60 protein-coding genes (2 of these 60 cut by a window edge) are annotated in these 55,887 nt (G+C 53.0%); 28 read left to right on the forward strand and 32 right to left on the reverse strand.

What is annotated here, in order from left to right; genetic code table 11:
• The 6 genes from DK507_RS17090 to DK507_RS17115 form a co-directional block, all read left to right on the forward strand.
• Positions 1-30, forward strand: the end of a protein-coding gene (locus DK507_RS17090; RefSeq protein ID WP_109357487.1) for a flagellar basal body P-ring protein FlgI. Its footprint begins 1,095 nt before the window's first position; the window shows 30 of its 1,125 coding nt (coding positions 1,096-1,125); its start codon lies off the left edge, out of view; its stop codon occupies positions 28-30.
• On the forward strand, positions 27-344 hold the full coding sequence (locus DK507_RS17095; RefSeq protein WP_109357488.1) for a rod-binding protein: 318 nt from the start codon (positions 27-29) through the stop codon (positions 342-344). Before DK507_RS17090 ends, DK507_RS17095 begins: the two co-directional genes overlap by 4 nt.
• The gene (gene flgK / locus DK507_RS17100; protein ID WP_109357489.1) at positions 337-1,668 is read left to right on the forward strand and encodes a flagellar hook-associated protein FlgK; all 1,332 of its coding nucleotides are present in this window, start codon (positions 337-339) and stop codon (positions 1,666-1,668) included. Before DK507_RS17095 ends, flgK begins: the two co-directional genes overlap by 8 nt.
• A gap of 36 nt (positions 1,669-1,704) precedes the next feature.
• Complete coding sequence (locus DK507_RS17105) at positions 1,705-2,553, forward strand: flagellin (RefSeq protein WP_109357490.1); 849 nt, start codon at positions 1,705-1,707, stop codon at positions 2,551-2,553.
• 129 nt (positions 2,554-2,682) lie between these two features.
• Positions 2,683-3,546 carry a flagellar motor stator protein MotA gene (gene motA, locus DK507_RS17110; RefSeq protein WP_109357491.1) on the forward strand — a complete coding sequence of 288 codons (864 nt, stop codon included), beginning with the start codon at positions 2,683-2,685 and terminating at the stop codon, positions 3,544-3,546.
• Between the two features lie 3 nt (positions 3,547-3,549).
• Positions 3,550-4,419, forward strand: a complete 870-nt coding sequence (locus DK507_RS17115; RefSeq protein ID WP_109357492.1) for a flagellar motor protein MotB — start codon at positions 3,550-3,552, stop codon at positions 4,417-4,419.
• 533 nt (positions 4,420-4,952) lie between these two features.
• Here the strand turns inward: DK507_RS17115 and DK507_RS17120 are convergent.
• The gene (locus tag DK507_RS17120; RefSeq protein WP_109357493.1) at positions 4,953-6,038 is read right to left on the reverse strand and encodes a GGDEF domain-containing protein; all 1,086 of its coding nucleotides are present in this window, start codon (positions 6,036-6,038) and stop codon (positions 4,953-4,955) included.
• Between the two features lies 1 nt (position 6,039).
• Positions 6,040-7,461, reverse strand: coding sequence for a Si-specific NAD(P)(+) transhydrogenase (gene sthA / locus DK507_RS17125; protein ID WP_109357494.1), 1,422 nt, complete (start codon positions 7,459-7,461; stop codon positions 6,040-6,042).
• A 326-nt stretch (positions 7,462-7,787) separates the two neighbouring features.
• Here sthA and DK507_RS17905 point away from each other — a divergent pair, with 326 nt between their 5' ends.
• Positions 7,788-7,955, forward strand: coding sequence for a hypothetical protein (locus tag DK507_RS17905; RefSeq protein WP_162559109.1), 168 nt, complete (start codon positions 7,788-7,790; stop codon positions 7,953-7,955).
• A gap of 9 nt (positions 7,956-7,964) precedes the next feature.
• Here DK507_RS17905 and DK507_RS17130 read toward each other — a convergent pair whose 3' ends face one another.
• The 6 genes from DK507_RS17130 to DK507_RS17150 form a co-directional block, all read right to left on the reverse strand.
• On the reverse strand, positions 7,965-8,276 hold the full coding sequence (locus DK507_RS17130) for a hypothetical protein (RefSeq protein ID WP_109357495.1): 312 nt from the start codon (positions 8,274-8,276) through the stop codon (positions 7,965-7,967).
• A 124-nt stretch (positions 8,277-8,400) separates the two neighbouring features.
• Positions 8,401-8,745, reverse strand: a complete 345-nt coding sequence (locus DK507_RS17135; RefSeq protein ID WP_109357496.1) for a hypothetical protein — start codon at positions 8,743-8,745, stop codon at positions 8,401-8,403.
• Entirely contained in the window at positions 8,742-9,305 is a 564-nt protein-coding gene (locus DK507_RS17140; RefSeq protein WP_254054458.1) for a RadC family protein, read from the reverse strand. Before DK507_RS17140 ends, DK507_RS17135 begins: the two co-directional genes overlap by 4 nt.
• Before the next feature lie 5 nt (positions 9,306-9,310).
• A complete protein-coding gene (locus DK507_RS18125) occupies positions 9,311-9,751 on the reverse strand; it encodes a hypothetical protein (RefSeq protein WP_254054462.1) in 441 nt (146 codons plus the stop codon).
• Between the two features lie 47 nt (positions 9,752-9,798).
• On the reverse strand, positions 9,799-10,137 hold the full coding sequence (locus tag DK507_RS17145) for a hypothetical protein (protein WP_109357498.1): 339 nt from the start codon (positions 10,135-10,137) through the stop codon (positions 9,799-9,801).
• Positions 10,138-10,201: 64 nt separating this feature from the next.
• The gene (locus tag DK507_RS17150) at positions 10,202-10,717 is read right to left on the reverse strand and encodes a helix-turn-helix domain-containing protein (protein WP_109357499.1); all 516 of its coding nucleotides are present in this window, start codon (positions 10,715-10,717) and stop codon (positions 10,202-10,204) included.
• A gap of 342 nt (positions 10,718-11,059) precedes the next feature.
• On the opposite strand from DK507_RS17150, the gene DK507_RS17910 reads away from it, so the two are divergent.
• A complete protein-coding gene (locus tag DK507_RS17910; protein ID WP_162559110.1) occupies positions 11,060-11,218 on the forward strand; it encodes a hypothetical protein in 159 nt (52 codons plus the stop codon).
• A 300-nt stretch (positions 11,219-11,518) separates the two neighbouring features.
• Here the strand turns inward: DK507_RS17910 and dnaJ are convergent, their stop codons facing one another.
• A complete protein-coding gene (dnaJ, locus tag DK507_RS17155) occupies positions 11,519-12,670 on the reverse strand; it encodes a molecular chaperone DnaJ (RefSeq protein ID WP_109357500.1) in 1,152 nt (383 codons plus the stop codon).
• 127 nt (positions 12,671-12,797) lie between these two features.
• The gene (gene dnaK / locus DK507_RS17160) at positions 12,798-14,744 is read right to left on the reverse strand and encodes a molecular chaperone DnaK (RefSeq protein WP_109357501.1); all 1,947 of its coding nucleotides are present in this window, start codon (positions 14,742-14,744) and stop codon (positions 12,798-12,800) included.
• Positions 14,745-14,944: 200 nt separating this feature from the next.
• On the opposite strand from dnaK, the gene DK507_RS17165 reads away from it, so the two are divergent.
• From DK507_RS17165 to DK507_RS17175, 3 genes are all read left to right on the forward strand, one after another.
• A complete protein-coding gene (locus DK507_RS17165) occupies positions 14,945-15,415 on the forward strand; it encodes a copper chaperone PCu(A)C (protein ID WP_162559111.1) in 471 nt (156 codons plus the stop codon).
• A 39-nt stretch (positions 15,416-15,454) separates the two neighbouring features.
• Positions 15,455-15,892 (forward strand): vgr related protein, encoded by a 438-nt coding sequence (locus tag DK507_RS17170; protein WP_109357503.1) that lies wholly within the window; start codon positions 15,455-15,457, stop codon positions 15,890-15,892.
• A 73-nt stretch (positions 15,893-15,965) separates the two neighbouring features.
• Positions 15,966-16,256 (forward strand): GIY-YIG nuclease family protein, encoded by a 291-nt coding sequence (locus DK507_RS17175; protein ID WP_109357504.1) that lies wholly within the window; start codon positions 15,966-15,968, stop codon positions 16,254-16,256.
• A gap of 53 nt (positions 16,257-16,309) precedes the next feature.
• Here the strand turns inward: DK507_RS17175 and DK507_RS17180 are convergent, their stop codons facing one another.
• The 6 genes from DK507_RS17180 to DK507_RS17205 all read right to left on the reverse strand — a co-directional run bounded on the left by DK507_RS17180 (position 16,310) and on the right by DK507_RS17205 (position 21,261).
• Positions 16,310-16,618 (reverse strand): zf-TFIIB domain-containing protein, encoded by a 309-nt coding sequence (locus DK507_RS17180; protein ID WP_254054433.1) that lies wholly within the window; start codon positions 16,616-16,618, stop codon positions 16,310-16,312.
• A gap of 136 nt (positions 16,619-16,754) precedes the next feature.
• On the reverse strand, positions 16,755-16,928 hold the full coding sequence (locus DK507_RS17185; RefSeq protein ID WP_162559112.1) for a YdcH family protein: 174 nt from the start codon (positions 16,926-16,928) through the stop codon (positions 16,755-16,757).
• A gap of 157 nt (positions 16,929-17,085) precedes the next feature.
• Positions 17,086-18,474, reverse strand: a complete 1,389-nt coding sequence (locus DK507_RS17190; RefSeq protein WP_109357506.1) for an MATE family efflux transporter — start codon at positions 18,472-18,474, stop codon at positions 17,086-17,088.
• Between the two features lie 96 nt (positions 18,475-18,570).
• Positions 18,571-20,202, reverse strand: a complete 1,632-nt coding sequence (locus DK507_RS17195; protein WP_162559113.1) for a M28 family metallopeptidase — start codon at positions 20,200-20,202, stop codon at positions 18,571-18,573.
• Between the two features lie 205 nt (positions 20,203-20,407).
• Positions 20,408-20,800 carry a nuclear transport factor 2 family protein gene (locus DK507_RS17200; protein ID WP_109357508.1) on the reverse strand — a complete coding sequence of 131 codons (393 nt, stop codon included), beginning with the start codon at positions 20,798-20,800 and terminating at the stop codon, positions 20,408-20,410.
• A complete protein-coding gene (locus DK507_RS17205; protein WP_109357509.1) occupies positions 20,797-21,261 on the reverse strand; it encodes a VOC family protein in 465 nt (154 codons plus the stop codon). Before DK507_RS17205 ends, DK507_RS17200 begins: the two co-directional genes overlap by 4 nt.
• Positions 21,262-21,327: 66 nt before the next feature.
• Between DK507_RS17205 and DK507_RS17210 the strand changes: the two genes are divergently transcribed.
• A complete protein-coding gene (locus DK507_RS17210) occupies positions 21,328-21,930 on the forward strand; it encodes a TetR-like C-terminal domain-containing protein (RefSeq protein WP_109357510.1) in 603 nt (200 codons plus the stop codon).
• 158 nt (positions 21,931-22,088) lie between these two features.
• Here the strand turns inward: DK507_RS17210 and DK507_RS17215 are convergent, their stop codons facing one another.
• Together DK507_RS17215 and DK507_RS17220 are read right to left on the reverse strand one after the other, a co-directional pair.
• Positions 22,089-24,068: a M1 family metallopeptidase gene (locus tag DK507_RS17215; protein ID WP_109357761.1), complete on the reverse strand. Its 1,980-nt coding sequence runs from the start codon at positions 24,066-24,068 to the stop codon at positions 22,089-22,091.
• A 193-nt stretch (positions 24,069-24,261) separates the two neighbouring features.
• Entirely contained in the window at positions 24,262-24,558 is a 297-nt protein-coding gene (locus DK507_RS17220) for a glycine zipper domain-containing protein (protein ID WP_109357511.1), read from the reverse strand.
• Between the two features lie 551 nt (positions 24,559-25,109).
• On the opposite strand from DK507_RS17220, the gene DK507_RS17225 reads away from it, so the two are divergent.
• Positions 25,110-26,465: a GntP family permease gene (locus DK507_RS17225; protein ID WP_109357512.1), complete on the forward strand. Its 1,356-nt coding sequence runs from the start codon at positions 25,110-25,112 to the stop codon at positions 26,463-26,465.
• 13 nt (positions 26,466-26,478) lie between these two features.
• Positions 26,479-26,964 (forward strand): GNAT family N-acetyltransferase, encoded by a 486-nt coding sequence (locus tag DK507_RS17230; protein ID WP_109357513.1) that lies wholly within the window; start codon positions 26,479-26,481, stop codon positions 26,962-26,964.
• A gap of 2 nt (positions 26,965-26,966) precedes the next feature.
• Here DK507_RS17230 and DK507_RS17235 read toward each other — a convergent pair whose 3' ends face one another.
• The 4 genes from DK507_RS17235 to DK507_RS17250 form a co-directional block, all read right to left on the reverse strand.
• Entirely contained in the window at positions 26,967-27,560 is a 594-nt protein-coding gene (locus DK507_RS17235; protein WP_109357514.1) for a PadR family transcriptional regulator, read from the reverse strand.
• A 132-nt stretch (positions 27,561-27,692) separates the two neighbouring features.
• Positions 27,693-28,289: a nucleotide exchange factor GrpE gene (gene grpE / locus DK507_RS17240; RefSeq protein ID WP_109357762.1), complete on the reverse strand. Its 597-nt coding sequence runs from the start codon at positions 28,287-28,289 to the stop codon at positions 27,693-27,695.
• Between the two features lie 11 nt (positions 28,290-28,300).
• On the reverse strand, positions 28,301-29,344 hold the full coding sequence (hrcA, locus tag DK507_RS17245; protein ID WP_109357515.1) for a heat-inducible transcriptional repressor HrcA: 1,044 nt from the start codon (positions 29,342-29,344) through the stop codon (positions 28,301-28,303).
• A 20-nt stretch (positions 29,345-29,364) separates the two neighbouring features.
• Positions 29,365-29,991, reverse strand: a complete 627-nt coding sequence (locus tag DK507_RS17250; RefSeq protein WP_162559114.1) for a hypothetical protein — start codon at positions 29,989-29,991, stop codon at positions 29,365-29,367.
• Between the two features lie 70 nt (positions 29,992-30,061).
• On the opposite strand from DK507_RS17250, the gene rph reads away from it, so the two are divergent.
• Positions 30,062-30,775 carry a ribonuclease PH gene (gene rph, locus DK507_RS17255; RefSeq protein ID WP_109357517.1) on the forward strand — a complete coding sequence of 238 codons (714 nt, stop codon included), beginning with the start codon at positions 30,062-30,064 and terminating at the stop codon, positions 30,773-30,775.
• An 8-nt stretch (positions 30,776-30,783) separates the two neighbouring features.
• Entirely contained in the window at positions 30,784-31,425 is a 642-nt protein-coding gene (gene rdgB, locus DK507_RS17260; protein ID WP_109357518.1) for an RdgB/HAM1 family non-canonical purine NTP pyrophosphatase, read from the forward strand.
• Here rdgB and DK507_RS18130 read toward each other — a convergent pair whose 3' ends face one another.
• Positions 31,426-32,127, reverse strand: a complete 702-nt coding sequence (locus tag DK507_RS18130; protein WP_174209056.1) for a CAP domain-containing protein — start codon at positions 32,125-32,127, stop codon at positions 31,426-31,428.
• On the opposite strand from DK507_RS18130, the gene hemW reads away from it, so the two are divergent.
• Positions 32,119-33,315 (forward strand): radical SAM family heme chaperone HemW, encoded by a 1,197-nt coding sequence (gene hemW / locus DK507_RS17270; RefSeq protein ID WP_109357520.1) that lies wholly within the window; start codon positions 32,119-32,121, stop codon positions 33,313-33,315. The genes DK507_RS18130 and hemW overlap by 9 nt on opposite strands.
• 58 nt (positions 33,316-33,373) lie before the next feature.
• The gene (locus DK507_RS17275) at positions 33,374-34,273 is read left to right on the forward strand and encodes a tyrosine recombinase XerC (RefSeq protein WP_109357521.1); all 900 of its coding nucleotides are present in this window, start codon (positions 33,374-33,376) and stop codon (positions 34,271-34,273) included.
• A 171-nt stretch (positions 34,274-34,444) separates the two neighbouring features.
• Here the strand turns inward: DK507_RS17275 and DK507_RS17280 are convergent, their stop codons facing one another.
• Both DK507_RS17280 and DK507_RS17285 read right to left on the reverse strand, forming a co-directional pair.
• The gene (locus DK507_RS17280) at positions 34,445-36,118 is read right to left on the reverse strand and encodes a hypothetical protein (RefSeq protein ID WP_109357522.1); all 1,674 of its coding nucleotides are present in this window, start codon (positions 36,116-36,118) and stop codon (positions 34,445-34,447) included.
• A gap of 170 nt (positions 36,119-36,288) precedes the next feature.
• A complete protein-coding gene (locus DK507_RS17285; protein ID WP_216822401.1) occupies positions 36,289-37,068 on the reverse strand; it encodes a response regulator transcription factor in 780 nt (259 codons plus the stop codon).
• On the opposite strand from DK507_RS17285, the gene DK507_RS17290 reads away from it, so the two are divergent.
• On the forward strand, positions 37,067-39,037 hold the full coding sequence (locus tag DK507_RS17290; RefSeq protein ID WP_162559115.1) for an ATP-binding protein: 1,971 nt from the start codon (positions 37,067-37,069) through the stop codon (positions 39,035-39,037). The two genes, DK507_RS17285 and DK507_RS17290, sit on opposite strands and share 2 nt — an antisense overlap.
• A 42-nt stretch (positions 39,038-39,079) precedes the next feature.
• Here the strand turns inward: DK507_RS17290 and gshB are convergent, their stop codons facing one another.
• From gshB to rsmI, 3 genes are read right to left on the reverse strand one after another with little or no spacing between them, the layout of a single operon-like run.
• Positions 39,080-40,027 (reverse strand): glutathione synthase, encoded by a 948-nt coding sequence (gene gshB, locus DK507_RS17295; RefSeq protein WP_109357525.1) that lies wholly within the window; start codon positions 40,025-40,027, stop codon positions 39,080-39,082.
• A 37-nt stretch (positions 40,028-40,064) separates the two neighbouring features.
• Complete coding sequence (locus DK507_RS17300) at positions 40,065-40,433, reverse strand: YraN family protein (protein WP_109357526.1); 369 nt, start codon at positions 40,431-40,433, stop codon at positions 40,065-40,067.
• Positions 40,434-40,435: 2 nt separating this feature from the next.
• Positions 40,436-41,275: a 16S rRNA (cytidine(1402)-2'-O)-methyltransferase gene (rsmI, locus tag DK507_RS17305; protein ID WP_174209057.1), complete on the reverse strand. Its 840-nt coding sequence runs from the start codon at positions 41,273-41,275 to the stop codon at positions 40,436-40,438.
• 1 nt (position 41,276) lies between these two features.
• Here rsmI and DK507_RS17310 point away from each other — a divergent pair, with 1 nt between their 5' ends.
• Positions 41,277-42,506 (forward strand): penicillin-binding protein activator, encoded by a 1,230-nt coding sequence (locus DK507_RS17310; RefSeq protein ID WP_254054434.1) that lies wholly within the window; start codon positions 41,277-41,279, stop codon positions 42,504-42,506.
• Between the two features lie 33 nt (positions 42,507-42,539).
• On the opposite strand, the gene fsa is transcribed toward DK507_RS17310, so the two are convergent.
• Complete coding sequence (gene fsa / locus DK507_RS17315) at positions 42,540-43,193, reverse strand: fructose-6-phosphate aldolase (RefSeq protein WP_109357529.1); 654 nt, start codon at positions 43,191-43,193, stop codon at positions 42,540-42,542.
• A gap of 140 nt (positions 43,194-43,333) precedes the next feature.
• Positions 43,334-44,008, reverse strand: coding sequence for a DUF4197 domain-containing protein (locus tag DK507_RS17320; RefSeq protein WP_109357530.1), 675 nt, complete (start codon positions 44,006-44,008; stop codon positions 43,334-43,336).
• A gap of 76 nt (positions 44,009-44,084) precedes the next feature.
• Here DK507_RS17320 and DK507_RS17325 point away from each other — a divergent pair, with 76 nt between their 5' ends.
• The 3 genes from DK507_RS17325 (at position 44,085) to DK507_RS17335 (ending at position 49,183) form a co-directional block, all read left to right on the forward strand.
• Complete coding sequence (locus tag DK507_RS17325; protein ID WP_109357531.1) at positions 44,085-46,274, forward strand: primosomal protein N'; 2,190 nt, start codon at positions 44,085-44,087, stop codon at positions 46,272-46,274.
• Between the two features lie 121 nt (positions 46,275-46,395).
• Complete coding sequence (locus DK507_RS17330) at positions 46,396-47,943, forward strand: S1C family serine protease (protein WP_109357532.1); 1,548 nt, start codon at positions 46,396-46,398, stop codon at positions 47,941-47,943.
• Positions 47,944-47,986: 43 nt separating this feature from the next.
• Complete coding sequence (locus DK507_RS17335) at positions 47,987-49,183, forward strand: MFS transporter (RefSeq protein ID WP_162559116.1); 1,197 nt, start codon at positions 47,987-47,989, stop codon at positions 49,181-49,183.
• A gap of 7 nt (positions 49,184-49,190) precedes the next feature.
• On the opposite strand, the gene DK507_RS17340 is transcribed toward DK507_RS17335, so the two are convergent.
• Positions 49,191-49,940: an isocitrate lyase/phosphoenolpyruvate mutase family protein gene (locus tag DK507_RS17340; RefSeq protein WP_109357534.1), complete on the reverse strand. Its 750-nt coding sequence runs from the start codon at positions 49,938-49,940 to the stop codon at positions 49,191-49,193.
• Positions 49,940-50,977 carry a bifunctional DNA-binding transcriptional regulator/O6-methylguanine-DNA methyltransferase Ada gene (gene ada / locus DK507_RS17345; RefSeq protein WP_109357763.1) on the reverse strand — a complete coding sequence of 346 codons (1,038 nt, stop codon included), beginning with the start codon at positions 50,975-50,977 and terminating at the stop codon, positions 49,940-49,942. Before ada ends, DK507_RS17340 begins: the two co-directional genes overlap by 1 nt.
• Positions 50,978-51,255: 278 nt before the next feature.
• On the opposite strand from ada, the gene DK507_RS17350 reads away from it, so the two are divergent.
• The 5 genes in view from DK507_RS17350 to DK507_RS17370 are tightly spaced (at most 44 nt apart) and all read left to right on the forward strand, a layout consistent with a single transcriptional unit that may run on beyond the window.
• Positions 51,256-51,810: a F0F1 ATP synthase subunit delta gene (locus DK507_RS17350; protein WP_109357764.1), complete on the forward strand. Its 555-nt coding sequence runs from the start codon at positions 51,256-51,258 to the stop codon at positions 51,808-51,810.
• Positions 51,811-51,843: 33 nt separating this feature from the next.
• Positions 51,844-53,373, forward strand: a complete 1,530-nt coding sequence (atpA, locus tag DK507_RS17355; RefSeq protein ID WP_109357535.1) for a F0F1 ATP synthase subunit alpha — start codon at positions 51,844-51,846, stop codon at positions 53,371-53,373.
• Complete coding sequence (locus tag DK507_RS17360; protein ID WP_109357536.1) at positions 53,373-54,248, forward strand: F0F1 ATP synthase subunit gamma; 876 nt, start codon at positions 53,373-53,375, stop codon at positions 54,246-54,248. The genes atpA and DK507_RS17360 overlap by 1 nt, the downstream gene beginning before the upstream one ends.
• A gap of 23 nt (positions 54,249-54,271) precedes the next feature.
• On the forward strand, positions 54,272-55,717 hold the full coding sequence (gene atpD, locus DK507_RS17365) for a F0F1 ATP synthase subunit beta (RefSeq protein WP_109357537.1): 1,446 nt from the start codon (positions 54,272-54,274) through the stop codon (positions 55,715-55,717).
• A gap of 44 nt (positions 55,718-55,761) precedes the next feature.
• Positions 55,762-55,887, forward strand: partial view of an ATP synthase F1 subunit epsilon gene (locus DK507_RS17370; RefSeq protein WP_108810671.1) — the start only. It continues 132 nt past the right edge of the window; 126 of the gene's 258 nt are visible here — the first part of the coding sequence; its start codon is at positions 55,762-55,764; its stop codon lies off the right edge, out of view.

Consider the following 55,887-nt stretch of genomic DNA (forward strand, 5'->3'; position numbering starts at 1 on the left):
GCCCTGAAAGCGGAGCTGATCATTATATGACCATTACTAATCCTACGGGAAATCTTGTGGCTGCGTCGGCAGCAAATACCGCGAAACCGGCGCCGAACAGCACGAAAACCCGGATTGAGGCGATGACTTCAGATTTCGAAGCCATCTTTGTCCGGCAGATGCTGTCAACCATGCGCACAGCATCGTTGGGCGAAGGTTTATTTGATGGTCAGGGCACCGAACAGTTTCGAGATATGCAGGATAGCATGCTCGCTCAGAACATGGCTGACAAAGGCGTTTTCGGCGTCGCCGAATTGCTGACACGTCACGTCCAAAATAACGGATCGGAGAAAAATAATGTCTGATCTGCTATCTATCGGACGTTCCGCACTGCGCGTTAACAGCCGTGCCCTGGAAGTCGTCGGATCCAACATCGCCAATGCCGAAAACCCTGACTATGTACGCCGGTCGTTAAATGTCGGTGACACCACCAACTATGGAAACACCAATCCGATATATACCAACTATACCGGCGTTGGCGGCGTCGCCATAAATGGCGTTGTCCGCGCCAGCGACCAGTTTCTGGAAGCGGCCACCCGGCAAACCGGTGCCGACCGCGTCAGGACCGAAGTCATGGTGCAATGGCTCGACCAAGGAGAGATCGCGCTGGCCAATAACCAGTCGGATATTGGTAGCCAGCTGACCGAGCTCTTTGGCAGTGCCGAAGAGCTGTCTGCCGTACCATTCGAACCCGCACTTCGGGGCCAGTTTCTAGGCGATATCGAAGATACGGTAGCCCGGTTCAACCAGACTGCGTCGAACCTTTCGACCACCACAACATTGATGAACGGTGCCGCAGCACAAGAAACATCCGAGTTGAATGCAGCCTTGGCCCAGCTTGCCGAGGTCAACGAGAAATTGCGCCCCACTCAGCCGGGCACATCACAGCAGGTCGCTCTTTTGGATCAGCGTGATGCCGCCTTAACCGTGATTACCGAGAAGCTGGATGTCGAGATCAGCTTCGGCGAAAATGGGCTCGTTGACATTACGCGCAGCGGCGCGAGTCTTGTCGACTATGATAACGTCAGTCCCGTGACATTCGTCGCCAACGCTGGCGGAGCATTTGACATTGAGGTTGGCGGAGCCACTCAGCCGTCGCCAACCAATGGAACATTGGGGGGCCTCCACCGTGCGCAAACCGACATTGCGGCAGTATCGACCAACCTCGATGCGCTGGCTGTGCAATTTGCCAATGAACTTAACGGCTGGCAGGCCAATGGCCGAACCGATGCCGGAGCGGTCGGTGCAGCCATTGTTTCACATGGCGGCACTGCTGCAAGTCTCTCGACCACAGGATTGACTGCCAATGATCTGGCCCTGGCATCGCCCGCCGGAGTGGCCAATGGCAACATATTGGCCTTTGTAGACTTACGCACACCGACCGGCACAGAACAGCAATATGAGGGACTTGTCCTCGGACAGGCCCAAAATCTGCTGTCCGCGCGCAGCGAAAGTGACGCTGCAACGGCCTTTGACCAAGCGACGCGCGAGTCACGCAACCGGGTTTCCAGCGTGGATCTGGACCGTGAAGCAGCGGATCTTATCCGGCTGCAACAATCTTATGAGGCATCGGCCCGGATTATCCAGGTCGCTCGTGAGACCGTTCAATCCGTATTGGCAATTTTTTAATGAGGCGCTGAATCAGGCGCGCCTAGGGGGTACATAATGGAATCTATCAACCGCACCAGACCAGCGGATGCCATTCAAAGGCAAGCTGACCTATCTGAATTGATCGCCCGGACACAGGATTCAATTGCGACAGGCATTAAGTTCAACCGTCCATCCGAGGCGCCCTCCAGCTGGCTGGAAATATCCAGCATCAGCAGACAATCGACAATCGAGGATAGCTGGTCGAGCAATATTGGCCGCGCACGCATATTGGCACAGCAAGCAGAATCGACCATCGATACCATGTCCAACGGCACAACCCGTATCCGGGAGCTGATGGTGCTGGCCAACAATGATACGCTGGCGCCGCAAGACCGCGAAATAATCGCTCTGGAACTGGAAAGCTTTCAGGAACAGTTTAACCAGCTGACGCAGGTTAAAGACAATTATGGCGGCGACCTGTTCTACTCGGGTAACCCGATTCAGATGCGTATTGATGCTAATGCTCTGGTCACGCCAACGCCGACGCTGGACGATGTGTCCGGCAGTGTTGATATTGGCGGCGGCGCGACCGAAAGCCTGGACACGATATTGACAAACATGATTGACGCGGTTCGTAGCGGAACGCCCACAGAACGCGGTGAACAGCTGGATCGTGCCAAATCGCTGACTGATCATTTCTCTGCGCTGCTCGGTCGTCAGGGTCTGACCATCAATCGGCTGGATGAACAGGGTTTGAGGCTACAGGAATCTGGAATCAATACATCGGAGCGGCGCAAGGCGCTTGAAAATACCGACATTGCCGAGGCCATATCCCAGGCGCAATCACTACTGATCAACTTGGAAGCAGCTCAACGGGTCTATGCCCAGACAGCTAATAATTCCTTGATTCAGCTTATTGGCTAACCGTACCAAATCATCACTATCCCGCCCTTAACCATAAGGGTTTTCGACCGTCCATCAATATGATGATCGTCCCTTTGCCCATGGGCTTGCGGACAAATTTAAACGGACCTGTGGATTGGAAATAACGTTATGTTCGCTGGAATTGGTATTGTTGTCCTGCTTGTCATGGTATTTGGCGTCTTCCTGGTGTCCGGTGGTGATCTGGGTGTGGTTGTCGCCGCTCTGCCAGTCGAAATGGGCATTATTGGCGGCTCAGCGGTCGGCGCGCTCATCATCGGCAATAGCGGCGCGCAACTCAAAGCACTAATGGGAGGCTTTGGAAAAGTCTTTAAGGGCCCGACCTACGTTAAACAGGATTTCATGGACTGCATCTTGCTTGTCTCCAAACTGACAAAGATCCTGAAGAGTGAAGGGCCGGTCGCTCTGGAACCGCATATCGAAGATCCCAAAGCATCCCCGATATTCAGCGAATATCCCAAGCTGCTAAAAGATGATACACTGATCCACCTGATCGCTGACAGCCTCAGGCTTGTTGTCGTGTCTTCCGGTACGCTCGACCCTCATGCTGTTGAAGATGTCATGGACCAAGCGATCAAAACGCATCATCACGAAGCGATTGCGCCGGCCGATAATCTTCAGGGGCTGGCCGATGCCTTACCTGCGCTGGGTATTGTTGCCGCTGTTCTGGGTATCATCAAAGTCATGGGCTCGATCGATAAACCGCCGACCATATTGGGTGGTATGATTGGTTCTGCGCTCGTTGGAACCTTCCTTGGCGTTCTGCTGGCTTATGGCCTGGTTGGCCCGATGGCCAATCGTGCGCGCTCGGTCATCGAAAGCGATGCGAGCATTTATCATGTCGCTAAACAGCTGATCATCGCCAGTTTGCACGGCCATCCACAACCGCTGATCATTGAAGCGGCCCGCACCAGCCTGCAGCATGAAAACCAGCCGAGTTTCTCCGATGTATTTGATGCCATAAGGGCAAAATAAACCATGGCCAAGAAAGCAGCACCGGAGCCGGTTCAACCCATCATCGTCAAAAAGATCATCATGGAAGACCATGGCGGTCATCACGGCGGCGCATGGAAAGTTGCCTATGCCGACTTTGTGACGGCGATGATGGCATTCTTTCTGCTAATGTGGTTGCTTGGTGCGACCGAAGAGAAACAGCGCAAGGGTATTGCTGACTATTTCGCGCCGACGCTTGCCCAGGTAAAGCGCGATAGCGCGGGCGGCAAAGGGATGTTTGGCGGCTCTTCCGTTACTGATCCTGACAAATATCCTCATAAGAAAGCGAAAAACGTCGGAGACCAGTCAGTCGCAATTCCGCGCCCGCCTGCTGACAATCCGTCTGATACCAAAGGTAAATTTGAAGGTGCGAAATCGGAAGCCAAATCCCTTACCGCAAGAGAATTTGAAAAGCGCATCCGTGAGCAGTTGAAGAACGATCCCGGGAATCTGAAGCTTCTGTCAAACGTTCGATTTACCGATACAGCAGAAGGTCTGCGCATCGATATTATCGATGAAGCTGATTTCAGCATGTTTGCGCTGGCAACCGATAATCTGAAATCGAAGGCGGCAGACCTTATAGGGGAAGTCGCAAAGATCATCGATACTGTCGATAACGAACTGATCATCAGGGGGCATACAGACAGTCTACCCTATGCCAGCGGACAAAGCATGAATAACTGGCTGCTGTCGTCAGCCAGGGCAGAAGCCACCCGGCAGGAACTGGTCAAAAGAGGCGTGGCGATGAGTCGTATGGCCCGTATTGAGGGCGTTGCGGATACAGAGCCCTATAATCCCGCAGAGCCTATGGATGACCGGAACAGGCGCATATCCATAACGATGAAAACCAAATAAAACGGTTATCATTTCTAGTGGACGCGCCCAATTAAAACCAATTTGGAAATAAAATGGACCAATCTCCTCAGATTGGTCCGAAAATGAATTGCTATTCAGGTTCTGGCTGAAGATACAAGTGATTGAAAGTGTAAAACCTTTCTCTCAAGGTCATCTCAGCCCCCGCAGGTTGCGACTTTGATAAACGTAGCGCACCTGGTCTGCGTTATAGTTTGGGTAGAGTGGTCTATGCCACTCTACCCAATCGTCGTTTAGAGGCGCTGAAAAGCGTTCTGCACTCATGGCGTTGGCCACTTTGTGTGGCGGCCCTCTAGTAGCGAAGGTTACGCATGTATCTGCCCTATGCAAATCCTTGCCACTAACCAGCATCGCAAACAAAAAGGGGACCGAGCTTCACGCTCAATCCCCTTTCCCTAGTCGCTCCGAAAGCATGTCGTTGGACTTATGAAACCTCTTCCCGACTTCCGAGTCATGACCCGGCACCGCGAAGCCGGAACGCAGTTGAAATCGCTGCGCCCCCAAGCTCCACAAAACTATAGATCATTGGCATATGTCAGAACGTTGTTTCGACCACGGGATTTGGCTTCATAAAGCGCCAGATCCGCTTTTCTGAGAAGTGAACGCTTTGAATCAGAGTCCAGACACTCCGCCACACCGGCCGAGAAGGTTACCTTGCCCAAAGCATTACCGGACTCCAGATCGACCAGCTCACGGCGCGCCAATCCTTCACGGCACTCATCGACCAACCGGCAAACCTCTTCGATACCATGATCTTCGAAGATAACAGCGAATTCTTCACCGCCATAACGAGATGTATGGCATTTGCTGTTTGTAAGAGATGACAGTTCATCCGCTACCAGCTTCAGCACCCGGTCGCCGCATTCATGACCAAAAGCATCGTTTATCTTCTTGAAGTGATCAATGTCGATAAATGCCAAAACCAATGGTTGTCCGTCTTCGATCAGCTTTTCCAATACTTCATCCAACGTCCGTTCAAATTTCCGGCGGTTTGGAAGTTTTGTCAGCTGATCAAAGTCGGCCTCGTTTCTGGCCTGCTCCAGTTCGTTCTGCAAACTGGCCAGCTTTTTATTTGTTTCGGTGATCTGCTCCCGGTTTTCCCGTGTCGATTCAACCATCAACTTCGATAGATCCAGTAGCTTTTGAATGGCAATGTCAACATCGCCCGAGCGTGCCCGGATACTATCCGCCTGCTCGATCATGTTATTTTCACATTCGATCGCATTTTTATTACCATCGTCAATGGTCTGCGTCGTCGCGCGAATATGTTGAATCGCTTCCATGAGGATCTTGTCGATCTGCACCCCGATATCGGAGCGCAAGTGTTTATCATGCAGTTCCTGAGCCGCGGCGTTGTCAAGACGCCCCGCAGAAGACAAACCCACGATTTCGTTTTTCAGGCTGGTATTGCCGCCGCAAATATACTCCCATGCCAATTCCAGATTGGAGGAAGACAGCGTAAGATTATGCTGCCGGATGAAACTGGCGATGGCATAAAGTGGTGGCCGCTCGCCATTATCTTCTATGCAAACCGGGCATGTATCATCGCCATCATTGTCGCGGAAATAGCTGTCCAATATATTTTTGATATCTAGTTTCACTTCATGCTCTCAATCTTGGTTGTGGCATCCGGTTGTACGCATCCAGTGCGGCAACCTTGTAGGCCTCGGCTAGTGTTGGAAAATTAAAAACGGTGTCGGACAGGTAGTCTATGCCACCATCCAGGTTGAGAACGGCTTGGCCGATATGGATCAATTCCGTCGCGCCTTCACCGACAATATGCACGCCCAATAGCTTGCGATCGTTCAGGTCGAAAATACATTTCAAAAGACCTTTGCAATCGCCCAATATATGTCCGCGTGATGTTTCCTGGAATCGGGCTATGCCGATTTCAACCTGCAGACCCTTGGCGCGCGCCTCATCTTCGGAAAGACCGATACTGGCGATTTCCGGGATAGAATAGATGCCGAGCGGAAAGCTATGTTCCGAACAATGGATTGGATGATTGAACGCGTGACAAGCGGCCAGCCGGCCCTGCTCCATCGATGTTGATGCCAGCGCCGGAAAACCGATTATGTCGCCGGCTGCATAGATATGGGGCTGTGACGTTTGCAGCGTTTTTTCATCTACCGTCAACCGCCCCCGATTATCAGCTTCTACTCCAATTTTTTCCAGACCAAGCTTGTCTACAGCGCCAACGCGGCCAGCGGTGAAAAGCAACATTTCCGAACGAAGCCGCCTACCGTCATCAAGCTCTACGTGCGGACTGTCATTTTCATCCAGTTCGATGTTCTTGATCGACCGACCTAGCCGAAGGCTGATACCCCGCTCTGAGAGCTGATGAGTGAAATTTGAGATGATATCGCGATCAATAAATTCCAGTATGTTTTCACGCGCTTCTACAACGGTGACCGGAATTTCCAACGTCGAGAATATGGTTGCATATTCAAGCCCAATGACTCCGCCGCCGACAACAATAATGGATTTTGGCATCGGCATGTTTGCAGCAATGGAATCGCTGTCAACAACGCTAGAGCCATTGAAAGGAATGTGCTTCGGTCGGAACGGTTTCGTTCCCACTGCGATAAGAAATTTTTCTGCAGTGACCGAAAAGCTTGTTCGCTTTCCCTGAACCGACTGCGATACTGCCAGTTTGTGAGGGCCGGTAAATTTTGCACGACCGTTCAGCGTTTCAATGTTGTTGCGGGATAGCTGACTGTCGATCACCTCGACTTCATCACCCAAGGTTGTCGACAACCGTGAAGCAATGGATTTGCGCGTTACATCCGGACCGTTCCGCTGACGGCCCGATTTAAAATATTGATCGCGCCATCCGGTAACCGACAGAACCGACTCCCGGATTGTTTTCGATGGCAACGTCCCTGTGTGAACAGACACCCCGCCAATCTTCTTTTGATCATCTACTATGGCAACTGATTTTCCCAGCTTGGACGCCTGGATTGCTGCCCTGCGCCCGGCCGGACCACCCCCGATTACCACGAAATCATAGTCAAAATTGGTCATCTATTTCCCTTTCGTGTCATGGTTAACGGTGACAAAGAGAAACATTAAACCCCAAGGGGTAATATCAGTGATGTTATTGAAAAACGCATATGCGCAGGTTTGTCAGCTGGTGAGCGATTCGCGGGAATGATGCATCAATTTGGGACATATCCTAACAAATTACACGCCTGTGTCATAAGTCTGTAATTTTTGTTGAAACTGCAGCCAGTTGTGATTATTGGACTTTGATTTAACGGCTGTAACCTTTCTCGGCATTCGTGCGAATTAGGAAACAGGTCTTTAAAAAGCACCATTTTTATCGCCAAGGAAAGGCGCTGTCGATCAACATGAGTAACCGCGAAATCGACATGCTCAGTCTAGTGACGCGGCTCGAAAAAATTCTTTCTGCTCTAGATGAAAACGGATATTCGATCGCAGCAATAAAAGTCGAAGAAGCAATCAACGCTCTTGAGCGGGCCCAGGAAGCTGAGGAACAAAACGAAGAAAATTCCTAATCTTCGCTTCTACTGAATCTCATATATCATCAGCACACAGTTTTTAATCCGCTTCCTTGTTTCATCATCACAATCCCGGCGACTAATGTCCTGCAGCCATTCATCCCTGTCATTTCCACCTTCAGTATAGCCGCTCGATCGGATCTCGATCCGCCGATGGATTTTTGCGCTGGCATAGGCTGTTGCGGATGCGCCCGCTTTACCAACTTTGCCTTCTTCCGCTTTTACCGGTAGGAACAATGTAAGGATGAATATGGGAATGGCTGCCAGCTTTAGTTTAGCCAAGCTTGACGATGCCTTGGATGGGCCAGTGTCGAGCATGCTGCCTCTCTCTGATACCAAATAAGTTCAGAGTCAGTAACGGCAATTGTAGCGCTATCTTAAGTCGCGGCGAAAAACCCGTCAGAGTTCCTGTCCGCAAACATCAGGTGTGAATATGCAGGTACTAAAGATTCATCACAGAATCGAGATAGGCGACACAAGCCTGTCTCGCATTGTCTGTCATGCGGATATTGTCAGCTCCCTGCCCTTCACAATCGGTCACATACTGACGGTCAAAAAATACCGAAATCCAGCGCGATGCTATGGCAGGCGTGGTTGATAGTTCAGCGAACAATTCGTCCCTGGAAATGCACTCCTGTTTTTCTGTCGCAATATATATTTCAAGCAAAAGCTCCCAAGCGGGATCACCAAATATCCCATCATTGGAAAAGAACAGGCTTCGCTCTCGCTGCATCGCTAAAAACCTCTGGGCGCGAGCGACGTGATTATCCAATATGGGATCGGTCATAACAGCCTCATCTTGCGAAAACTTGACCACTGATTGCCCGCAATAATGATATGATCGTGCAATTTGATTTCCAATTCTCGGCATATAGTTTTGATCAGCATGGTGAATTTTATATCGGATCGACTGGGCTTGAGATCGCCAGCGGGATGGTTATGCACCAAAATTATCGCAGAGGCGTTCAGTTCGAGAGCCCGTTTCAATATGGACCGCGGCGGCACAATGATTTTATTCGGCGAACCGGTCCCCAGCTCCTCATCTTTCAGCAGATGGTTGGCATTATCCAGAAACAAGACACGCATGGTTTCATTTGCCAGCGACCCCATGCTGCCTTGCAGATAGCTGATCAATTTGCTGTCGGTTGCCGAGACCAGCCTTTTGGGCAGGTCATTCTGCAATTGCGCTGTGAATAGCTTTTCAGCAGCCATCAGCAAATTGATCACGGCGTCGTGCGACCCTAATACACGCCGTAAAGCTTCTTCCGATTCCGATAAGATTCGGCCAATTGACCCAAACTCGGTTAATAGTGCGTCAGATAATGTATTGGCCTTTCCAGGAGCCACCAACTCTATGAGTTGCGCCAGGGCGGATCGGTTCCGTAGATTTTCAATCTGCGCTGATGACAGTAAGTTCCTATCGCCAACGTTATCAGCACCGGATAAGAAACTGCGTACTGCATTACGAAATAGGCCCTCGGGACTATAGTCACGTCCATGAGCTTCGCGGTATGCGCCACCAGCGCGATGGTTTGAAGCGATACTAAGCATAATGGCCAGAACCTCCTCGCTCGCATCGCAACAATGAAAAATGAAATCCAGATAATGAAGTCAATGACCAGATGTCCTGGATCCATTTCTGCATATTCCGCCGGAGTAAAATAGTGCACCCAGCGATCCAGAATCCAAGTGGCGAAATACGAAATAGCAATCGTCCGCTCCGGAGCTCCTCCCCGTAAGAGGGCATAAAGAGAGCATAAAGCCAATAAGGAGACGTAAAATACAAATCGCATTCTCCACAAGGACCATGGTAAGACATCTTAGTCAACATCTCGCTTGTTCAGGCGACTACTGAAAGGTTCGGCTGATCTTTTTCCGATTTTTTTGCAGTAGGAGGGCATTCATGACCACCATGTCCGGCATATTCTTTACCGATTTTCTTCAACTCGCCATGCACACGCAGCACGTCGCTGCTCGCATCCACAAGAGCCATCTGTGCTTTGGCAAGGCGAAGAATAGCGGCTTGACCAGTGGATGCGGGTACACCTGTGTTCAAGCGGGCTCTAACTAATGTCGACATAAGGTCTGAAACAGAGACCAGTGCCTGATCAATACTATACTCGGTATGCGGCATATCCTGACCGATTTGATCTTTGGCTTTTTTGATTTCGTAAGACATAAAACTCCCTTTCCGCGAAACGCGAATTCCAAAAATTAAATTTTAGGTTAGGTCTGGTGTCGGCTTACGCGGCCAGCAGACCTGAAAGAGACTGAGAGACAGCCAGTCCGATCAAAACAATTGCCAAGATGCCGACAGTCATGCCAACAATTATGGCCAATCTTTGAACGGTACCAAGCTCACCACTCGGTTCCTTCAGGGCTTGCAACCAAAGGTTCGATTCATGCGTGGAATTGAAGTCGTATGGTACGGCTGCTTCTTCCAACATGAACGACTCTGCTTGTTCGCCCTGACTTGCTTTTGCAGCCAGATCGGGTTCGGATGGAAGATAGGCTGGATCATATATGATCCGATCATAGTCGCCAGCAGCCCGTGCAAAGACGATTGCGGCCTGATCACGCGTTGCCACGTCCAGCGTCCGTCGGGCACTATCCAGCCGCTGATCCACAGCTGGTTTGGATATGTTCAAAATCCGGGCGATTTCTTTTGATGATTTTCGTAAGACAACAAGGTGCAGACATTCACGCTGCTTCTCAGTCAGTTTTGCAACACGCTCGGCTTCGATTTCAAACTGGTCCACTGGTTACCCCCACGAACTAAGGCGAATATAGATTCACATTCGAAGATAGGCAACTGGCTAAAAGACCATATATAATTTCGACAAACCCGCCATTAGCTTCAACCAATAGCAAATTGCCCCAAAGACAAGGTTCGCGAAGGGAAATACTGAGGGACCGATCTCAACGATGTTGAAAGTACATGCCAGCGTTACAGTTTGATAACATTATGAAATATTGTTCTTCGGGGACAAATTTTTTGACAGTCTACGTTCATGTTTAAACCGCTATCAAGTTGCCGGCGAGCAATGAGCCTTTGATTTCGGGATATTTCATGGGGCCTTCAAAGCAGGGGATGATATGTGATGAGCAGTTCAGAACACATAAATTTCGAAGATGGCGCATCTCAAACGACCGAAATCGTAACCCTGCTGGAGCAGATATTAGCCGAGTTTGACGCCATGGAGCTTACAGTGCCCGCTATAAAAATTGCCGAAGCGATTGATTGTCTAAAACAGTCATAATTCCGTCTTCTCTGCTTCATTCAGCCACTGAACAACATCAAAAAACTAAAAAGTTGCGATGACTGTTAATCCGGATTTGAAAGCGCCGTTAACTTATTCAGGCACTTTCAGCTGCCTAAAACTTGTTGGGCGCCGCATTAATCATCCCCACAATGAGCGGTTGCTTTAACACGAATTGGAAAGGGGCGATTTTTGTTTGCTGGTCCTTACTGGATCGCCCCTTTTTCAATCTCCAAAAATATTGATATCCTGCTCATCGCCTGGCCAATATTGCCGGTGATTTGAGCACGGCAGCTGTGCCTAGTCGGCAAGGCCGTCCCAGGCCTCCTTGATTTTTGAAAAGAAACCGCTGCTATTCGGGCTTTCGTCGCCTGTTTCGGTTTCCTGAAATTCACGCAGCAGCTCTTTTTGTCGCGCTGACAGCTTGGTTGGCGTCTCCACCTCTATCTGCACAACCATATCACCATGACCGCGGCCACGTAGAACAGGCATGCCCGCACCACGTTGTCTGATTTGCTTACCGGACTGTATGCCCGCAGGGATGCGGATTTCATGTTTGGTACCATCAAGGCCCGGGATCACAATCTCCCCGCCGAGAGCTGCTACCGAGAAACTGATCGGCGCGCGCGTAAACAGCGTCGTGCCTTCGCGCTCAAAAATATCATGGCGTGCCAGATGAATGAAAATATAGAGATCACCAGGAGGGGCACCGCGAGCACCCGCCTCACCTTTGCCGGACAACCGAATACGGGTACCGCTATCAACACCAGCCGGGATTTCTACTTCCAGGGCCTGCGGCTTATCGACCCGGCCCTCGCCATAACAGACATGGCATGGGCTCTCGATCACTTCGCCGCGTCCCTGGCAACTTGCACAGGTACGTTCAACAACGAAAAAGCCTTGTTGTGCTCTTACTTTCCCATGGCCGTGACAGGTCGGGCAAGTTTTGACACCAGTTCCAGGCTCCGCACCTGATCCATCACATTCGTCACAACCGACTGAAACATCTATTTCAATCTCGGTTTGCTTGCCATGGAATGCATCTTCCAGCGAAATTTCCATATCATAGCGCAAATCTGCACCACGTGCCGGACCGCGCTGCTGTTGCTGACCGCCAAAGCCGCCGCCAGCACCGCCACCGAAAATTGTCTCGAAAATATCGCCAATATCGTTGAAAGCCGCGCCGCCGAAACCGCCACCGCCGGCATTATTGCCGCCGCCATTGGTAAAGGCGGCATGGCCATATTGGTCATAGGCCGCACGCTTTTGCGGATCTTTCAGGACGTCATAAGCTTCGCTGATGGATTTGAACTTCGCCTCTGCGGCGGCATCTCCCGGGTTTTTGTCGGGGTGATATTTCATCGCCAGTTTGCGATAAGATGATTTCAGCGTTGCGCCATCACAGCCGCGATCGACCTGAAGCTGTTCATAATAATCCATTTCGGTTGCCATTACTCTGCTTCCCCCGAAGCTTTACATATACTCAAAAGCTGTGCCCCCGCGCAGGCGGGGGCCTCCTCAACCAATGACGCTTGCCAGAGGAGATTCCCGCCTGCGCGGGAATACACCATATGTCGCATTACTCAGCCGCTTTTTCTTTTTTGTCAGAATCTGCGTCGTCGCTATCATCCACCTCGGAAAATTCCGCATCGACGACGTCATCATCTGCCTTAGCAGCTGCATCCGCCGCTGCTGCATCAGCCGCATCTCCGCCAGCCGCTTGCTCGGCTTCATAGATTTTCTGGCCCATTTGCATGGAAACCTGTGCCAGTGCTTCTGACTTGGTCTTCATTGCTTCCGGATCACCGCTTTCAATGGCTTCCTTGGTTTCCTTGACCGCTTCTTCGATCTGACCTTTCAGATCGGCATCAATCTTGTCACCATGTTCGGACAATTGCTTCTCGGTCGTGTGGACAAGGCTTTCCGCGTTGTTCTTGGCTTCCGCCTCTTCCCGCCGCTTCTTGTCTTCTTCAGCAAATTTCTCAGCATCTTCGACCATCTGATCGATATCGGTATCGGTCAGACCGCCAGAAGCCTGGATCTTGATCTGCTGTTCTTTGCCGGTGCCCTTATCCTTGGCGGAAACGTTCACGATACCGTTGGCATCAATGTCAAACGTCACGTCAATCTGCGGTACACCGCGCGGTGCTGGTGGAATGCCGACCAGATCGAAATTGCCGAGCATTTTATTATCTGCAGCCATTTCGCGTTCACCCTGGAATACGCGGATGGTCACAGCCTGCTGATTGTCGTCAGCAGTCGAATAAACCTGCGATTTCTTCGTCGGGATGGTCGTGTTGCGATCAATCATGCGCGTGAAGACACCGCCAAGGGTTTCGATACCCAATGACAATGGCGTCACGTCGAGCAGAAGCACGTCTTTAACATCGCCCTGCAGAACGCCGGCCTGAATAGCCGCGCCCATGGCAACAACTTCATCGGGGTTCACGCCGGTATGCGGTTCTTTACCAAAGAATTCCTGCACGGTTTCGCGCACCTTAGGCATACGGGTCATACCGCCGACCATCACAACATCGTCAATTTCTGATGCGCTGATGCCAGCGTCTTTCAATGCCTTCTTGCAAGGATCGAGCGTCCGCTTGATCAAATCACCAACCAGCTTTTCAAGGTCAGAGCGGGTGATCGATTTCACCAGATGCTTGGGGCCATTTTGGTCGGCAGTAATAAACGGCAGGTTGACCTCTGTGGTCTGCGCTGAAGACAGTTCAATCTTCGCTTTTTCTGCTGCTTCCTTCAAACGTTGCAGGGCCAGCTTGTCCTTGGTCAGGTCAATGCTTTCCGCCTTTTTGAAATCATCGGCAAGAAATTCGACCAGCTTGGCGTCAAAATCTTCGCCGCCGAGGAACGTGTCACCGTTGGTTGATTTCACTTCAAAGACACCGTCACCAATTTCGAGGATCGAGATATCGAACGTACCACCGCCAAGGTCATAGACCGCGATGGTCTTTCCATCATTTTTCTCCAGACCATATGCCAGAGCAGCAGCGGTTGGCTCGTTGATGATGCGCAGGACTTCGAGACCGGCAATTTTACCGGCATCCTTTGTTGCCTGACGCTGAGCATCATTAAAATAAGCGGGAACCGTGATAACGGCCTGTGTCACCGTCTCACCAAGATAGCTCTCGGCAGTTTCTTTCATCTTTTGCAATGTGAAAGCGGAAATCTGAGCCGGGGAGTAATCTTCGCCGCCTGCTTTCACCCATGCATCGCCATTGGAGCCTTTGACGATTTCATAAGGTACCAATTCCATGTCTTTCTTGGTCATCGGATCATCAAACCGGCGGCCGATCAGGCGCTTGACCGCAAAAATGGTGCTTTCCGGATTGGTCACAGCCTGACGCTTGGCCGGTTGTCCGATCAGGCGCTCACCGTCTTTCGTGAAAGCCACAACGGACGGCGTGGTGCGCGCGCCTTCTGCATTTTCAATAACCTTCGGCTTGCCGCCGTCCATAACGGCAACACAGCTGTTGGTGGTGCCCAGATCAATACCGATTACTTTAGCCATTTTTCCCTCAATTCAATTTTCAAACATTTTCTAAAATTAGCAAAATAGCCGCCCGGCCCTTTTGGTATGGCACCGTTACGGCTTCGTGATGCGATATAGGTGGCATTTTCTTGCGCACAAGTCTTGGCATCGGGATGCCGAGACCATACATAGGTATAAACATTGTTTTCGAGCCCAAATTCTGGAGTTTTCAGCCAATCATGACAAAACATCTTTCGATATTTTTTGCTGGCCTTGCTGCGGTTTTTTTGACTTCCTGCGGACAGGGCAATGTCCTGCTTGTGAAGGATGTTGTGGTCAACCTGTCACCGGTGGAGGGCAATCCTTCGGCTGGCTATGCCACGATTGAAGGCGGACCGGAGGATGTTTCGCTGGTCAGCGTGACCGCGGATGACGTGATGCGCATGGAAATGCATGAAACCGTTGAAGAAAACGGCATGGCAATGATGAAAACACTGGGCAAGGTGCCGGTCCCTGCGGGAGAAACCGTCAAGTTTGAGCCCGGCGGAAAGCATCTCATGATATGGGGTATCGGCGGCGGTTCTGTCGCACAGGGTTCGCTCAGAATGATCTTCATATTCTCCAATGATGACCGTATCCAGGTCGATGCCGTTATCAAACAGGCAGGCGCAGCTGCCACCGATGACGAAAAAGCGGACAGCACAGAATAAGTGATAGTGTAAGTGACAGTCGCGGCCAGATCAGGACGCATGCTTGCCGAAGCGGAGATCAATTTGTGCCGATCGGTTTTCGGCGACGCAATCGACTATCAAGCCGTTCAGATATTCAATCGCAAATGGTGGCCCTTTCAACCAAAACGCGTGACCATGGCACCGGATGGGAATCTTTGGTTCCATCCCAAAGGCGGCTTGTTCCGGGACGACTATGCTCAAACCGACCTCAACCTGAAGGGGCTTTTCATCCATGAAATGGTCCATGTGTGGCAGCATCAGCAAGGAATATTCCTGCCAATCGCACGGCACCCGTTCTGTCGCTATGATTACAGGCTCATTCCCGGAAAGGCGTTTGCAGATTACGGCATTGAGCAACAGGCCGAGATTGTCCGGCATGACTTTTTGCTCAAGCAGGGCGCGCGGCTAAAAAACGGGTTCCAGCCTGAACAGTTTGTCGGATTGGTTCCGTTTTGATTATGACCAATGACTATTCGCGTGTTCCGCACTTGATGCGGAACAGGGGGTGAGCTGAAGCAAGGGTAGTGAAATGGCGAAACCCGGATATGTGTATATGATGGCCAGCAAACGAAATGGTGCAACCTATCTTGGCGTTACCAGTAAACTGTTGAGGCGGGCCTATGAACACCGCAATGGTTTGATAGAAGGATATTCAAAAGAAAAAAGCTGCAAGCTGCTGGTCTGGTTCGAAGCTTTTGATGATATCGAAGATGCCAGAGCATATGAATGGAAGCTCAAAAAGTGGAAACGGGCCTGGAAACTTGATCTTATAGAAAAAGAAAATCCACAATGGTTGGACTTATACGACAGCCTGGCTTGAAAACGCCCCTTGTTCCGCATCAAGTGCGGAACACAAACTTCCTGACAATCTCCCTAATCAAACAAGTCTTCCAGGAAAGACTTCCGGCGTTTCTTCTTATATTTGCGGTGGTCATAGCTGTCGCTGTAAATCGTGCGATCGGGCCGGTACGTCTGCTGATGTCGCGGTATTTCAGCAGGCCGTGACCTTTCGATAATCTTGTCGATTTCGCCGCGGTCGAGCCACACGCCGCGGCATTTAGGGCAAAAATCTATTTCCACCCCTTGCCTTTCACTGATCGTTAGACTGACATGACAAACCGGACAAGGCATGGTCGGCCCCGTTCGCCGGGCGGGTACCCCATCGGGAGAGTGAGAGTTCATAACATTTCCTGCATTGGGTTTGGGAGCGAGGGAAATCTGGGGGAAGTCGGGAAAGTTCATGGTGGGCGGCATGTATGGGTTTCCGGTGGGGACCGGGGAGTGAAACACGGGACATGCCGCCCAACCATCTGGCCTGTTAGGTTGTAACAGGATCCAGTTCGCGCTTTGCAGCGGCGATCTTGTCCTTGATCTTCAGGCGAATGCGCTTCAGCTGCTGCATTTCCTGTTGCCGGCCAGCGGCGCGGCAATTGTCGATCAAACGGTTAAGCCGGCGGTGGCGTTTTACCAGTTCGTTAACATAGTTTTTCATGGGCGACCTCCTGGGGGTTAAACTGCTTGAACAATATGTGCCAAGGATAGGCCAATTGATCCAATCGAAACGATTGCGCACCATTCATAGTTTTTTACTATTGATGATATTTGACGGAGATACGAACCGCCCATGCGAGCGGGCTCGGCCACCAGATTTATGGCAACAACCCGATCCGCTTTCGCATCATCCAGCGGACAAGCATCAACACCGCCACAATACCCAGACCACTGGCAAGCCCCGTCCAGACGCCAATGCCTTCCCAGCCCTGCCAAAACGCAAGACCGGCGCCGACGCCGATACCGATGAACCAATAGCCCATCAGCGCAAAGACCATCGGCACCGTGGTGTCATGAAGGCCGCGCAGCATCCCTGCCCCGACCACCTGCGCGCCGTCAACAATCTGGAAGATCGCGGCAATCGCCAGAAAACTGACGGCCAGCGCTGCGACCTTTTCATTGCCAGGCGCATTGGCATCGATGAAAATTGAAATCAGGAAATTCGGCGCAAGCACAAAGACGAGCGCCATCGCTGCCATGAACGACGTCCCCAGCACAAAACTGACCCAACCTGCCCGCGTGATCCCGGCATGATCGCGGCGACCATATTGGATACCCACGCGCACCGTGGCCGCCTGCCCGAGTCCCATTGGCACCATGAAGGTCAGCGACGCGAGTTGCAGCGCGATGGCGTGGGCCGCGACGGACTCAGCATTAATCAATCCCATCAGCAATGCGGCCAGGCCAAATACCGACCCTTCCAGTCCCATGGTAACACCGATCGGCAAGCCTAACTTCCACAGCACGCGATAACGCTGCCAATCTGCGGCCCAGAACCGGCCGAATAGATGGTAGCGGCGAAAGCGTTTGTGGAGGATGACCACCAGCACCATGCCGCCGAACATCAACAGGTTCGTCATCACACTGCCGATACCAGCACCGATCACACCAAAAGCGGGCAGACCGAATTTTCCGAAGATGAGGGCGTAATTGAAAAGAGCATTGGCGAGAACCGCGATCACGCTGATGATCAGTGCCCAAACCGGTTGCTCCAGTGCCGAAACGAAGTTCCGCAGGATGATGAAGCACAAAAACGGTAATATCGACCACATATAGGCGGAAATATATAAACCGGCATTGTATGCCAGATCGGGTTGCTGACCGAAATATACCAATATGCTCTCGGTGTTCCACAGCAGCATCCAGAAAGGTATAATAACCGTGACAGCCGTCCAGATTGCCTGCCGGAATGTCCGGCGCACATCGCGCACACTGTGGCTCATGCGGCCAATTTCACTGGCCATCATCGGCGCAGACGCGGTCACCAGACCCATGCAGAAAATCGCGCAGCTCATTGCAAGATTAAAACCGAGCGTCGCCGCCGCCAGTTCACGCGCACCCAGCCAGCCGATCATCAAAACATCCGTCGCGCCAATCAATGCCATGGTCAGGTTTGACAGGATAAGCGGCCAGGCGAGTTTCAGCGTCGTGATCGTCTCATGACGCCACGGGTTTACTGCTGGAAAAGATTGCGCTGCACTAACCATAAAAGCCCGTTAGCCCAGCAAAGCGGGAGGCGCTAGCGAAACTCTCTCCTGTCAGTTTATAGCAAGGACATTTTCACACGAGCCGAGACTGAAAACCTATCGCCGCCGCTCCGCCTTCGGCTCTTCTGGGGCATAGCGCTTTCCGAAAACACTATCCTCATACCATAGTGGCCGGGACGGCGCATTCGCGACCTCCAGTGTCAGCAATCGGAATACATTGGAAAATTTGGCGGACACCGCATAGTCAATCGGCAGGGACAGATCATCTGAAGGCTCATGATAATGTTCGGCAAAGAGCCAGTCCCAGATAGCTTGCCCTTTGTTCTGTCCATTCATATCGGTAAAGCCGTTATAGAGAAAAAGAGCCGGTATGCCCCGTTTGACAAACGAATATTGATCAGATCGGGTAAAAATGCCTTGTGCGGGAAAGGGGTCGGGAGCGAGCGTTAAACCGATTTCAGAAATAGCTGATTGCAGTTGTTCGCCCATTTGAGATTGTTCGGCACCAAATGCGATAACATCGCTGAAGTCGAAAAATGGGGCCCCGCCGTCCAGATTGATATTGGCAATGATCTGATTGCGCGGAACGGTCGGGAATGCAGCGAAGTAATCGGAACCCAGCAGGCCTTTTTCTTCGGCACCAACGGCAAGAAACAGGATCGACCTTGCCGGCGGTTTCTCCTGCGCCGCCACTGCACGGGCAACGTTGAGCATAAGGGCCGTACCAAAAGCATTGTCGAGCGCACCATTGCAAATTTTATCCTCTTCATCAGGAGCGCAAATACCGACATGGTCATAATGAGCGGTCAGCACGACGATTTCATCGGACAGGGCCGGATCTGACCCCGGCAACAAAGCCGCGACATTCCGGGACTGGCGTGTATCATCATGTCGGGTTTGCAGAGACAGTTTGACGCTGGCCTTTGATGGGAAGCCCTTAACCAAACCCGCTTCGCTTTTCGCGATTGCCTCTGCGGCTGTCATAGGCGCGCCTTTGAAGATCGCCTCTGTTGCTTCACCCCGGACAAAGGCGCGTAAAGCGATTTTCGGCGCTACGATATTTGGAGCTCCTGCCGGATCAGTCCAGGTCATATTCCAGGATGCAAATCGCGTTTTCCAAAGATCAAAAGGATATCGTTTCTCGAGCGCCGGCGTCCAGATAATGATGAGCCCGATAGCGCCCTGAGCTTCGGCCATAAGCCGCTTCTGATTGGAAGACCCAAAATGCGCTGCTTCTTCGGAAGGCAAGAAAGACGGCGGACCACCAATGACGGCGACGACTTTGCCGCTGACGTCGAGGCCTCTGTAATCATCAATTCCCAATTCCGGTGCGATGATGCCGTGTCCAGCGAAGACAATGTCGCCGGCGGCGGAGAGGTCCGTGCTTGCAAAGCTGCTTGATACTGCAACGTCGCCGCCATTTTCAAATGACTGTGTCTGTCCATCTGTTTGAATGGAAAATTCGAAATCGGGCAAATCCAACTGCGCCGATCGAAGGGGCACAGCTTGCATGTAACTGTCTTTTTCTCCAGCTGGCTCCAGGCCCAAGGATTCAAACTGAGTGGCAATGTACAGAGCGGACCGCGCCTCGCCGACTGTGCCTGCCTCGCGCCCTTCCATCAGATCATCAGCGAGAAAAGCCATATGTGCCTTGATTGCACGAGAACTCACATCACGATCAGCCTCTGCTACCGGAGCTTTGTCACGAGACTGGGCCAGAGATGGCATAGTCCCAATGAGAAAAAGCGCGCATATCGCACTTACAATAAGGATACGGCCTACCATAGATAAAAAATAGACGAGAACCGGGGTGCCATCAATGCTAGCGAGCCTAATGTATCTAAGGTCCTCGTTTACAACGTGTAAAATCCGATTTGTGAGCGCGCCCTGCTGTCCGCAACATCCCGAAAGCGGACCCTAAACTTACAACTGGCTAAGCAGTAACTTTAGCGACCGGCGATATGTGCGTGATAAGACATTTCCAATCATCACCGGTTCGAGTGAACACATCCGTAACCCATTCATCCGCCTCGATGGGATTACCTTGATAAGCACCAGTATTTTGCCCACGTCCTGTTACAACAGCAATATCGCCATATTGCCTTACCCGTGTAACCTGCTTCGTCATTGTTGAATGCGTGAGAACTCCTGCTTCAATTATGCCGAGAATTGTTTCTCGATCAACCGGGCCGCTTTCTATCGTTACCAATGCCCAATCATCAGTGATGCACTCAGCAATTAGGTTGGCATCGTTCGAAATCATGGCGGCATTGAACCGGTCTTCTACGGCCTGGAATTCATGGAGCAGCTCTGTATAGGATATCATGATTGACCTCCCGTCATATCATCCCACCGTTTCTGCATTTCTTCGGCATCAACCTCCTCGACCTTGCTGGCTACAAACCAACTATACCCATATGGGTCGGCCACCATCCCGGTTCGGTATCCGTGAAACTCCTGTTTCACACTTCTCAATTCTGTAGCCCCCTCTTCCACCGCTTTGGCGACGAACGCGTCGGCATCGGCAACTTCCAGATGTAATTTTACGGGTGACCCGCCGATAGTTTCTGGGCTGGCTGCTCCAAAATCAGGATATTCATCTGAAATAAAAATACGAGACGACCCAAAACGAAGTTCAGCATGTCCTATGCGTTGGTCAGATGGATCAACCAGTTTGAAATCTACGCTCGCACCGAAAGCGCGTGTGTAAAATTCTATCGCCTCGGCTGCCCCGGCGACGGTGATATAGGGGCAAAGGTCGGTAGGAGATGATTGAACAGCCTGCATGGTTATTATCCTTGAGTTTGATTCGTTTATATGTTACGCAACGTAACGTAATTAATCAAGAGACCAATGGTAGATAACGAAAACAGAAGAAAAGCGGGCCGCCCACGTAGTACTAAAGCACGGGAAGAAGTGCTCAAATCCGCATATCGGATCGTTATGGACGAAGGCGTAGGGCGACTGACAATTGAACGGGTTTCCTCCGAGACTGGGGTAGGCAAGCCGACGATATACCGAAGCTGGGCCAATGCACACGAGCTTGCGATGGCTGCCTTTATTGCGCATCCTGATGATGAAGTGCATATACCGAAAGGTACGATAAAGCGCCGGTTGCAAGCGCACTTAAACGGAGTTGTCCAAGCCTTTTCTACTCCTCGCGGCCGTCAAATTACCTTGACTATGGCATCTGCAGAGCAAGAAAGTGAACTGTCAAAGGCCTTTCGAAATCAGATCATCTTAAAGAGCCGGGAAATCGGCAGGAGCTTTCTCGAACAGGAAATCGCTTCTCATGGGGGGAAGTCAACAATCAATATCGAGACCGCCCTCGACATGTTGTACGGGCCGCTGTTTTTTCGGCTCCTCGCCGGGCACGAGCCATTGAATGATAAGCTTGCATCGCAATTGATAGAATTACTGTTCGATGGGATGTCAGCGCCTATGGCCGATATATAGCAGCATCCGATCCTATTGAATCTCCAGCCGCAGAATAGACTAACGTCCGCTTTTGCGCCCATAGCAGACATAGGCATTGTAACTGCTTTATCCCGAAAGTGGACACTTGGGCATGAATTCACCCTATCCCGGCTTGCCTGATTTTCAACAAGGTACGTTTAGTCTGACAGCGCCGTTCCCGCAGATCCCTCATATTGAAGTGTCTTATCGACATTGCCGCGCGTATAGGCGTGATAGCTGCTACGCGTTTCGGCATAGATTCGCCGAGCGATCGGCTTGCCCCAATCCGTCTCGTTGAGTGCTGTGAACAAGGGGCTGACAAACTTATTGCGCCCCATTGTTGCCATAAAGCGTTCGGCTTGCGGAACGGCCGGACCGTATTCATTGCTTAGCGCTGCCTCCAGCCACAGAAACAACACTTCATTGTTGCCAGTTTGCGAAAGCCCCAAGGTCGTGTCTAGTGCTGCCAGTTGCTCGTCAGACAAATCCTGAGGGAGTTCCTCGAGGAAGCGTCGCTGCTCTGCCGCCGTCCAGTCACGCCAGGCATCGACATTGGGCAGCGTTCCCTCGTTCGCATAAGCTGCAGCCGCGCCGTCCACTTCAGCAAAGGCCTGCGGATCGGCTTTCCAAGCGTTTTCCGGAAGGCCGGTGCCATAGACCCATTTGTCCAACATCAATCGTTTTTCCAGTTCAGCATCGTCACCGATCAGCTTCTTGCGCAGATCAGCCAGGAACATTTCGGATGTCACCGGCTCGAATGCGTGACTGTCAAACCACTGGGTCAGCCAGGCATCAAACTTTTCGCGGCCGATAATATTCTCCACCGTGCGCAGGAACACTGTCCCCTTGTCGTAAATCGCGAAGCCCTTTGTATCGAACGGGCTTATTGCATCGGGTGTACGCATGGCTGTGCCTGGATTATCTGCGCCGACTTCATCGATGCCGCCGACCAAACCGGCATAGCTGAGAGCATATTCTTGCTCGGCGCGTTCTTTGCCATAGACTTCTTCGACGATACGGTTCTCGAAATAGGAGGTGACCCCCTCGTTCAACCATCCATCGCGCCAGCTCGAATAAGTGGTCAAATTTCCTGACCAGCTGTGTGCTAATTCATGTGCAACCAGCCCGTTGTTAGAGCGGTCACCCGCAATGAACGTCGGTGTGAGAAAGGTCATCACCGGGTTTTCCATACCGCCATAGGGGAAGGCTGGCGGCAGGATGATCATGTCATAGCGGCCCCAGCGATAGTCACCAAACAATGCAATCCCGGCGTCGATCATCTCTTCTGTATCGCCGACTTCTTGCGCGGCAGATTCGATGACTTCGGGTTCTGCCCATACACCTGAACGCGGGCCAAGCTCGCGAAATTCGATATTACCCGCTGCAATGGCGATCAAATAAGGAGGGACCGGGTTGTTCATCACAAAGCGAAAGTCGCGGCGGTTCCCGTCCTCTGGTTCGGGATCGCCCTGAATCACACCGCTCATGACGACATTCAGAGGTTCGGGCGCCGAGATGGTCGCTTGCCATGTTTGACGGATTCCGGGGCTGTCCTGAGTCGGAATCCAAGTACGGTTATTGATGGCCTGTCCTTGGCTGAAGATGAAGGGATGCTCCCCGCCAGCTGTCTGCTCCGGGCTTAACCACTGCAAGGCCTCGGCCCCAGGAGCAGACACATATTCGATCACGATCCGGTGTGTTGAGGCAAGTTCACCCTCGGCCAGTTCGGCGTCTCGTTCCAGTTTCTGAACCGGAAGCTGGATGGTCAAGGGTTCGCCCTTGCCTTCGACCGTCTCGCCAAGATCAAACGTCAGAGCATTGCCAGCCTCATCGGTGACCGCAGAAACGCGAAGGCCATTGGAATCGAGTATAATCTCGCTTGCCTCGTCCGCCGCCAGCACATCGAGAGTGGCCGTCCCTCCGATAGTCTTCGCATCGAAGTCCATTGCCATATCCAAGTCGATATGCGTCACACGCGCCTCTTGCGGCTTCGCAAAAGTCTGATCATCAAACGCTTCTTCACTTGTCAATATTGGCGCGATTTCGCCCCGTTGATCCGTGTCCTGCGAGACTAGGCCACCGCAGCCGGCAAGGAGGAACAGAAACGGTAATATAAGAAATGAGACGTGAATGCGCATAGGGAAATCCTGATCAGAGAGAATTTTCGGGTGATTTACATCATACGCAGCTGCTTGCCAGCCCCTGATACAATAAAATATCCCCGTCAGCATTCGATAGACGAACCGTTCCGGCTTTTCCAAATTTCTCATGTCCGCTTTTGCGCCCAAAGCGGACATCAGATTGCCGTGTAACCTGCCCTCAGCTTATCCCTTAGTCCGGATAACCCGGCTCTCCGCGGCAATCGTCATCCAGTTCGCCATCGTCATTATAGCCATCACAGCGATCATTCTTGTCGATGAAATAGCCAGCGGCGGCTCCGGCGGCGGCTCCAATGGCTGCGCCTTTCAGGGCATCATCGGTATCACCAGTTACCGCGCCTATAATGGCACCGGTTGCGGCGCCCGCCGCGGCACCTTCACCGGCATAATTGCCGGCACAGGCCGACAGGGACAGGGCCGATACCGCTGTGACCGATAGGATTGACAGTTTTCTTGCAAATAGTCGCATCACCAAAACTCCTGACATTATCTGCCCCCATATGGTCCGGTTAAACCTGCCAATGCTGATCTGGTTCCTGAACATTCCCAATTTTTCGGACGAGTGGAATTGATGGTGCGGTGACGAACACAAATGGAACCGACGGACCTGTCCGGCCTTTCCTACAAGAGCCTGGCTGTGATATTGACGAGCAGCAGCACTCGATGACTTCTTCCAAGCTTTGAATATGCCCGGATCACCGGCGCCGATCTCTCAGTCTTGCTGTGTTCGTGAATATCCGAGCCTGTGAGACTTGTGTGAACTTTGACCTTCGGAACAACGCCAGAACTGTTGCGGCAAAGGCCCAAAAGGACCTTGTAAACTTTGTAATAAAATTACACGGCGCAAACACCCAAAAGGACTGTGTAAAGACTGTAAACTTCGCTGGAAGCCAGGTTCTCCTGAACCGATCCAGGCGATAATTCGGGAAGCCTATTAAAAGTGATCCTCATCCAAATTGATCCTTGCCGCCGCTTCCCTTCCTCTGCCAATAGGCGACGAGGATAAAGGGGATTGGCATAATGCTATCAGCAATCGGATTAATCGGGGGTCTCGCGCTGCTCATCTATATGACGGTGAAAGGCGTAAACATATTGATCGCCGGGCCGATTGCCGCCGCGATTGTTGCGATGACCAGCGGGCTCGCATGGTTGCCGCCCTTAGCCGCAGAGGGCGCGCCGGATTTCGCCACCGCCTATATGGATGGCTTTGTCAGCTTCTTCAAAAGCTGGTTTTTCATGTTCCTGCTGGGCGCGATATTTGGTGAGATAATGGGCGCATCGGGTGCTGCTGCCAGCGTCGCCCATTGGATCATCGAAAAAATCGGTATCAAACACGCCGTGCTCGCGGTGGTCGCCGCCTGTGCGGTTCTGACCTATGGCGGGGTCAGCGTCTTTATCGTTGCTTTTTCGGTCTATTCGCTGGCGGTGCACCTGTTTCGTGAAGCCAATTTGCCGCGGCGGTTCATTCCCGCTGCTCTGGCGTTCGGGTCAGTCACCTTCACGATGACGACCGCGGGAAGCCCGGAAATCCAGAACCTGATCCCGATGGAGTTTCTGGGCACCACGGCTTATGCTGGCTGGGAAGTCAGCCTGGTCGTCGCAGTCTTCATGGCGATTTCCGGCCATTTCTGGCTCAACTGGATGGTGAAGCGCGCGGTCGCCAGAGGCGAAACATTTGTCGGCCGCGAGACGGATGATACAAATACCGACTATGGCGCCCTGCCCGGCCCGCTTTTGTGCCTGCTACCATTGGTTGCCGTGCTCGGCATCTTCCTGATCTTCCAATATCCGCAAGATATGGGCCCGCTTTCGGCCATATTGCCGCAAAACTCGCTCGACAAATGGGCGCTGGTTGCAGCCCTCGGTTCCGGTGCGATTGTTGCTCTGGCCGTCGGCTACCGTAAACTGAAAGCGATGCCGGAAGCCTTTTCGCGAGGGGCGACCAGTGCAGTGGTCGCAATTACCAACACCTGTGCGGTCGTCGGCTTTGGCGCGGTTGCAAAACTGTCACCCGCTTTTCAAGAAGCACTGATAATGGTCCAGAATATCCCCGGCAGCCCGTTGATCGGTGCCGCCATTGCCGTCACGGTAATCGCAGGCCTGACTGGCTCGGCCTCGGGCGGCCAGACAATCGCCCTGCCCTTGATCGCACCACATTATCTCGACGTCGGCGCACAACCGGATGAGCTGCACCGGGTGGTCGCCATTTCCTCCGGCGCGCTTGATAGCCTGCCGCATAACGGTTATGTTGTAACCACCATCAGGGCGGTGTGCGGCGAGACGCACAAGGATGCCTATGGAGCGGTTGGCGCGCTCACCGTGGTGATACCGGTGATCGGCACGATAATGGCAGTGGCGCTATTCACGATGTTCTGATGTCAGGGAGATCATGACCTTAACAACCCGCCGATATAATGCTGCAGATAAGCAGGCCTATATTGCCCTCAATCTCGACTGGATTGAGGAATCCTTCACGCTGGAGCAGAGCGACCGCGACCAGTTGGAAAATCTGGAAACCACCATCCTTACGCCGGGTGGGCAGATAATTGTTGCAGAACTCGACGGAAAAGTGGTCGGTACCGGCGCGATTTTGCCACCACATCATGAGCCGCAGGATGGCCGAAAATGGCTGGAAATAGTAAAAATGGCCGCCCGGAAAGATTTGCGCGGGCAAGGCATTGGTCGGACGGCGCTGGAAGCGCTGATTGCCGAAGGCCGGTCAATGGCAGCCGATGCCATCTGGTTGGAGACCAATAATGATCTGAAAGCCGCGATCCGCCTTTATGAGCGGTGCGGCTTTCAGCATTTGTCTGGTGATGATTTGTGGCCAACTCCCTATGCCCGCTGCAATGTGCAGATGGTGCTGGAGCTTTAGTCTTATTTAAGCCGTTCGATCTTGCTCGCCGCCTCGTCAATAATCGCTGCGACGTCGAGAATCTTCTCAGACCCCTTTTCCTCGTCGGCAAGCCGGATGCGGATAGCGCTTTTCATATTGCTCATAGCGCGGCGGATGGATGCACCATCAGCGGCCTGATCCATCTGCGCAATGCCCTCTAGCCGGGAGAGAATATTGGCAACATGCTTTTCTTCCTCGGCCAGCAACGCGGTTCCTGCATCGGTGATCGAGTAGATTTTCTTACCGCCATCATCGACCATCTCGTCAATCAGATCCATTTCGGCCATCAGCGTTAGAGTGGGATAAACTATACCGGGGCTCGGTGCATAGTGACCGCCGGTCAGCTCTTCAATTTGCTGGATCAAGTCATAGCCATGGCGCGATTCCTGTGAAATCAAGTGCAACAATACCAGCCGCAATTCCCCGCGCTGGAAAACCCGCGCACGGCGTTTGGCTTTCGCTCCTTCAAAAGCGGCAGCAGCAAAGGCACGAGCAAATTTCTGTCCATTCATAGCCCCCCAGCGCTTACCGCGCCGAGAACCCGGTCCGCAATCATTATAGTTTGAATATCGCATTAAACTTCCTTCTATTTATATCTAAGCTGCTTCTAAGATATATCTTTATATTAATCATGCAATGGCTAGATGCGCGAAGAATCGCTAACAGACTAGGAAAGAATGAAAATTTTTAAGGGAAGCTGAAAAAGCCTATTCCGGTTTCTTCGCCACACCTACAAAAGCGGGCCGCAACAAACGGTCCTTGATCATGTAACCGGCCTGCATTTCCTGCACCACGGTTCCGGGTTCTTGCTCATCTGTTGGCACTTCGACCATCGCCTGATGCTGGTTCGGATCCAGCGGCAGACCAACAGAGGCGACACGCTTGATGCCGTTTTTCTCAAACACGGTTTCCAGTTCTCGTCCGGTGGCTTCGATACCGCCGATCAGGCCTTTCCACTTTTCTTCATTCTTGATTTCAGTCGGAATGGCGGCCAGCGCGCGTTGAAGATTGTCGGATACGCTCAACATATCGCGGGCGAAGCCGGTTGCGGCATAGGCTTTGGCATCCTGCGCATCTTTTTCCAGCCGGCGGCGGACATTCTGGGTTTCCGCCTGCGCATAGAGCACCTGCTGCTTGGCTTCGGCCAGTTCGTTTTCAAGGGCGGCGATTCGCTCGTCCTGAGACGGTTCGGCAGCGGCGTCTTCCCCACCTTCTTTCAATGCTTCGGGCACACCTTCCAGCTCGGCTGCGGCGGCTTCGTCCAGTTTCGCATCTTCATTTTCTTGTGGCTTTGTATCACTCATTATTTCGTCACTCATTTCAACAATCTGGACAGCGTTTGTGCTGTGAAATCTACCATGGGTACGACGCGGGCATAGTTCAAGCGGGTGGGACCAATAACCCCGACCACGCCGACTACTTGTCCGTCGCCATCTTTATAGGGGGCCGCTATCACAGATGAACCGGAAAGGGAGAATAATTTATTCTCTGCGCCAATAAATATTTTCGCAGCCTCTGCATCACGGGCATTATCGAGCAGGCGGGCAATTTCCTGTTTGCCTTCCAGTTCGTCAAGCAATTGCCGAACCCGGTCGAGATCGTCCAACGCACCGTCCTCCAGTAAATTGGCCTGGCCACGTACGATGAGGATGGGTCGCTCCGATGGATCTTGCGTCCAGGTCACAAGGCCGCGCTGGACGAGATCTTCTGACGCTTTGTCTATAGCCGTTCGGCCAGCCTGAATATCGCGGTCGATCCGGGACAAAGCCTGTGACAGCGTCATCCCGCCATATTGGGCGGTGAGATAATTGCCGGCCTCAATCAAGGCCGAATCCGATATGCCAATGGGTAGATGGAGAACACGGTTTTCCACACCACCATCCTGTGAGACGAGAATGGCAAGCCCCTGCCCTTCCGACAATTTCACAAAACTAAACTGTTTGAGCGTCGGTTCGCGCTTCGGCACCATGACCAAGCCGGCGCAAGAAGACAGACCTGACAATATGCTGGTCGTCGCGCGCAAAGCGTCTTCGACCGGGCCGCTCTCGCTAATCTGGCTCTCTATTGCATCGCGCTCCTCCCGCGACGGCTCCGCGGCCTGCATCATACCGTCAACGAACAGCCGCAGCCCCAATTCCGTCGGCATCCGCCCGGCACTGGTATGCGGTGCAGCAAGCAGGCCCAGCTCTTCCAGATCCTGCATGACATTGCGGATCGAGGCGGGCGAAAGCTCCAATCCCGGGGCCTTCGATATGGTTCGCGAACCGACCGGAGCACCGCTATCGAGATAGGACTCCACCACCACGCGGAAGATATCGCGAGTGCGGTCGTTCATTTCGGTAATGGGTGTGGTGGTCATAGATTGGGTCTAGAGGCTGTCTAAATTTTGCTGCGATAGCGAAGTTTCGAAGAGAATGGCGGTCTAACGGGCATGAGGTCAATAATCTCCTGAATAACATCAGTCTCTTGAATGATTGCCCTTTTGCAGGCCTGGGAAACGCGATTTCCATTTAGTTCATAGGTGTATATCAGCCGGACAATTACAAGCCCTTTCCTTTCCATTGAGAGGTTTATGTCGGGCAAACTGTTATGATGTATTTCGCACAATGGATTCGGACTATATGGAGCATTTTCTATTGCTTCAAACTTTCCTCTCCATTCAATTTTTCGCAGTTTCTCTTTGAACTCGTTGAATAGTTTATCGTTCAACGAAACCGTATCTGTCCGAAAATCGTCTTCTGGATTCCGAAAACACCCGTGATGGCCGGGTTCGCCTTCCTTGTTCCAATAAATCGTTCCATCACCGTTAGAGTCAATTTCTAAGCTCACAAAGGCTGGACATAATTTTTTGGCAGCTACCTCCGGTCCTACAATCTCCGCGCTTAAATAAAAGCTATCGGCATTCGTTGGATCCACGGATATCGTCTTTGCAGGCTCTTCAAAAGAGCACCCTGACACAAACAGAACAGCTGTCATTGCAACCATGCTGTAGATTAGATTGTGCACACTGCTTTCCTCCTTGGCATCGTTAAGAACTATACCTATTGCATCTCAGCAAGCCACAGGAGAATCACAAATGCGCCCATCAGGACGCGCGCTGGACGAGATGCGCGCTATCACAATCGAGACCGGATATACCAAACATGCAGAGGGCTCTTGCCTGATCAGCTTTGGTGAAACGCGGGTGCTATGCACCGCCAGCATCGAAGAGCGCATCCCGCCTTGGCTTCGCGGCAAAGGCGAAGGCTGGGTTACCGGCGAATATTCAATGCTACCCCGCGCCACCCATACCCGTGGTTCTCGTGAAGCAGCTCGCGGCAAGCAATCCGGTAGAACCCAGGAAATTCAACGCCTTATTGGCCGCTCTTTACGCGCTGTAGTCGACCTCAAAAAACTGGGGGAACGCCAGATCACGCTTGATTGCGATGTGATACAGGCGGACGGTGGTACGCGGACCGCATCCATCAGTGGTGCCTGGGTCGCGCTGCGTCTGGCAGTGAACGGTCTGCTCGATGAGAAACTGATCAGCGAAGATCCCATTGAACAGAAAATCGCAGCCATCAGCTGTGGTATCTATAACGGCAATCCCATGCTCGATCTCGACTATGATGAGGATAGCAATGCCGGTGCCGACGCCAATTTCGTTCTGACCGGCGACGGCAATATTGCCGAAGCGCAGGCAACCGCAGAGGGCGAAACATTCGATGATGAAGGTCTGATGCGCTTGATGCGTTTGGCCAAAATCGGATGCAGTCAGATTTTTGAGGCACAAGACAAAGCGGTTTCGTAAGAACAACCATGACCGAACACCGCAAACTGTCTCCCGGTAAACTGATCATCGCCAGTCACAATCAAGGCAAGGTTAGAGAAATTCGGGCGTTACTGGCTCCTTTCGGCATTGAACCGGTATCCGCTAGTGAATTGAACCTGCCGGAACCGGAAGAAACCGGCACAACATTCGCGGAAAACGCGCTGCTGAAGGCTCATGCCAGTGCCCAAGGTGCGGATTGCGTTGCACTGGCAGATGACAGTGGACTGTACGTCGCGGCGTTGAATGGCGCGCCGGGCGTTTATACTGCGGATTGGGCAGAGGCCGATATCTATGAAGGCGGCCCGGGTCGCGATTGGTATATGGCCATGGGCAAGGTGGAAGGGAAGTTATCCGAACTAGGGCCTGATACAGATCGCAGCGCCTATTTTACCTGCACCCTCGCTCTCGCCTGGCCGGATGGGCACGCAGAGCTATTCGAAGGTCGTGTGCATGGCAATCTGGTTTGGCCGCCCCGTGGAACCATGGGTTTCGGTTATGATCCGGTCTTCCAACCCGTCGGTTTTGAAAAGACCTTCGCCGAACTCGATCCGCAGCAAAAGCACGATATCAGCCACCGCGCCGATGCGTTCGACAAGCTCGTCAAAGCCTGTTTCGACCAGCCTGTCTGATCAGGGGACGGTTCTACCAATAAAGTTACCTGGTGGACTATAACGACACACCAAGACATCGCCTTGGCTATTGCTGGCAAGACCGCAGCCGATCTTGGTCGTCTGGCGCCAGATGATTTGAGTATAATGGCCCACGTCCTGCCACCTGCCTGTCGTGCTGACATCGGGAAACGTGCCCGGCACGAAAAACTGTTTTTCGTTGATCCAGCCATCAACCATATTCTGAAAAGAAAAGGCTCCTGCCGTTCCTGCCCACAGATTCTCACCCTGATTGGGCCGCGAACTGCCAGGACTATGTTCAAATCGGCCATTGGCAATCAATGTTTCGGCATAATCGAGGGCTGCTGCGTTGAGCGCAGCATCCAACTCAACCGGAGGCACACCTACTTCGGCGCGCGCCGCGTTGTGAGAGGCCAGCATAACGTCGAGCATTGCACTGCTCGGCGGGGTTGGAGTGGGTGTTGGCGTTGGGGTCGGAGTGGGAGTTGGTGTTGGAGTAGGCGTGGGTGTGGGCGCCGGCGTTGGAGTAGGCGCAGGTGTAGGTGTAGGTGTAGGAGCCGGCGTCGGTGTTGGGCTCGGTGAACCGGGAAGTGTAACCTGCGAGTTACCACTGCCACTTTCGCCACCACAACCGGCAATCAAGACCAGCATTGTTGCTTGCACCAATGTGCGGGGGTACCTAGTGATACGTCGATGTTTCATGCTTCATCCTCCACCCATGCAGCAAAGTCAGCAGATGAGGATGCACTTGCCCTCTATATCCATTGGCCTTTCTGCATCGCCAAATGTCCCTATTGCGACTTCAACAGCCATGTTCGTGATCAAATTGACCATGATGCATGGCGTACAGCCCTTCTTCTTGATCTCAGGCATGAATATAAAGTTAATGGTAACAAACAGATAAGCTCGGTTTTCTTCGGCGGTGGCACTCCGTCGCTTATGGACCCTCGGCTCGTCGCGAAACTGGTTGAGGAAGCTGATATCCTATGGGGCCTGACAGATCATTGTGAAATCACCTTGGAGGCTAACCCATCTTCTGTTGAAGCCAACCGTTTTGCCGACCTTTCCCATGCTGGAGTGAACCGTGTTTCGCTGGGATTACAATCACTTGATGATGAGACGTTGAAATTTCTGGGCCGCGCTCACGATGTTGCAGAAGGGTTGTCAGCACTGGACACGGCGCAGCAGAATTTTGACCGGGTCAGCTTCGACCTGATTTATGCACGGCCTGGCCAATCTCTGAGGGATTGGCAGTCCGAATTGGAAAAATCTCTCGGTTTTGGCACCGATCACCTGTCCCTCTATCAGCTTACCATAGAGCCCGGCACACGCTTTGAAACGTTAGTGCGGACTGGAAAACTTGTTCCCGCGGATGATGATCATTGCGCGGACATGTTCGAACTAACCCAGGAACTGACCCAGGCCGTCGGCCTTCCCGCATATGAGATCAGCAATCATGCCCGGCAGGGTCAAGAGAGCCGACACAATCTAACTTATTGGCGATATGAGGACTATGTCGGCGTGGGTCCCGGCGCGCATGGTCGGCGACTGAACAGTGCAACAGAGCGGCACAAGAAGCCCGAGAATTTCCTATCCGCAGTACAGCGCAACGGCAATGGCCTTAAATTCGAACAGAGCTTGTCTCCTGAGGTCAGGGCCACAGAAGCTTTGATGATGGGGCTGCGGTTGGCCGAAGGGGTAAATCTGACGGCACTGGAGAAAAAAACCAATCTCGTGACCGATCAAATGATTGATCTGCATCAGGTTGAGAAACTGACGGCCTTGGGATTGCTTGAACCAAGCGCCGATCGGTTGATGGTGACCGCAAGGGGCATGCCACTTCTTGATGCCATTTTACCGAAAGTTATAGCGGATTCGCTTCGCACCTGAATTGAGGTTTCAAATTCCACGTTTGGACTTTGAAGGACTGGCTGCTAGATTCGGTTGCATGGAAAGCGCCAATGCCCTCATCGAGAAATTCTCTCGCCATTTGCGCGAAGGTCGGCGACGCTCGCAACACACGGTACGCGCTTATGTAACAACGGCGGAGCGGTTTTGTGCATTTCTGACAGAACATCTTGGCGCTGCCGTGACTATAAAACAAATCAAAGCCCTCAAGCAGGCGGACATTCGATCCTATCTAGCCTTTCGCCGCGCTGATGGATTAACCAATAACAGTGCAGCCAGGGAACTATCCGCGATACGTTCCTTCCTTAAGTTCGTTGGCGGAGACGACAGTCAGATACCCAAAATCAAGGGACCCAAGGTTACACGCGGCGTTCCTCGTCCGGCCTCGCCAGACGATATTGTAGCGATAGCTGAGGATATTGCAGAAAACGCAAACGCCGATTGGGTCGGCGCACGCGATTGGGCGGTTCTTCTATTGCTCTATGGATCGGGTTTGCGAATTAGCGAAGCGCTGGCCCTGACCGGCAATGCCCTTCCCTTGTCCGACACGCTGCGCGTCTCCGGCAAGCGCGGTAAGACCCGGATCGTGCCGCTACTACCTCAAGTGCGAGAAGCGATAGAGCATTATATCGATCTTTGTCCGCATGCGATGATGCCTGATCACACCATTTTTCGCGGAAAGCGAGGTGGCCCGTTATCACCCAATCTGGTCCGCCGCGTTGTCCGGCAAGCACGCACAAAACTTGGTCTGTCAGACAAGACCACACCCCACGCTTTACGTCACAGCTTTGCCACCCATTTACTAGCCGGTGGAGCCGATTTGCGGAGCCTGCAAGAATTGCTCGGGCATGCGAGTTTGAGTAGCACTCAGGTTTATACAGCCGTCGATGCCTCGCATTTGCTTGATGTCTATCAGAATGCGCACCCCCGGGCGAGCTGAGTTTGCCGCCTAGGTGGTCTCGGCTTTTCAGCCAAATGGGACTTGTAAAGGGAATCGAACAGAAATCGTAGCGACTTTAAACGGTCGACAACGACAAAAAAGGAGGAGCGGTGGCCGCTCCTCCTTGTATTGACCTGTCGAGATCGCGGGTCGCTTCCGATCCCGATCAGATCAGCACTCCTTGTCATCTTCCTTCTTGCGGAAAATATTGCCCAGACCACAGCCGACTTTCTTCGTAACCTTGCCGGTATTTTCCAGATGATGCTTGGCGCGGTCACCCATGACTTTTGCGGTCGCTTTGACAGGCTTGTCGCTGGCCAGGGCCGCCCGGTAAGCTGCGCGCCGTTCCCTGCCACTTTGCAGGTCCATACCGGTGGCATTTTCGACTTTCGCACGATTTTTATCGCCATAGGCTCGCAGATTCTCCTTCATCTTTCCCTTTGTGGTGAATGTTTCACCAATTTTGCGGAAATTCTCCCGGTGATGCGCTGCACGTGCCTTTGCGACGTCACCCAAGGTTACATCCTTGTCGAAAATCGCGGATCCATATTGGAACGTGGTGGAGACCGGATCCTGTATATCGGCTCCGGTGACGGCCTCAATGCCTTCGGTCGCGGCGATTTCAGCCACCACTACAGCCGCTCCTACGCCTGTGCCTGCCATCGCCGCGCGGCCCGCCTTGCCTATTTTTCCGGCGGTCGCTCCGGCTTTGGCCATTTTGGCAAGTTTAGCAGCGTCTGCAGCGGTGGATGCGGCTTTCAATCCGCCCGCACCGCGCGCCACCTGCGCCGCACGACCAGCTTTGTTCAGTTTAGAAATATCACCAGCCTTGTTAATGCGCTGCATCAGCTGGGCTTCGCTAGTGGCTCCGCCGATTCCGCGGGCTGCCTGAGCGGCTGTGCCTTTCCCGACAAGTCGTCCGGTTCCCTTGGGACCGGCATTTTTCAAGATCTCACCTCTAAGGCGTCCTTCGGTCAGTTTCGTTGCGGCTGTACCACCGCGAGGAATCCTTCCGGCCGAGCCAACCATTTTGGCGGTCTTGCCGATGGATCCGCTTGCCTTGTAGGCGATACCTCCGGCTACCACTGTACCAATACCCAGCTTGGCCCCGTCGGAAAGACCGCCTTCATCGGCGCTGTCACTGCTGCTGGTGGCAAGTTCGGCCTGCCCGGCTACGCCCGGGGGTAAAAGACCACAGTTGCCACACCGCTCCACGAAAGGCTCTGTGACGCCCGGTTCCAATGCCGGTTGAGCTTCAATTCTGGGTTGCCCGACAACGCCGGGTTGTGGCGGCCCCAGCGCATGTGGTTGCGGTCCGGGGGCATTCCGATATTGGGCGGGCTGCCGGCTATCCTGTATCGCCGCAATAAAATGCTGAGGATAAAACAGCTCGACCGGGTCAAGATGGTAAGTGACCGGAACCAATGATGCGACCGTCGCCGTGATCGAACCGTCGTCCTGAACCACCATATTGGCCTTCGCCATCAGGGGCAGGTCGTCCGCCACATAAACATTGGGTGCTTGCTGTTTGAAATTGCGCAGCACAACCATGTCAGGCTGAATTTCAAAGACAAATGCGTGGATCCAGCTCTCAAGCGCGTAAGCACGTCCGGCCTCGACTATAATATGCTTGCCCAGCTCGCGAATTTGCCAGACGCCATCAATAGCCATGGGCTGCGCGACCGCTACCTGATCCGCTTTTGGCAGTAATCCAGGAATCTGTGCCTGCGCCGTTTGATGTGGCATTGGAGCTATGACCGCACCAGCCACAGCCAGCGTCAGCAAGGCGCCTGAAATTTTCAAACCGATTTTTCTACCCCGAATGGTATTGCTTCCCTTTTTCATCGTCTCTTCCTTCTCATTGGAGGTCGATACGACCCCACTCCCTGTCATCCTGAGTAGCAAGGAAGGTTGTGACGCTGAATGAGGTGAATCCCCCATTTCAAAATCTGGGCGTCCAAGGGTAATCAGCGATCATGCCAACCATTACTTCAGACAGTATATCTTTTAAGGGATCAGATTTCCGCCGCGGGGTCGATCAAACCTTCCCGCAGCGAATGGGCAATCAGTTGCGCGACCGAATGCACATCCAGTTTCTGCATCAGATTGGTGCGATGGCGGTCCACGGTCTTGGCGCTAATACCAAGATGCGCGGAAATTTCCTTGTTCGATTGCCCGGCGACAATCAGGTTCAATATCTGTCGTTCCCGATCGGTCAGGATGCTCTGTTGGGGTGCGTTGTCCAAGATGCTTGTGAAAAATGGCGAAATATACCGGCCGCCTTGCAAGATCATCGGCACATTCTGATAAAGATCCTCATTGTCCTCAGCTTTGGAAAACAGACCATCCACACCAGCCTCCACAAGTTCGCTGACTTTTCCCATCGCAGATATGCCAGTAAACACGATAACCCGGGTGTCGGGCGACCAACGCCGTGTTTCGACGAGCACTTCAACGCCCCCCGCGATCGGCATCGACACATCGAGAACAAGCATATCAGGCCTATGTTGTTTGACGGCGCCAATAGCATCCAAACCATTGCCGGCTTCTCCCACCACCTCGATATTATGTCCGTCAACAAGCCGCTCGTTTTCAAGAGCGGCTTTCAATCCCGAACGGACGATCGCATGATCATCGGCAATAACGGCGGTAAAGTGGCTCATTTCAAATTTCTGCTCTGCTTGCCTTGGGGCATTTTCCTGTTCTACAATATCGCACAAATGATTGTAACCTATGACATTTCTTAGCGTGATCGCACCATATTTCAAATCAACTTTGCGCTTCTTAGCGTTCATGATCATTCTTGTTGCGGTCTCGATTTGGAAGGCTGGGCCGGCAATGGCCGCTCCGGCTCTTCCATTTACGTCCGGCGAAAACCGGACTGATCTGGGTGATTATGTAGTCTATAGTCTGGGCGAAAACCGACCGCTTGCAGAAATGATTTTGGAATATGAGGCGGGCAAATTTGGATCCGGCGTGCCTGTATCCGAAGAGGAATTTACGCCCTATTCCGACCTTTGGTCTGCCCTCGCCGTAAAAAATATCTCAAAACCAGATGGGCGGCTGGCAGATCAATGGATTGTCAATTTTGACGCATTTGCCGTGCGGGATGCAGATATCGTTCTGGTCAGGCAGTCTGGCGATGTCGACAGATTACTCTCTTTCTCTTCGGCAAAACCTTATGACCCGACAATATTGAGTGGCACTCAGCTGAAATCCAAGCCGCTTATTTTACGGCCCGGAGAAACGGCCACTCTCATGGTTCGGACATCCAAGCTTATGGCAGCGGCGCCCAGTCTAGCGATCAGGGACGAAGCGGAGCTGGTTGAACATGAGCTGCGCACGGCAGCACTCAACGCGGCTTTCTACACGCTCGCCATATTCGGACTGATTGTCATGCTGGGGGTCAACATTTCGCTGAAAAGCTCTGTTGGAATTCGATACGCTCTACTTTTCTGCCTGCTGCTCGCCGCCTTGTCCTTCGACGACAATATCCCACTCCGGTTCCTCTATCCAAACCATCCGGAATGGAATCCCTATATCGGCTTTCTGATCAGCTATGCCTGCATCATGTTCGGTTTTTACGTGGCAGGCTATTCAATGGTAACCCGCAAAGGCAGTCACCCGTGGTCCAGACACGTCCAATGGCTTGCATTACTGCCCATCGTAACGTTGGTAATGATCCCCTTCCTGCCGCGCATCACGAGCTACAAGATCCAGCTGGCTTGGACAGGCATCATGTGTTTGTCCCATTTCCTGCCCCTCTATTGGTGGGAGAAATCCGCCAATCGCAGATTGTACGAGATGTGGGCTGGACTGATCATCATTTTCATTGCGTTTTTGGTCTACGCAACACTGATGTTCAGCGGTTATCTGGAAAACCAGATCGTCCTGCGGAATTTTGCCAAAACGACATTCATCATAATTGGAACGCTCGTAATGCTTGGCCTTACTTACGGGATCATTTCCCTGCGTAGGGAGCATGACCGGGCTTTGGAAGAGAAAATCCGTGTCCTAAAAGAGGATGCGGAAAAAAGCCAACGTCTACTAGAGGCCGAAAAAAACTATTCGCGTGCCCGCGATCAGGCCGCGCTGCGCCAGCGCCAGCTGGCAACCGCGTCGCACGATATAAAGCAGCCGCTAACCAGCCTTCGCATGACACTGGATGGGGAAACCACCAATCTGGGAGACACGACGAAAAGGAATATTCGCGAGGCGCTCGATTATCTCGAATCACTTTCGGGAGATTATCTGGTTGAAAGCCGTCCACAGATTGATGAACCTGCGATCAAGGAACAGCAGAAAGCAGAGGAACCCTATTCTCTTTCGATGATCTTTCGAACCGTGGGGCAGATGTTTCGTGAAGAAGCAATTTCCAAGGGCCTCCAGCTTCGGATTGTCAACAGCAATATTCAAACCACCATACCGCCACTGGCTTTAATGCGGATTGTCAGCAACCTTGCCTCCAACGCCATCAAATATACCAACAAAGGCAGGATATTGATCGGAGCGAGACGTCGCGGATCCGGATTCGTGATCGTCGTTCTGGACACCGGCCCCGGCATGTCGGAGGCCGAGATTGTCCAGTTTCAATCAGCATATGAGAAAGGCGACAACTCAAAAGGCGAAGGCCTGGGCCTGGCAATCTGCATTGAGTTGGCTGAACAACATGAATTGACCCTGGAAATAGACGCAAAGCCCGAACAAGGCACGTGTATACGCATCATTGCAGATATGAGCCAAAATCAGATTAATCAGTTGTAGATCGTCCCGGCCTCATGTTGGGATGAAACGAACATTCTCAATTCAAGTCAAACGCCGCTCTATCGCATCCCAGATCATCCCGGATGTGTCAGTGCCATTAAACTTGTCGATGGCCACAATTCCCGTCGGGGATGTCACGTTAATCTCGGTCAGCCATTTTCCACCAATCACGTCTATGCCGACAAAGATCAGCCCGAGCCTTTTCAAATCCGGCCCCATCGCTGCGCAAATTTCCTTTTCGCGGTCAGTTAACTCTGCCGCCTCGGCATAGCCGCCCTGGGCGAGGTTGGAACGAAATTCGCCTTTGCCAGGCTTGCGGTTGATTGCACCTGCCACTTCACCGTCCACCAGAACGATACGTTTGTCGCCATCCTGGACCTCGGGAAGGAAAGGTTGGATCATATGAGGTTCTGGCCAAGTCTGGTTAAATACTTCAGTTAAAGCACTCAAATTACTGCCATCTTCAGGAATCAGAAAAATGGCTTTGCCGCCGTTGCCATGCAAGGGTTTGACGACAATGCCGCCATGCTCTTCCTGAAAGGCGCGGATTTCATCAATATTTCGCGTTACCAGCGTGGGCGGCATATATTTGGCATAGTCCAGCACATAAACTTTTTCAGGCGCATTGCGGACCGATACCGGATTGTTGACGACCAGCGTTTCGTCTTCGATCCGCTCCAGCAGATGGGTTGCCGTGATATAGCCGACATCAAAAGGCGGGTCCTGCCGCATCAACACGACATCGATATCGCTGCCGAGGTCTAACCTTACCTGTTCACCAAATTCATAATGATCACCGTGCACTTGTTGGACCTTTACCGGATGTGCCAGCGTAGTCAGACGGCCCGCCAGATAGGTCAGGTCTTTGACATCATAATGATAGAGTTTGTGACCGCGTTTCTGTGCGGCGATCATCAGTGCGAAGCTGCTGTCCCCGCCGATATTGACGGTTTCCATGGGATCCATTTGCACGGCAATTTTCAAAGTCATAAGAGTGCTTTCTCAAGTCATTGGGGTCGCGACGGGATCAAAACCCGTGCCAGACATTGGGTAAATGGGTTGGCAGACGGCGCGGCGCAACCAAAATTACATCAATCCGCGCGTCTTCGCCATTTTGGCAATATTCCGAATAGAGAATTTCCGCCGCGGCAGCGACCCGTTTTAGCCGATGATGATCAATCGCGGTCTCAAGATCTTTCGCTTTTGTCCGTGCTTTCACCTCAACAAATGCGACGAGCCCGCCTCGCTTGGCTATCAGGTCCACCTCACCGCGCGACGTACGAACGCGCCGCGCCAGTATACGCCAGCCATGAAGTCGTAACCAGCCTGCGGCGACGCTCTCCGCGCGTCGTCCCTGCTGTTCGGCGCGCTCCCTTTTCGCAGCAGGATGTTTCATTCCTATGCTTCCGCTTTCCAGCGGGATGCCATTTCATAAAGTTCTTTCCGATCAACCCCATAAGTGCGCGCCACTTCTCCCGCCGCCTTCGAAGCAGGAAGCCGCCGCAATGCAGAGCGCAAAGCTTCCTCGATATCCGCGCTACTCACCGGCTCCGCCGCACCCGGTGGCCCAATGACTACGACAATCTCGCCTTTTGGTTTTTCATCGGCATAGCGGCCTGCCAATTCTTGCAGGCTTCCGGTGACCGTTTCCTCAAACTTCTTGGTAATCTCTCGAATGACAGCGGCTTGACGTTCTCCCAATTTATCGAACGCATCCGCCAGCATGGCGCCGAGCCGAGACCCGTTCTCGTAGAAGACCAGCGTCGCCTTGATCGGTTTCAACTCCGTCAACGCCTCACTCCGCGCTTTCATCTTGCTTGGTAAAAAGCCCTCAAACAAAAACCGATCACTAGGCAATCCGGACAAGGTCAGCGCAGCAATAACCGCACTTGGCCCCGGCACTGTCGTGACATATGCACCTTGCGCCCGCGCATCTCGAACGAGCTTGTAACCGGGATCGGAGATCAGCGGTGTCCCCGCATCACTCACAAGTGCGACAATTTTACATCCTATAGCAGTCAAAATTTCCTGCCGCTCCCGCTCTCCTTTATGGTCATTATAGACCTTTATTTTTCCCTTTTTACCGATGTGATTCAAAAGCTTGCCGGTCACTCTTGAATCTTCGACTAAGATAAGGTCAGCGATTCCAAGGATTTCTTCGGCCCGATGCGACAAATCTCCGAGGTTGCCGATTGGTGTAGCGACGATATACAGGCCATGTTCAATGGGAGCAGACATAATGAACGCCATGACAGATAATTTGCATATAGGACAGGATGAAAAAACATCCCCCCGGATCACATCCGCACCTGTCCGCGAAGGACGCCGCAGCCTTCTGAAATATGCTGGGCTCGCCGGGATCATTTTCCTGGCAGGCTGCGAATCCGTAGTACCGCGCGGCGGTGAGCGTCCGACAAGACCGACACCAACGCCGCCACCGGTCACAGGTGAATTGCCGCAAGATCAAAAACACCATCGTATTGCGCTGCTGGTTCCCCTATCCGGTAAAAATGCCGGTGTCGGGCAATCCCTGGCCAACGCAACAACAATTGCTCTGCTCGACACCAAAGCACAGAATATCCGCATGACCAGCTACGATACAGCCAAGGGCATTACTGCTGCTGCCCGTAAAGCCGTTGCGGATGGCAATAAACTTATCATTGGACCTTTGCTGAGCGATAATGTCGTAGCGACCGCCAATATCGCCCGGCCTGCCGGCGTTCCGATTCTCAGCTTTTCCAATGATGCCGGAGTTGCCGGAAACAATGTTTTCCTGCTCGGCCATATCCCGTCGCAATCGATCAATCGCGTTGTCAGCTACGCCAAGTCAAAAGGCATGAACCGTTTCGCCGCTTTGGTCCCCAATGGGGTTTACGGTCAACGGGCGTCTTCGACATTGCTGCGCTCAGTCAAAAATGTCGGCGGAACGGTTGTTTCGATCCAGAATTTCAACCGCGACTCTCAATCTGTAGAAGCCGCCACCAAGAAACTGTCGCAAAATGGCGACTTTGACGCGGTCTTACTGGCCGACAACGGCACCATGGCGATCAAGGCCGCGCCCTATATTCGGCAAAATGCAAGCGGTAGCGCCAAAATTCTTGGTACCGACCTTTGGAATACAAGCAGCAAGCTTGCCGGATCACCATCGATGCGCGGCGCATGGTTCGCCAGTGTTTCAGACACCCTGTATCGGCAATATGCCAACAAGTATCGCAGTCGCTATGGCCGCGCGCCTTTCCGGCTTTCAAGTCTTGGCTACGATTCGGTTCTACTCACTGTGAAAGTGGCACAAAACTGGAAAGTGGGCACTCCCTTCCCGATCAATCAACTGACTGATTCCGGCGGGTTCATCGGATTGGACGGCGTCTTCCGCTTCCGTCGCAACGGCATTTCCGAACGTGCATTGGAAGTTCAGGAAATCCGAAATGGTAGCTTTAGCGTGGTAGACCCGGCACCCAAGGGGTTCTAATTTATGCTCTGCATCTCGTGCAGAGCATAAATATTATCCAATATTCTGACCGGTGTCTTTCCAGTCTGCCAGAAAACCCTCAATACCCTTGTCTGTCAGCACATGCTTAAACAATCCACGAATAACGTTCGGAGGCATAGTGGCCACATCTGCTCCAATTCGAGCAGATTCCAGAACATGAACAGGATGGCGGATAGAGGCGACCAGAATTTCCGTATCAAAGGCGTAATTGTCGTAAATCAACCGAATGTCATCGATCAGTTTCATGCCATCAAAGCCGTTGTCATCATGACGTCCGACAAAGGGTGAGATAAAGCTCGCTCCCGCTTTGGCCGCCAGGAGTGCCTGATTGGCAGAGAAACATAACGTGACATTGACCATCGTGCCGTCGCCGGTCAGCGCCTTGCAGGTTTTAAGGCCGTCAATGGTCAGTGGCACCTTGATACAAACATTGTCTGCAATTTTGCGCAGCACCTCTGCTTCTTTCATCATCGTTTCATGATCGAGGGCAACGACTTCTGCAGAGACTGGGCCGTCAGTCAGACCGCAAATTTCCTTGGTAACCTCCATAATGTCGCGACCGGATTTCTTGATCAGTGACGGGTTGGTCGTCACGCCATCGACCATTCCCGTGGCTGCCAGATCAGCAATTTCAGAGGTATCAGCAGTATCAACAAAAAATTTCATAACTTCCGGCTCCCGATGCGGATATGGTGGTGACGATAGCGAGTCGCCTAATCTCTTTCCTAGAGACGCGAAACCGGCCGTGCGGTCAAGCTGTGCAGAAAGCTGTGGATAGTCTGTGGGCCAAGCCCAACCAAGCAGCTTTAGGTCAAACCAAACACGCCAATCAGCAATGGATCATTGGTAGCTTCCGGATTGGCCCTGATTTTCGCTTCCTGCTCGCCGATCGACCGATAAATGGCATCACTGACCTTATCCGTCACATCACCGCTAATATCTGCAAAATTGATATCACTGACCTGCGAAAGCACAAGATTGATAATCTCGTTGTCGAACAGGTTTAGTCCCTTGCTGACACCTGGCAATATCTGGGTCGCAAGCGACGCACCGAGCTGACTCTGCAGCAGGTCCGTTGCGGCCCGGTCCCCACCTTTGATGATCGTGGCGGCATCCGCAATACTCATACCTCTAATGGTATCAGCAATAATCGGAGCTGCCAGTTCCGCCCCTTTCTCAGCCGCGCGATTAACTTGCTTGAGGAGACGTTTCTGAATCGGTTTGGACCTCAAAAGAGCGGTGGCAATATTCGTAACGCGCGTCCCGCCCAATCTTTCCGGCACCGATATGCGAGCAATCTGGCTATCGAAAAACCCATTGGGCTGCATGAGTTCAGCAAAGGCATTTTGCGACGACAAGGTCAAAAGACGCCTTACCGCTTCGGTCAGACTCAGCGATGGCAAGCTGGCACAGCCGGTCAGCGCAAGCACCGTACCAGCGGTGCCTACGGCCAAAAATTTACGCCGATCGAAATTTTTCATGATCTTACTCCCCTAATCCCTCACACACTGCATAGCAGCTGGTGACGCAATCCCAAACCATGCCTATACGGACCAGATGAATCGCGTCCATGATCCTGCCAAAGACCGGGCCAGAGTGCTGTTACTCAACGCCGCCCTGGGGCCGCTCGATTACCGGATACCCGAAGGCATGGATGCGCGTCCGGGTTCAATCGTGATGGCGCCGTTGGGCCCGCGCAAATTACCAGGTGTGGTTTGGGAAGCGGAGAGTTTTCCCGTGGACGAGATTGATGCAAAGAAACTGCGTCCTTTGCTGGAATTGCGCGATGTCCCACCCCTTTCCTCACCGCTGAGGCGATTGATTGAATGGACTGCGCGCTATTATTTTGCTGCGCCAGCCTCGGTGTTGCGCATGGTCCTTTCAAGCGGAGCGGCCTTTGCGGACAATCGTCCGATCAGCGAATATCGACTGAACAGAAATGTCCCGGACCGGATGACACCACAACGCGAACAGGCGCTCGAAAAACTGGTTGATGTCCAGGGCACGATCAGCGAGCTGGCTTTCAAAGCAGATGTATCTGTCGCGGTTATAAGAGGGCTTGAAAAAGCAGGCGCATTGGACCGGCACGAGGTATCGGCCTTTGCTGATATCAAGCAACCTGATCCGGACTTTGCCAAGGTCGATCTCAGCGATGATCAGACCCAGGTTAGCGATATCTTGGTCAGCGCCGTGCAGGACGCCGCGTTCCAACCCTATTTGCTCGACGGCGTGACCGGCTCTGGTAAAACCGAGGTCTATTTCGAGGCCGTTGCAGAAGCGTTGCGCCAAGATAAACAGACATTGGTTCTACTTCCCGAAATTGCACTTACCGAACCTTTTTTGGACCGTTTCAAGGCGCGTTTTGGTGCTGAACCAGTCGCCTGGCATAGCGGCCTTAAGCAATCTGATCGCAAGAAAAACTGGCGGGCTTTGGCCGATGGTGATGCGAAAGTAGTTGTCGGCGCACGGTCCGCGTTATTTCTGCCTTATAAGAATCTCGGCCTGATCATCGTCGACGAGGCGCATGAAGTCAGTTTCAAACAGGAAGATGGTGTGCGTTATCACGCTCGTGATGTCGCGGTTATGCGCGGACTGCATGAGAAGATTCCGGTTGTGCTGGCCTCTGCAACACCGGCTATTGAGAGCCGGCATCAGGTCGAGCAAGGTAATTATCAGTTGCTCGAATTGCCCGCTCGCTTTGGCACGGCGACTTTGCCCGAAATAGAAGCGTTAGATCTTACCCAGGATATGCCAGCGCGCGGGTCGTGGCTGGCGCCGACGCTGATCAACGCGCTTGAAGAAAACCTTGGCAAGAAAGAACAATCATTGTTGTTTCTCAATCGGCGTGGCTTTGCACCGCTGACGCTATGCAGAACCTGCGGCCATCGGATCAATTGTCCGAACTGCACAGCTTGGATGGTCGAACACCGGCTGACCAAACGCCTGGCTTGTCATCATTGCGGTCATGTCATGCCGCAGCCAGAAAAATGCCCGGAATGCGGCGATGAAGATTCACTGGTTGCCTGCGGTCCCGGGGTAGAGCGCATTTGCGACGAAGTTAAAATACTGTTCCCGCAGGCGCGAACGGCCATTGTCACGTCGGACACCATCTGGTCGCCTGCCAAGGCCGGGGAGTTTGTCGCGCAGATGGAGGCCGGTGCGATAGATATCGTCGTTGGCACACAGTTAGTGACCAAGGGCTATCATTTTCCCAATCTGACATTGGTCGGTGTTGTTGATGCGGATATCGGTCTGGAGGGCGGCGACTTGCGCGCAGCGGAACGCAGTTTCCAGCAGATTGCACAAGTCGCAGGCCGGGCGGGCAGAGCGGAGAAACCCGGTCATGTCTATGTTCAGACGCGCATGCCCGGCGCGCCGGTGATTCAGGCGCTGATAAAAGGCGACAGAGATGGTTTTTATGCCGCCGAAACTGAATCCCGCCGCGCCGCTGCGGCACCGCCTTTTTCCCGGCTGGCTGCGATTATCGTCTCTTCTGAGGATAATGCAGAAGCGATGGAAACAGCGCGGCTGATTGGTCAAACCGCGCCCAAGGCGGAGGGCTTCGCTGTTTATGGCCCCGCCCCTGCCCCGCTCGCCATGTTACGCGGCCGTCACCGCCATAGGCTGTTGATCCACACCCATCGCTCGGTTGAGTTGCAGGACATCATGCGTGAATGGCTGGAAAAACTCGAATGGCCGCGTGGCGTGAGGGTTGGCGTTGACGTCGACCCCTATAGTTTTGTTTGATTTTCGAAAAATGCCGGCAAGCTACGCTCCGCACTTGATACGGGACCTCGGGAGGTGGTAGCGCAGATGATAATCTGGGCTTCGCATCCTGTGCTGAGCTTTTCATATTAAAGGCTCACTGATGCACCGTTTCGTTGTTTATGTTACTCTTGCACTAACCGCGTTGTTTGCGGCCCCAGCCCATGCCGATCCAGCCGATATCGCGGCGGCCAGCCGATCAGTCGTGCGAGTTGTCTTGGCGGCCACGGACGGCGACAAAGTTGCGTTTGTCGGCCATGGCAGCGGTTTTGCTGTCGCGCCGGACAAGATCGTCACCAACGCCCATGTCGTCGAGATTGCCCGGCAGGAAAGATCTGTTGTTATAGGTATCGTCCCGTCCCAGGGCGGCACGAGCTATGGCGGGAAAGTGATCGCCTACTCTCCGGGCAATGACCTTGCGCTTATTCAGCTGCAGGACGGCGGGCGATTGCCGCCAATGACTGTTTTTAGTGGTCCGGTTGCAGATGGAGCGAATGTCGTTGCTGTCGGGTATCCCGGATCGGTTGATCGGGCCCAAGGGTTGAACCTTGATGACCTGGTGAACCCGATGTCACCGGTGAAAACCCGTGGTTCCGTATCCGGCGGACGTTCCACCAAACAGTTTGATACGATCCTGCACACCGCACCAATAGCCAGCGGGAATAGCGGTGGACCATTGATAGACAATTGTGGCCGAATACTGGGTGCAAACAGCTTTGGATCCTTGTCTGACGGCAATGACGCAGAATTTGGTTTTGCTGTGTCCAGTCGGGAAATCCTGTCATTTCTGCGCAAGGCTGGAGTCAAAGTCGGCATGACCGCAACGCCCTGCCGCTCGGCCGCGGACATCAGCCTTCAAGAGCAACGGCGCGAAGCCGCTGCACGCGCCAGAATAGAGGCAGCACGAAAAGCCGAACTCGCGCAGCGCCAGCAGGCCGAGGCAAAACTGCGCACTACCATTTCGCAAGATATCATTACCGAGCGTGAAAACCGGATGGCGATTGCCGCCCTTATGTTGGTATTATCGCTGGTCGCAGTGGGCGGTGCCGGTTATCTGATGATCCAGGACAAACGCACGCCCGCGATAGGCACGGCAGGCGGGGCGGCCTTGTTGCTGGTCGGAGCGATCCTCGTTTTTCTCTCACGTCCAGCTTTTAATGAAATTGATGATCGCGTGGCCGTAGCGCTCAAGGAGCAAATGTCAGGCGAAAACGGCGATAATGGTGGCGCCGTTGTCGCAACGGCTGGAAAATATCAATGCCGGCTCAACACCGAACGCAGCCGGATCACAGTTTCGCAGGCCGACACGCTGGACATAGACTGGGCAGAAGGCGGCTGTGTCAATGGTCGCACTCAATATGGCCGTGATGGTGAAAAATGGTCACGGATCTTTGTGCCCAATGAGGAACAGACGGTAACGATCAGCAGCTTCGATCCGGCCAGTGCAGAGTTCACGACCGAACGTTATCTGCTCGGCCTGGCCGCGATGAACAAGGCAAGGGAAATTCGCAAGCAATATGGCAACCGCGCCTGTACCAGCGACGAACAGGCTCTTTCCGAAATAGCCGAAATGGTAAAAGCGATCCGCACCGAGCTGCCAATGCAGACAAATGAGCGCTTAGTGTATGAGTGCGAAAAATCCTCGCAATGATTGAACTCTCACGATGATCGCCGAGGGGCAGCGCAAATCGGCTATGCGATTCATCCTGCTGACGGTGTTCATCTACTCCGTGGGCTTTGGGATCATTATGCCAGTGCTACCGGAACTGATTCAGGACCTGGAGGATGTCAGTCTTTCGGAAGCAACTTTGCTCGGCGGCTTTATTAGCGCGTCCTATGCGCTGTTCCAGTTTCTGATGGGCCCGCTCGTCGGGAATTTGGGTGACCGATATGGCCGCCGTCCCGTATTTCTAGTTTCTCTGCTGGCGTTCGGCATTGATTTTGCGCTGATGGGGTTTGCAACCTCGATCATCTGGCTGTTCATCGGCCGTTCCATTGCCGGCGGCCTTGGTGCAATATTCGGTCCAGCCAATGCGGCAATGGCGGACATGTCGAGTGAAGAAGATCGGGCCAAGAGCTTTGGTTTGGTCGGCGCCGCCTTTGGTATTGGTTTCATTGTCGGCCCGGCATTGGGTGGTTTTCTGGGTGACTATGGTACACGCATCCCGTTCTTTGTCGCGGGCGGGCTGGCCTTCCTGAATTTTATCTATGGCTGGTTTGCTTTTCCGGAAACCATGCCGGCCGAACAGAAACGCAGCTTTGAATGGAAACGCGCCAATCCGCTGGGCGCTTTGCTCAACCTTGGCAAATTGCAGAACCTGCTCGGTGTTGCTGTCATCTACTTCCTGTGGATGCTGAGCAGCTCTATCTATCCGACCAGCTGGTCCTTTTTCGCTCCGGCACAATATGGTTGGGACAGCAAGATGGTGGGATTGTCGCTGACCTGTGTCGGCCTTTCCATGGCACTGGTTCAGGCCTTTTTGATTGGTCGCTTCGTGGATGCCATTGGAGAGCGAAAGACCGCAATTTTTGGCATTTTCGTCGCAATCGTGATTTTTGCTGTCTATGTGATGGTCGACATAGGTTGGGTCGCGTTATCAATGTGCCTGGTGGTTGGGCTACAGGGCATGGCCATGCCTAGCATCAATGCAATGATGTCCCGCCGCACGCCAAACAACATGCAAGGAGAGCTGCAGGGTTTCAATGGCAGCATGGCCGCGCTTGCCGCGCTGATCGCGCCGCTTCTGTATAATGGCTCGCTTTCCTATTTTACCAGCAATGCAGCGCCGTTTCGTTTTGTCGGCGCGCCGTTCGCCATTGCGGCGATTGTCGGGCTAATCCCGCTAATCTTGCTCATGGTCATCAAACCCGCCCCTGACTATAAGGGGTAAGATATAATCAGGCCTGATCGGTAAGAATTTTCAGAGCCTCTGCTTCAAATGCCGCCATGGCCGCCTTCCACGGACCGGGACCGAAGCTGATCCGCGAAACACCCAATTCAGCCAATCGGGACATTGACGGGCCATCGGGCATCATCATGATATTGACCGGCAGGCTGGCTTTCTCGCAAATATTGCTGATCAGTTTTTCGTCCATGGCAAAGGGAATGAAGAAGCTGCCTGCGCCCGCATCGGCATAGGCTGAACAGCGTTCCAGCGCCTTTTGGGCCAACGTGTCATCATGGTCGGGCAAAGGGGTCTGAATGAACAAATCCGTGCGTGCGTTTATGAACAGTCCGGTGTCGGCAGCTGCTTTTACGCGTTCGGCCTGTGCTGACACATCGAGCAATCCGCCCGCCGACAGATCCTGATCCTCTAGGTTGAGGCCAGCGGCACCGGCGTCTTTCATCTGCTGTGCATTGACGCCCACTGTCGCCGCATCAGCACCATATCCGGTTTCCAGATCAATGCTAACCGGCACATCAACTGCGGCAACAATATGCTTTGCATTGGTGAGCGCGAATTCAAATGGCAGCTTCTCGCCATCCTCAAATCCTTGCGCGCCAGCGACTGACAGGCTTCCGGTCGCAACCGCCTTGGCGCCAGATCGAACCGCAACCTGAGCACTGCCCGCATCCCAGATGTTATAGAGTATGATCGGCTCACCCGGTATATGCAGTTCGGCAAATTGTTTGATCATATCCGTCATTAGGTCGCTTCCTTTTTGAGCAAACGTTCTTTTATCTCCAACCCATAAGCATAGCCGCCCATGCTACCGTCGCTGCGGACCACCCGGTGACAGGGAATCAGCACGGCGACATTATTGGCCCCATTGGCGCTGCCAACGGCACGCACCGCCTTGGGCTTACCTATGGCCGCCGCGATATCGGCATAGCTGCGGGTCTCGCCGAGCGGGATTTTCTGAAGCTCTTGCCAAACAGCTTCTTGAAAAGCAGTGCCCTGCACATCCAGCGGAATACGGCTAAAATCGCCGGGCTTTTCGACGGAAGCTGCGACCTCCGACAAAAGTTCCTGAAACGCATCATCACCAGGTTGTAGGTCTGCCTTAGGGAAGCGATCGTGCAATTCTTCTTCGCCTTCATTGAACGACAGACAGCACACGCCTTTATCGGTGGCGGCGACCATCATCATGCCCAGCGACGTTTCGACATTGGCCCAGCGGATCGTCACGCCCGCCCCGCCATTCTTCCAAGCACTTGGCTTCATGCCTAATCTCTTTCCATTATCTGCATAAAATCGCGAAGCAGAGCCGTAACCCGCATCATAAATCGCCTCGGTCACCGATGCGCCGTCATTCAGGGCTTGCTTCGCCCGCTCGGATCGCAGGGCGCGAGCGTAGGCTGCAGGCGACAAGCCCATTTCGCGTTTGAATATGCGCTGCAAATGGGTTGGTGAATAGCTGGTCATGGTGCCCAGCTCGTCGAGCGTCGGCGCCGTTTCAGCCATACGGATTGCATCAATCACGGCCTTCACCGCCGCGTCATCACGTGCCACATCCTTGGGCATGCAGCGCAAGCAAGCGCGGAGCCCTGCAGCTTCTGCTTGCTCGGGCTTGGCAAAAAAGCGCACATTTTCTCGCTTTGGATGGCGTGCAGCACAAGACGGCCGGCAATAAATACCCGTCGTCAAAACGCCGGTTACAAACTTGCCGTCATAAGACCGATCGCGATTGGCCACGGCCTGCCAGGCCATATTGTCATCGATCAAGGATTCGTTGTTGTTCATGCCATTCTTTTGCCAGCCTTTACCGACCCTCGCATCCCGTATCTTGCGATCAAAGCAGAATCTTACCTCGGACATAATCAAACAGCTTGAAAATCCGCCTTTTTTGGCAATCTTCAAAAAGCGTTCGAGTGCCATCTTGCATCGCAGCAAAATGGTTGCTAGACGCCGCCCAACTAAAGGCGAGATGCATGGTATATCGCCTGCCTACGGGCATTATCACTTACCAGTTTTTTGACCAGATTATCAGGTCAATAATACAGGCACGGAGTAACGAACGCGTGGAGAATTCCAGCGGCATTAGAGCGAGTTTAGCGGGGCGTTACGCCACTGCATTGTTTGCTTTGGCCACCGAAAACAAAGCCATCGAGACCGTCGAATCAAGTCTTGCTTCACTCGGCAATGCGATGGGCGAATCGGACGACCTGAAAGCGCTGATCAGCAGCCCGGTTCTGTCTCGTGCCGATGCTGGTAACGCCATTGCCGGTATCGCCAAGGAAATGAAGCTCGACGATCTGACTACCAACGTACTTGGTGTTCTCGCGGCCAATCGCCGTCTCGATCAGATACCGGCCGTCATTCGCGCCTTCTCAACCTTGGCTTCCGGCCATCGCGGAGAAATTACCGCTGAAGTGACCTCCGCCCATCCCCTGGATGATGCTCAAGTTGATGCGCTCAAGGCGCAGCTCAAGAAACGTGTGGGAAGCGATGTTTCGGTTTCCACCTCCGTCGATCCGTCCATCCTGGGCGGTCTGGTCGTCAAAATCGGCAGTCAGATGATCGACAACTCAATTAAAACCCGTTTGAACACGCTTTCCCAAGCCATGAAGGGCTAATGGCTCAGGCCATAAAGGACTAAAGGAAGAATAATGGATATTCGCGCAGCAGAAATTTCAAAGGTCATCAAGGACCAGATCGCCAATTTTGGCAATGAAGCCCAGGTTTCCGAAGTCGGAACCGTTTTGGCGGTTGGTGACGGCATCGCCCGTATCCACGGTCTTGACCAGGTGCAGGCCGGTGAGATGGTTGAATTCTCCAACGGCACGCAAGGCATGGCGCTGAACCTCGAAGCCGATAATGTCGGTGTCGTGATCTTCGGTTCTGACGCAGACATTAAAGAAGGCGACGTTGTTAAACGGACCGGCACGATTGTGGACGTTCCGATCGGTAAAGAACTGCTCGGCCGCGTTGTAGACGGTCTGGGTAACCCAATTGACGGCAAGGGTCCGATCAAAACCGAAAAGCGTAGCCGCGTTGAAGTGAAAGCGCCGGGCATTATCCCGCGTAAATCGGTTCATGAGCCTGTACAGACCGGCCTGAAAGCGCTCGACGCTCTTGTTCCTGTTGGCCGCGGTCAACGCGAATTGATCATTGGTGACCGTCAAACCGGTAAGACCGCTGTCGCCATCGATACCTTCATCAACCAGAAAACAATCAATGCTGGTGATGACGAAGGCAAAAAACTTTACTGCATCTATGTTGCTGTGGGCCAGAAGCGCTCCACCGTTGCGCAGATCGTGCGTCAGCTCGAAGAAAATGGCGCAATGGAATATTCCATTGTTGTGGCTGCTTCCGCATCCGAGCCCGCTCCTCTGCAATATCTCGCGCCCTATACCGGTGTGACGATGGGTGAATATTTCCGCGATAACGGCATGCACGCCTGTATCGTTTATGATGACCTTTCCAAGCAGGCTGTGGCTTATCGTCAGATGTCCCTGCTTCTGCGTCGTCCTCCAGGCCGAGAAGCTTATCCCGGTGACGTTTTCTATCTTCACTCACGCTTGCTCGAACGCGCAGCGAAAATGAACGAAGATAATGGTTCCGGTTCTTTGACCGCACTGCCGATCATTGAAACCCAGGCTGGTGACGTTTCCGCTTATATTCCAACCAACGTGATTTCGATTACCGATGGTCAGATCTTCCTTGAAACCGACCTGTTCAACCAGGGCATCCGTCCTGCCATTAACGTGGGTCTGTCGGTTTCGCGCGTGGGCTCCGCTGCACAGACAAAAGCGATGAAAAAGGTTTCGGGCTCGATTAAACTTGATCTGGCTCAGTACCGCGAAATGGCGGCCTTTGCGCAGTTCGGTTCTGACCTGGACGCATCCACCCAGAAATTGCTGGCACGTGGTGAGCGTTTGACGCAATTATTGAAGCAAGCTCAATTCTCTCCGCTGGCTTTTGAAGAGCAGACCGCTTCCATCTACGCTGGTACCAACGGCCATCTTGATAATGTCGCAGTTGACGATGTTGTGCGTTATGAAGAAGCCATGTTGGCCCATATGCGCAGCGATCATGCCGACATATTGAAAACCATCCGTGAGAGCGGCGATCTGGCCGATGACACCAAGGCGAAGCTCGAAGACGCTCTGGCAGCCTTTGGCAAGAGCTTTGCCTAATGGCTTCGCTCAAGGAACTTAAGGATCGGATCGGGTCGGTTAAATCGACCCAGAAGATCACCAAGGCCAAGAAAATGGTGGCCGCTGCCAAATTGCGCCGTGCGCAGATGGCAGCCGAAGCCGCACGGCCCTATGCCACGGAAATGGCAAAGGTCATGGCGAGCCTCGCCGGCAAAGTGACGGTGGATGAAAATTCACCAAAACTTCTCGCAGGCACAGGCAAGGATGAGGTCCACCTTCTGGTGGTAGCAACCTCCGACCGAGGTCTTTGCGGCGCGTTTAACGCCAATATCGTCAAAGAAGCGCGGTTGAAGGCCGAGAAGCTGACCAAAGAAGGCAAGACGGTCCTTTTCTACATGGTGGGCCGCAAGGGCATTCCGGTGATCAAGCGTCTCTATGAAGACAAGATCATCAAGCATTTCGATACATCGGAAGCAAAAACGCCCGGTTTTGAAGAAGCCAAAGCCATTGCCGAAGACCTGACAGCAATGGTTGAAGAAGGCAAATTTGACGTTGCCCATCTCTTCTTCTCGAAATTCAAATCGGCTCTGGTTCAGGAACCAACGGCGCAGCAGATTATTCCTGTCGCTCTGGACGCGACTGACGAGGCGGGTTCCGACGCAGCGGTGGAATATGAGCCGGATGAGGAAGAAATCCTCACCGAGTTGCTGCCACGCAACCTGACAACCCAGATTTTCGGCGCATTGCTGGAAAATATGGCGTCAGAGCAAGGCGCGTCGATGACTGCGATGGACAATGCAACGCGCAACGCGGGCGACCTGATCGACAGCCTAACCATCGAATATAACCGCAGCCGTCAGGCAGCAATTACAACTGAATTGATTGAAATTATCGCTGGCGCTGAAGCGCTCTAAAGCACGTACGCAAGGAAAGACAAATGGCAAATACCAACAATGTAGGCCGCATTTCACAGGTTATCGGCGCTGTCGTCGACGTAACCTTTGACACGGATATCCCGGCCATTCTCTCGGCTCTGGAAACCGACAATAACGGCAACCGCCTGGTGCTTGAGGTTGCCCAGCATCTCGGCGAAAACACTGTGCGTACCATCGCTATGGACGCGACCGAAGGTTTGACCCGCGGTCAGGAAGTGACCGACACTGGCGCGCAGATCAACATGCCTGTTGGCCCCGAAACTCTCGGCCGCATCATGAATGTTGTAGGAGAGCCTATTGATGAACTGGGCCCGATTGGTCACAAGACGACGGCACCAATTCACGCAGAAGCGCCTGCTTTTGTCGACCAGTCCACCGACAGCGAAATTCTCGTCACCGGTATTAAGGTTGTCGACCTGCTCGCACCTTATGCAAAGGGCGGTAAAATTGGCCTGTTCGGCGGTGCCGGCGTGGGCAAAACAGTGCTTATTCAAGAGCTGATAAACAACATTGCTAAAGGTCATGGCGGTACATCCGTTTTCGCCGGCGTGGGTGAGCGTACCCGCGAAGGTAATGACCTTTATCACGAATTTCTCGACGCGAATGTTATCGCCAAGGGCGAAGACGGCAACGCAACCTCCGAAGGTTCGAAAGTGGCCCTCGTCTACGGTCAGATGAACGAGCCTCCAGGAGCGCGTGCCCGTGTTGCTCTTTCCGGTCTGACCATCGCGGAATATTTCCGCGACCAGGAAGGTCAGGACGTTTTGTTCTTCGTCGACAACATCTTCCGCTTCACGCAGGCTGGTTCAGAGGTGTCCGCGCTTCTTGGCCGTATTCCTTCGGCTGTGGGTTATCAGCCAACCCTGTCCACCGACATGGGTCAGCTGCAAGAGCGTATTACGTCCACGAACAAGGGCTCGATTACATCGGTTCAGGCCATTTACGTTCCTGCCGATGACTTGACCGACCCTGCGCCGGCAACGTCTTTTGCCCACTTGGATGCAACGACCGTTTTGAACCGTGCGATTTCGGAGCTGGGCATCTACCCTGCTGTTGACCCGCTCGATTCAACGTCGCGTGTTCTAGAGCCACGCGTTGTGGGTCAGGAACATTATGATACGGCCCGCGCTGTTCAGGAAATCCTGCAGAAATATAAGTCTCTGCAGGACATCATCGCCATTCTCGGCATGGACGAACTGTCTGAAGAAGATAAGCTGGTCGTTGCCCGTGCGCGTAAGATTCAGAAATTCCTGTCTCAGCCTTTCCATGTTGCGGAAGTCTTTACCGGCATCAAAGGGAAGTTTGTTGATCTGGAAGACACGATCAAATCCTTCAAAGCGGTTGTGGACGGTGAATATGACCACCTTCCTGAGAATGCTTTCTACATGGTCGGCGGCATTGATGAAGCGCTTGAAAAAGGCAAACAACTGGCAGCAGAAGCGGCCTAATCCATTCCCCCTCCCTCATGGGAGGGGAATAGGGACATTGATTGATGGCAAACCTACATTTCGAACTCGTAACCCCTGAAAAGCTCGTCCGGTCGGATGATGTTTATATGGTTGTTGTGCCCGGCGCAGAAGGCGACTTTGGCGTGCTGGCCGGCCATGCGCCGTTTATG

Source organism: Sphingorhabdus sp. EL138, assembly GCF_900258045.1.
Classification (GTDB): Bacteria; Pseudomonadota; Alphaproteobacteria; order Sphingomonadales; family Sphingomonadaceae; genus Parasphingorhabdus.

What these genes read in the sequence shown, in the direction of transcription:
- DK507_RS17095 (WP_109357488.1), top strand. Translation starts at nt 27, where the DNA reads ATGACCATTACTAATCCTACGGGAAATCTTGTGGCTGCGTCGGCAGCA.
- flgK (WP_109357489.1), top strand. Translation starts at nt 337, where the DNA reads ATGTCTGATCTGCTATCTATCGGACGTTCCGCACTGCGCGTTAACAGC.
- DK507_RS17105 (WP_109357490.1), top strand. Translation starts at nt 1,705, where the DNA reads ATGGAATCTATCAACCGCACCAGACCAGCGGATGCCATTCAAAGGCAA.
- motA (WP_109357491.1), top strand. Translation starts at nt 2,683, where the DNA reads ATGTTCGCTGGAATTGGTATTGTTGTCCTGCTTGTCATGGTATTTGGC.
- DK507_RS17115 (WP_109357492.1), top strand. Translation starts at nt 3,550, where the DNA reads ATGGCCAAGAAAGCAGCACCGGAGCCGGTTCAACCCATCATCGTCAAA.
- sthA (WP_109357494.1), bottom strand. Translation starts at nt 7,461, where the DNA reads ATGACCAATTTTGACTATGATTTCGTGGTAATCGGGGGTGGTCCGGCC.
- DK507_RS17905 (WP_162559109.1), top strand. Translation starts at nt 7,788, where the DNA reads ATGAGTAACCGCGAAATCGACATGCTCAGTCTAGTGACGCGGCTCGAA.
- DK507_RS17130 (WP_109357495.1), bottom strand. Translation starts at nt 8,276, where the DNA reads ATGCTCGACACTGGCCCATCCAAGGCATCGTCAAGCTTGGCTAAACTA.
- DK507_RS17135 (WP_109357496.1), bottom strand. Translation starts at nt 8,745, where the DNA reads ATGACCGATCCCATATTGGATAATCACGTCGCTCGCGCCCAGAGGTTT.
- DK507_RS18125 (WP_254054462.1), bottom strand. Translation starts at nt 9,751, where the DNA reads ATGCGATTTGTATTTTACGTCTCCTTATTGGCTTTATGCTCTCTTTAT.
- DK507_RS17145 (WP_109357498.1), bottom strand. Translation starts at nt 10,137, where the DNA reads ATGTCTTACGAAATCAAAAAAGCCAAAGATCAAATCGGTCAGGATATG.
- DK507_RS17910 (WP_162559110.1), top strand. Translation starts at nt 11,060, where the DNA reads ATGAGCAGTTCAGAACACATAAATTTCGAAGATGGCGCATCTCAAACG.
- dnaJ (WP_109357500.1), bottom strand. Translation starts at nt 12,670, where the DNA reads ATGGCAACCGAAATGGATTATTATGAACAGCTTCAGGTCGATCGCGGC.
- dnaK (WP_109357501.1), bottom strand. Translation starts at nt 14,744, where the DNA reads ATGGCTAAAGTAATCGGTATTGATCTGGGCACCACCAACAGCTGTGTT.
- DK507_RS17165 (WP_162559111.1), top strand. Translation starts at nt 14,945, where the DNA reads ATGACAAAACATCTTTCGATATTTTTTGCTGGCCTTGCTGCGGTTTTT.
- DK507_RS17170 (WP_109357503.1), top strand. Translation starts at nt 15,455, where the DNA reads ATGCTTGCCGAAGCGGAGATCAATTTGTGCCGATCGGTTTTCGGCGAC.
- DK507_RS17175 (WP_109357504.1), top strand. Translation starts at nt 15,966, where the DNA reads ATGGCGAAACCCGGATATGTGTATATGATGGCCAGCAAACGAAATGGT.
- DK507_RS17180 (WP_254054433.1), bottom strand. Translation starts at nt 16,618, where the DNA reads ATGAACTCTCACTCTCCCGATGGGGTACCCGCCCGGCGAACGGGGCCG.
- DK507_RS17185 (WP_162559112.1), bottom strand. Translation starts at nt 16,928, where the DNA reads ATGAAAAACTATGTTAACGAACTGGTAAAACGCCACCGCCGGCTTAAC.
- DK507_RS17190 (WP_109357506.1), bottom strand. Translation starts at nt 18,474, where the DNA reads ATGGTTAGTGCAGCGCAATCTTTTCCAGCAGTAAACCCGTGGCGTCAT.
- DK507_RS17195 (WP_162559113.1), bottom strand. Translation starts at nt 20,202, where the DNA reads ATGCCATCTCTGGCCCAGTCTCGTGACAAAGCTCCGGTAGCAGAGGCT.
- DK507_RS17200 (WP_109357508.1), bottom strand. Translation starts at nt 20,800, where the DNA reads ATGATATCCTATACAGAGCTGCTCCATGAATTCCAGGCCGTAGAAGAC.
- DK507_RS17205 (WP_109357509.1), bottom strand. Translation starts at nt 21,261, where the DNA reads ATGCAGGCTGTTCAATCATCTCCTACCGACCTTTGCCCCTATATCACC.
- DK507_RS17210 (WP_109357510.1), top strand. Translation starts at nt 21,328, where the DNA reads ATGGTAGATAACGAAAACAGAAGAAAAGCGGGCCGCCCACGTAGTACT.
- DK507_RS17215 (WP_109357761.1), bottom strand. Translation starts at nt 24,068, where the DNA reads ATGCGCATTCACGTCTCATTTCTTATATTACCGTTTCTGTTCCTCCTT.
- DK507_RS17220 (WP_109357511.1), bottom strand. Translation starts at nt 24,558, where the DNA reads ATGCGACTATTTGCAAGAAAACTGTCAATCCTATCGGTCACAGCGGTA.
- DK507_RS17225 (WP_109357512.1), top strand. Translation starts at nt 25,110, where the DNA reads ATGCTATCAGCAATCGGATTAATCGGGGGTCTCGCGCTGCTCATCTAT.
- DK507_RS17230 (WP_109357513.1), top strand. Translation starts at nt 26,479, where the DNA reads ATGACCTTAACAACCCGCCGATATAATGCTGCAGATAAGCAGGCCTAT.
- DK507_RS17235 (WP_109357514.1), bottom strand. Translation starts at nt 27,560, where the DNA reads ATGCGATATTCAAACTATAATGATTGCGGACCGGGTTCTCGGCGCGGT.
- grpE (WP_109357762.1), bottom strand. Translation starts at nt 28,289, where the DNA reads ATGAGTGATACAAAGCCACAAGAAAATGAAGATGCGAAACTGGACGAA.
- hrcA (WP_109357515.1), bottom strand. Translation starts at nt 29,344, where the DNA reads ATGACCACCACACCCATTACCGAAATGAACGACCGCACTCGCGATATC.
- rph (WP_109357517.1), top strand. Translation starts at nt 30,062, where the DNA reads ATGCGCCCATCAGGACGCGCGCTGGACGAGATGCGCGCTATCACAATC.
- rdgB (WP_109357518.1), top strand. Translation starts at nt 30,784, where the DNA reads ATGACCGAACACCGCAAACTGTCTCCCGGTAAACTGATCATCGCCAGT.
- hemW (WP_109357520.1), top strand. Translation starts at nt 32,119, where the DNA reads ATGTTTCATGCTTCATCCTCCACCCATGCAGCAAAGTCAGCAGATGAG.
- DK507_RS18130 (WP_174209056.1), bottom strand. Translation starts at nt 32,127, where the DNA reads ATGAAACATCGACGTATCACTAGGTACCCCCGCACATTGGTGCAAGCA.
- DK507_RS17275 (WP_109357521.1), top strand. Translation starts at nt 33,374, where the DNA reads ATGGAAAGCGCCAATGCCCTCATCGAGAAATTCTCTCGCCATTTGCGC.
- DK507_RS17280 (WP_109357522.1), bottom strand. Translation starts at nt 36,118, where the DNA reads ATGAAAAAGGGAAGCAATACCATTCGGGGTAGAAAAATCGGTTTGAAA.
- DK507_RS17290 (WP_162559115.1), top strand. Translation starts at nt 37,067, where the DNA reads ATGATCATTCTTGTTGCGGTCTCGATTTGGAAGGCTGGGCCGGCAATG.
- DK507_RS17285 (WP_216822401.1), bottom strand. Translation starts at nt 37,068, where the DNA reads ATGAACGCTAAGAAGCGCAAAGTTGATTTGAAATATGGTGCGATCACG.
- gshB (WP_109357525.1), bottom strand. Translation starts at nt 40,027, where the DNA reads ATGACTTTGAAAATTGCCGTGCAAATGGATCCCATGGAAACCGTCAAT.
- DK507_RS17300 (WP_109357526.1), bottom strand. Translation starts at nt 40,433, where the DNA reads ATGAAACATCCTGCTGCGAAAAGGGAGCGCGCCGAACAGCAGGGACGA.
- rsmI (WP_174209057.1), bottom strand. Translation starts at nt 41,275, where the DNA reads ATGTCTGCTCCCATTGAACATGGCCTGTATATCGTCGCTACACCAATC.
- DK507_RS17310 (WP_254054434.1), top strand. Translation starts at nt 41,277, where the DNA reads ATGAACGCCATGACAGATAATTTGCATATAGGACAGGATGAAAAAACA.
- fsa (WP_109357529.1), bottom strand. Translation starts at nt 43,193, where the DNA reads ATGAAATTTTTTGTTGATACTGCTGATACCTCTGAAATTGCTGATCTG.
- DK507_RS17320 (WP_109357530.1), bottom strand. Translation starts at nt 44,008, where the DNA reads ATGAAAAATTTCGATCGGCGTAAATTTTTGGCCGTAGGCACCGCTGGT.
- DK507_RS17325 (WP_109357531.1), top strand. Translation starts at nt 44,085, where the DNA reads ATGAATCGCGTCCATGATCCTGCCAAAGACCGGGCCAGAGTGCTGTTA.
- DK507_RS17330 (WP_109357532.1), top strand. Translation starts at nt 46,396, where the DNA reads ATGCACCGTTTCGTTGTTTATGTTACTCTTGCACTAACCGCGTTGTTT.
- DK507_RS17335 (WP_162559116.1), top strand. Translation starts at nt 47,987, where the DNA reads ATGCGATTCATCCTGCTGACGGTGTTCATCTACTCCGTGGGCTTTGGG.
- DK507_RS17340 (WP_109357534.1), bottom strand. Translation starts at nt 49,940, where the DNA reads ATGACGGATATGATCAAACAATTTGCCGAACTGCATATACCGGGTGAG.
- ada (WP_109357763.1), bottom strand. Translation starts at nt 50,977, where the DNA reads ATGAACAACAACGAATCCTTGATCGATGACAATATGGCCTGGCAGGCC.
- atpA (WP_109357535.1), top strand. Translation starts at nt 51,844, where the DNA reads ATGGATATTCGCGCAGCAGAAATTTCAAAGGTCATCAAGGACCAGATC.
- DK507_RS17360 (WP_109357536.1), top strand. Translation starts at nt 53,373, where the DNA reads ATGGCTTCGCTCAAGGAACTTAAGGATCGGATCGGGTCGGTTAAATCG.
- atpD (WP_109357537.1), top strand. Translation starts at nt 54,272, where the DNA reads ATGGCAAATACCAACAATGTAGGCCGCATTTCACAGGTTATCGGCGCT.